Origin of the sequence: Bradyrhizobium sp. I71 (assembly GCF_022354745.1) — a bacterium.
Classification (GTDB): Bacteria; Pseudomonadota; Alphaproteobacteria; order Rhizobiales; family Xanthobacteraceae; genus Bradyrhizobium; species Bradyrhizobium liaoningense.
The window spans coordinates 7364474-7415370 of the sequence record NZ_CP059398.1 but is presented as its reverse complement, the minus strand read 5'-3'; the positions used below and the strand labels follow the sequence as shown (position 1 = coordinate 7415370).

The 50897-nt window shown below is 64.3% G+C and carries 72 protein-coding genes and 3 tRNA genes (2 of these 75 running past the window's edge); 39 read left to right on the top strand and 36 right to left on the bottom strand.

Annotated features, from left to right (window positions below):
* A protein-coding gene (locus FJV43_RS35330) for an alpha-2-macroglobulin (protein ID WP_239623513.1) crosses the window boundary here: on the bottom strand, positions 1–216 show its start. It extends 4989 nt beyond the left edge of the window; 216 of the gene's 5205 nt are visible here — the first part of the coding sequence; its start codon is at positions 214–216; the stop codon falls past the left edge of the window.
* Positions 213–458, bottom strand: coding sequence for a hypothetical protein (locus FJV43_RS35325; protein WP_239623512.1), 246 nt, complete (start codon positions 456–458; stop codon positions 213–215). Before FJV43_RS35325 ends, FJV43_RS35330 begins: the two co-directional genes overlap by 4 nt.
* 161 nt (positions 459–619) lie before the next feature.
* Between FJV43_RS35325 and FJV43_RS35320 the strand changes: the two genes are divergently transcribed.
* Together FJV43_RS35320 and FJV43_RS35315 are read left to right on the top strand one after the other, a co-directional pair.
* Positions 620–696 (top strand) — tRNA-Arg (locus FJV43_RS35320).
* A gap of 147 nt (positions 697–843) precedes the next feature.
* The gene (locus tag FJV43_RS35315) at positions 844–1062 is read left to right on the top strand and encodes a hypothetical protein (RefSeq protein WP_239623511.1); all 219 of its coding nucleotides are present in this window, start codon (positions 844–846) and stop codon (positions 1060–1062) included.
* 50 nt (positions 1063–1112) lie between these two features.
* Here FJV43_RS35315 and FJV43_RS35310 read toward each other — a convergent pair whose 3' ends face one another.
* The gene (locus tag FJV43_RS35310; protein WP_239623510.1) at positions 1113–2387 is read right to left on the bottom strand and encodes a hypothetical protein; all 1275 of its coding nucleotides are present in this window, start codon (positions 2385–2387) and stop codon (positions 1113–1115) included.
* Between the two features lie 113 nt (positions 2388–2500).
* On the opposite strand from FJV43_RS35310, the gene FJV43_RS35305 reads away from it, so the two are divergent.
* Positions 2501–2728 (top strand): DUF2171 domain-containing protein, encoded by a 228-nt coding sequence (locus FJV43_RS35305; protein ID WP_028176428.1) that lies wholly within the window; start codon positions 2501–2503, stop codon positions 2726–2728.
* 126 nt (positions 2729–2854) lie between these two features.
* Here FJV43_RS35305 and FJV43_RS35300 read toward each other — a convergent pair whose 3' ends face one another.
* A complete protein-coding gene (locus tag FJV43_RS35300) occupies positions 2855–3067 on the bottom strand; it encodes a hypothetical protein (protein ID WP_061881515.1) in 213 nt (70 codons plus the stop codon).
* A 252-nt stretch (positions 3068–3319) separates the two neighbouring features.
* Between FJV43_RS35300 and FJV43_RS35295 the strand changes: the two genes are divergently transcribed.
* Positions 3320–3514 (top strand): hypothetical protein, encoded by a 195-nt coding sequence (locus FJV43_RS35295; protein WP_239623509.1) that lies wholly within the window; start codon positions 3320–3322, stop codon positions 3512–3514.
* Between the two features lie 109 nt (positions 3515–3623).
* Positions 3624–3785: a hypothetical protein gene (locus FJV43_RS35290; protein ID WP_028176431.1), complete on the top strand. Its 162-nt coding sequence runs from the start codon at positions 3624–3626 to the stop codon at positions 3783–3785.
* Positions 3786–4059: 274 nt separating this feature from the next.
* Here FJV43_RS35290 and FJV43_RS35285 read toward each other — a convergent pair whose 3' ends face one another.
* From FJV43_RS35285 to FJV43_RS35275, 3 genes are all read right to left on the bottom strand, one after another.
* Complete coding sequence (locus tag FJV43_RS35285; RefSeq protein ID WP_239623508.1) at positions 4060–4821, bottom strand: hypothetical protein; 762 nt, start codon at positions 4819–4821, stop codon at positions 4060–4062.
* A gap of 184 nt (positions 4822–5005) precedes the next feature.
* Positions 5006–5236 (bottom strand): hypothetical protein, encoded by a 231-nt coding sequence (locus FJV43_RS35280; RefSeq protein WP_239623507.1) that lies wholly within the window; start codon positions 5234–5236, stop codon positions 5006–5008.
* Between the two features lie 78 nt (positions 5237–5314).
* On the bottom strand, positions 5315–5551 hold the full coding sequence (locus FJV43_RS35275) for a hypothetical protein (protein WP_239623506.1): 237 nt from the start codon (positions 5549–5551) through the stop codon (positions 5315–5317).
* 264 nt (positions 5552–5815) lie between these two features.
* On the opposite strand from FJV43_RS35275, the gene FJV43_RS35270 reads away from it, so the two are divergent.
* Entirely contained in the window at positions 5816–6163 is a 348-nt protein-coding gene (locus tag FJV43_RS35270) for a DUF6481 family protein (RefSeq protein WP_061881510.1), read from the top strand.
* Between the two features lie 143 nt (positions 6164–6306).
* On the opposite strand, the gene FJV43_RS35265 is transcribed toward FJV43_RS35270, so the two are convergent.
* Positions 6307–6552 carry a pentapeptide MXKDX repeat protein gene (locus FJV43_RS35265; protein ID WP_036027965.1) on the bottom strand — a complete coding sequence of 82 codons (246 nt, stop codon included), beginning with the start codon at positions 6550–6552 and terminating at the stop codon, positions 6307–6309.
* A 315-nt stretch (positions 6553–6867) separates the two neighbouring features.
* On the opposite strand from FJV43_RS35265, the gene dctP reads away from it, so the two are divergent.
* From dctP to FJV43_RS35250, 3 genes are read left to right on the top strand one after another with little or no spacing between them, the layout of a single operon-like run.
* Positions 6868–7890 (top strand): TRAP transporter substrate-binding protein DctP, encoded by a 1023-nt coding sequence (gene dctP / locus FJV43_RS35260; protein WP_197969357.1) that lies wholly within the window; start codon positions 6868–6870, stop codon positions 7888–7890.
* Complete coding sequence (locus tag FJV43_RS35255; protein WP_028176438.1) at positions 7887–8441, top strand: TRAP transporter small permease; 555 nt, start codon at positions 7887–7889, stop codon at positions 8439–8441. Before dctP ends, FJV43_RS35255 begins: the two co-directional genes overlap by 4 nt.
* On the top strand, positions 8438–9796 hold the full coding sequence (locus FJV43_RS35250; protein WP_061881506.1) for a TRAP transporter large permease: 1359 nt from the start codon (positions 8438–8440) through the stop codon (positions 9794–9796). Before FJV43_RS35255 ends, FJV43_RS35250 begins: the two co-directional genes overlap by 4 nt.
* 114 nt (positions 9797–9910) lie before the next feature.
* Here the strand turns inward: FJV43_RS35250 and FJV43_RS35245 are convergent, their stop codons facing one another.
* Positions 9911–10594 carry a GntR family transcriptional regulator gene (locus FJV43_RS35245; protein ID WP_239623505.1) on the bottom strand — a complete coding sequence of 228 codons (684 nt, stop codon included), beginning with the start codon at positions 10592–10594 and terminating at the stop codon, positions 9911–9913.
* A 233-nt stretch (positions 10595–10827) separates the two neighbouring features.
* Here FJV43_RS35245 and FJV43_RS35240 point away from each other — a divergent pair, with 233 nt between their 5' ends.
* The 4 genes from FJV43_RS35240 to FJV43_RS35225 all read left to right on the top strand — a co-directional run bounded on the left by FJV43_RS35240 (position 10828) and on the right by FJV43_RS35225 (position 14711).
* On the top strand, positions 10828–11436 hold the full coding sequence (locus FJV43_RS35240) for a TRAP transporter small permease (RefSeq protein WP_239629755.1): 609 nt from the start codon (positions 10828–10830) through the stop codon (positions 11434–11436).
* Positions 11436–12701 carry a TRAP transporter large permease gene (locus tag FJV43_RS35235; protein WP_239623504.1) on the top strand — a complete coding sequence of 422 codons (1266 nt, stop codon included), beginning with the start codon at positions 11436–11438 and terminating at the stop codon, positions 12699–12701. Before FJV43_RS35240 ends, FJV43_RS35235 begins: the two co-directional genes overlap by 1 nt.
* A 22-nt stretch (positions 12702–12723) precedes the next feature.
* Entirely contained in the window at positions 12724–13707 is a 984-nt protein-coding gene (locus FJV43_RS35230; RefSeq protein ID WP_239623503.1) for a TRAP transporter substrate-binding protein, read from the top strand.
* A 77-nt stretch (positions 13708–13784) separates the two neighbouring features.
* Positions 13785–14711, top strand: coding sequence for a dihydrodipicolinate synthase family protein (locus tag FJV43_RS35225; protein WP_239623502.1), 927 nt, complete (start codon positions 13785–13787; stop codon positions 14709–14711).
* Positions 14712–14817: 106 nt separating this feature from the next.
* Here FJV43_RS35225 and FJV43_RS35220 read toward each other — a convergent pair whose 3' ends face one another.
* The 4 genes from FJV43_RS35220 to FJV43_RS35205 form a co-directional block, all read right to left on the bottom strand.
* Positions 14818–15729 carry a hydroxymethylglutaryl-CoA lyase gene (locus FJV43_RS35220; RefSeq protein WP_239623501.1) on the bottom strand — a complete coding sequence of 304 codons (912 nt, stop codon included), beginning with the start codon at positions 15727–15729 and terminating at the stop codon, positions 14818–14820.
* A gap of 1 nt (position 15730) precedes the next feature.
* Positions 15731–17734 (bottom strand): acetyl/propionyl/methylcrotonyl-CoA carboxylase subunit alpha, encoded by a 2004-nt coding sequence (locus FJV43_RS35215; RefSeq protein WP_239623500.1) that lies wholly within the window; start codon positions 17732–17734, stop codon positions 15731–15733.
* A gap of 4 nt (positions 17735–17738) precedes the next feature.
* Complete coding sequence (locus FJV43_RS35210; RefSeq protein WP_239623499.1) at positions 17739–19343, bottom strand: carboxyl transferase domain-containing protein; 1605 nt, start codon at positions 19341–19343, stop codon at positions 17739–17741.
* Between the two features lie 84 nt (positions 19344–19427).
* On the bottom strand, positions 19428–20600 hold the full coding sequence (locus FJV43_RS35205; protein WP_239623498.1) for an isovaleryl-CoA dehydrogenase: 1173 nt from the start codon (positions 20598–20600) through the stop codon (positions 19428–19430).
* Between the two features lie 112 nt (positions 20601–20712).
* Here FJV43_RS35205 and FJV43_RS35200 point away from each other — a divergent pair, with 112 nt between their 5' ends.
* The gene (locus FJV43_RS35200) at positions 20713–21741 is read left to right on the top strand and encodes an AraC family transcriptional regulator (RefSeq protein ID WP_239623497.1); all 1029 of its coding nucleotides are present in this window, start codon (positions 20713–20715) and stop codon (positions 21739–21741) included.
* Positions 21742–21835: 94 nt separating this feature from the next.
* Here the strand turns inward: FJV43_RS35200 and FJV43_RS35195 are convergent, their stop codons facing one another.
* From FJV43_RS35195 to FJV43_RS35185, 3 genes are all read right to left on the bottom strand, one after another.
* Positions 21836–22132 carry a DUF3551 domain-containing protein gene (locus tag FJV43_RS35195; RefSeq protein ID WP_239623496.1) on the bottom strand — a complete coding sequence of 99 codons (297 nt, stop codon included), beginning with the start codon at positions 22130–22132 and terminating at the stop codon, positions 21836–21838.
* A gap of 220 nt (positions 22133–22352) precedes the next feature.
* Positions 22353–22847, bottom strand: a complete 495-nt coding sequence (locus FJV43_RS35190; protein WP_239623495.1) for an Lrp/AsnC family transcriptional regulator — start codon at positions 22845–22847, stop codon at positions 22353–22355.
* Between the two features lie 175 nt (positions 22848–23022).
* Positions 23023–23328, bottom strand: coding sequence for an ETC complex I subunit (locus tag FJV43_RS35185; protein ID WP_008567648.1), 306 nt, complete (start codon positions 23326–23328; stop codon positions 23023–23025).
* Positions 23329–23576: 248 nt separating this feature from the next.
* Between FJV43_RS35185 and FJV43_RS35180 the strand changes: the two genes are divergently transcribed.
* A complete protein-coding gene (locus tag FJV43_RS35180) occupies positions 23577–24752 on the top strand; it encodes an OpgC domain-containing protein (protein WP_239623494.1) in 1176 nt (391 codons plus the stop codon).
* Positions 24753–24914: 162 nt separating this feature from the next.
* A complete protein-coding gene (locus FJV43_RS35175) occupies positions 24915–25340 on the top strand; it encodes a translational machinery protein (RefSeq protein WP_239623493.1) in 426 nt (141 codons plus the stop codon).
* Between the two features lie 59 nt (positions 25341–25399).
* Here the strand turns inward: FJV43_RS35175 and FJV43_RS35170 are convergent, their stop codons facing one another.
* The gene (locus tag FJV43_RS35170) at positions 25400–25594 is read right to left on the bottom strand and encodes a hypothetical protein (RefSeq protein WP_061881492.1); all 195 of its coding nucleotides are present in this window, start codon (positions 25592–25594) and stop codon (positions 25400–25402) included.
* 261 nt (positions 25595–25855) lie between these two features.
* On the opposite strand from FJV43_RS35170, the gene FJV43_RS35165 reads away from it, so the two are divergent.
* Positions 25856–26089, top strand: a complete 234-nt coding sequence (locus tag FJV43_RS35165; RefSeq protein WP_239623492.1) for a hypothetical protein — start codon at positions 25856–25858, stop codon at positions 26087–26089.
* 300 nt (positions 26090–26389) lie between these two features.
* Here FJV43_RS35165 and FJV43_RS35160 read toward each other — a convergent pair whose 3' ends face one another.
* Complete coding sequence (locus FJV43_RS35160) at positions 26390–26581, bottom strand: hypothetical protein (protein ID WP_239623491.1); 192 nt, start codon at positions 26579–26581, stop codon at positions 26390–26392.
* On the opposite strand from FJV43_RS35160, the gene FJV43_RS35155 reads away from it, so the two are divergent.
* Together FJV43_RS35155 and FJV43_RS35150 are read left to right on the top strand one after the other, a co-directional pair.
* Positions 26574–26987, top strand: a complete 414-nt coding sequence (locus FJV43_RS35155; RefSeq protein ID WP_239623490.1) for a hypothetical protein — start codon at positions 26574–26576, stop codon at positions 26985–26987. The genes FJV43_RS35160 and FJV43_RS35155 overlap by 8 nt on opposite strands.
* Positions 26988–27064: 77 nt before the next feature.
* The gene (locus tag FJV43_RS35150; protein ID WP_239623489.1) at positions 27065–27286 is read left to right on the top strand and encodes an RNA-binding protein; all 222 of its coding nucleotides are present in this window, start codon (positions 27065–27067) and stop codon (positions 27284–27286) included.
* Between the two features lie 54 nt (positions 27287–27340).
* Here the strand turns inward: FJV43_RS35150 and FJV43_RS35145 are convergent.
* From FJV43_RS35145 to FJV43_RS35130, 4 genes are all read right to left on the bottom strand, one after another.
* Positions 27341–27417, bottom strand: a tRNA-Pro gene (locus FJV43_RS35145).
* A 113-nt stretch (positions 27418–27530) separates the two neighbouring features.
* Positions 27531–28016, bottom strand: coding sequence for a DUF192 domain-containing protein (locus FJV43_RS35140; RefSeq protein ID WP_239623488.1), 486 nt, complete (start codon positions 28014–28016; stop codon positions 27531–27533).
* Between the two features lie 116 nt (positions 28017–28132).
* Positions 28133–28795: a cold-shock protein gene (locus FJV43_RS35135; protein ID WP_239623487.1), complete on the bottom strand. Its 663-nt coding sequence runs from the start codon at positions 28793–28795 to the stop codon at positions 28133–28135.
* Positions 28796–28995: 200 nt separating this feature from the next.
* The gene (locus FJV43_RS35130; protein WP_239623486.1) at positions 28996–29757 is read right to left on the bottom strand and encodes an NAD-dependent protein deacetylase; all 762 of its coding nucleotides are present in this window, start codon (positions 29755–29757) and stop codon (positions 28996–28998) included.
* A 256-nt stretch (positions 29758–30013) separates the two neighbouring features.
* Here FJV43_RS35130 and FJV43_RS35125 point away from each other — a divergent pair, with 256 nt between their 5' ends.
* Positions 30014–30178, top strand: coding sequence for a hypothetical protein (locus FJV43_RS35125; RefSeq protein WP_162832225.1), 165 nt, complete (start codon positions 30014–30016; stop codon positions 30176–30178).
* A gap of 79 nt (positions 30179–30257) precedes the next feature.
* Here FJV43_RS35125 and FJV43_RS35120 read toward each other — a convergent pair whose 3' ends face one another.
* A complete protein-coding gene (locus FJV43_RS35120; RefSeq protein WP_239623485.1) occupies positions 30258–30545 on the bottom strand; it encodes a hypothetical protein in 288 nt (95 codons plus the stop codon).
* Positions 30546–30702: 157 nt separating this feature from the next.
* On the opposite strand from FJV43_RS35120, the gene FJV43_RS35115 reads away from it, so the two are divergent.
* Both FJV43_RS35115 and FJV43_RS37210 read left to right on the top strand, forming a co-directional pair.
* Positions 30703–31059 carry a hypothetical protein gene (locus FJV43_RS35115; RefSeq protein ID WP_239623484.1) on the top strand — a complete coding sequence of 119 codons (357 nt, stop codon included), beginning with the start codon at positions 30703–30705 and terminating at the stop codon, positions 31057–31059.
* 82 nt (positions 31060–31141) lie between these two features.
* Positions 31142–31270, top strand: a complete 129-nt coding sequence (locus FJV43_RS37210) for a hypothetical protein (protein ID WP_256456621.1) — start codon at positions 31142–31144, stop codon at positions 31268–31270.
* An 11-nt stretch (positions 31271–31281) separates the two neighbouring features.
* Here FJV43_RS37210 and FJV43_RS35110 read toward each other — a convergent pair whose 3' ends face one another.
* From FJV43_RS35110 to FJV43_RS35105, 3 genes are all read right to left on the bottom strand, one after another.
* The gene (locus FJV43_RS35110; protein WP_239623483.1) at positions 31282–31479 is read right to left on the bottom strand and encodes a hypothetical protein; all 198 of its coding nucleotides are present in this window, start codon (positions 31477–31479) and stop codon (positions 31282–31284) included.
* Positions 31480–32096: 617 nt separating this feature from the next.
* The gene (locus FJV43_RS37205) at positions 32097–32231 is read right to left on the bottom strand and encodes a hypothetical protein (RefSeq protein ID WP_256456618.1); all 135 of its coding nucleotides are present in this window, start codon (positions 32229–32231) and stop codon (positions 32097–32099) included.
* Positions 32232–32924: 693 nt separating this feature from the next.
* Positions 32925–33221 carry an HU family DNA-binding protein gene (locus FJV43_RS35105; RefSeq protein ID WP_008558895.1) on the bottom strand — a complete coding sequence of 99 codons (297 nt, stop codon included), beginning with the start codon at positions 33219–33221 and terminating at the stop codon, positions 32925–32927.
* Positions 33222–33629: 408 nt separating this feature from the next.
* Here FJV43_RS35105 and FJV43_RS35100 point away from each other — a divergent pair, with 408 nt between their 5' ends.
* Positions 33630–33932 carry a hypothetical protein gene (locus FJV43_RS35100; RefSeq protein WP_028182152.1) on the top strand — a complete coding sequence of 101 codons (303 nt, stop codon included), beginning with the start codon at positions 33630–33632 and terminating at the stop codon, positions 33930–33932.
* A gap of 1179 nt (positions 33933–35111) precedes the next feature.
* Here the strand turns inward: FJV43_RS35100 and FJV43_RS35095 are convergent.
* Both FJV43_RS35095 and FJV43_RS35090 read right to left on the bottom strand, forming a co-directional pair.
* A complete protein-coding gene (locus FJV43_RS35095) occupies positions 35112–35339 on the bottom strand; it encodes a hypothetical protein (protein WP_028182153.1) in 228 nt (75 codons plus the stop codon).
* A complete protein-coding gene (locus FJV43_RS35090; protein WP_239623482.1) occupies positions 35333–35566 on the bottom strand; it encodes a hypothetical protein in 234 nt (77 codons plus the stop codon). Before FJV43_RS35090 ends, FJV43_RS35095 begins: the two co-directional genes overlap by 7 nt.
* A gap of 89 nt (positions 35567–35655) precedes the next feature.
* Here FJV43_RS35090 and FJV43_RS35085 point away from each other — a divergent pair, with 89 nt between their 5' ends.
* Both FJV43_RS35085 and FJV43_RS35080 read left to right on the top strand, forming a co-directional pair.
* Positions 35656–35847, top strand: a complete 192-nt coding sequence (locus FJV43_RS35085) for a DUF3072 domain-containing protein (RefSeq protein WP_239623481.1) — start codon at positions 35656–35658, stop codon at positions 35845–35847.
* A gap of 58 nt (positions 35848–35905) precedes the next feature.
* Positions 35906–36058: a hypothetical protein gene (locus FJV43_RS35080; RefSeq protein ID WP_239623480.1), complete on the top strand. Its 153-nt coding sequence runs from the start codon at positions 35906–35908 to the stop codon at positions 36056–36058.
* Between the two features lie 52 nt (positions 36059–36110).
* On the opposite strand, the gene FJV43_RS35075 is transcribed toward FJV43_RS35080, so the two are convergent.
* Together FJV43_RS35075 and FJV43_RS35070 are read right to left on the bottom strand one after the other, a co-directional pair.
* Entirely contained in the window at positions 36111–36368 is a 258-nt protein-coding gene (locus FJV43_RS35075; protein WP_239623479.1) for a hypothetical protein, read from the bottom strand.
* Positions 36368–36568 carry a hypothetical protein gene (locus FJV43_RS35070; protein ID WP_239623478.1) on the bottom strand — a complete coding sequence of 67 codons (201 nt, stop codon included), beginning with the start codon at positions 36566–36568 and terminating at the stop codon, positions 36368–36370. Before FJV43_RS35070 ends, FJV43_RS35075 begins: the two co-directional genes overlap by 1 nt.
* A gap of 321 nt (positions 36569–36889) precedes the next feature.
* Between FJV43_RS35070 and FJV43_RS35065 the strand changes: the two genes are divergently transcribed.
* The 4 genes from FJV43_RS35065 (at position 36890) to FJV43_RS35050 (ending at position 39064) form a co-directional block, all read left to right on the top strand.
* Positions 36890–37549, top strand: coding sequence for an oxidoreductase (locus FJV43_RS35065; RefSeq protein WP_239623477.1), 660 nt, complete (start codon positions 36890–36892; stop codon positions 37547–37549).
* Positions 37550–37685: 136 nt separating this feature from the next.
* On the top strand, positions 37686–38138 hold the full coding sequence (locus tag FJV43_RS35060) for a VOC family protein (RefSeq protein ID WP_239623476.1): 453 nt from the start codon (positions 37686–37688) through the stop codon (positions 38136–38138).
* Entirely contained in the window at positions 38105–38287 is a 183-nt protein-coding gene (locus FJV43_RS35055) for a hypothetical protein (RefSeq protein WP_239623475.1), read from the top strand. Before FJV43_RS35060 ends, FJV43_RS35055 begins: the two co-directional genes overlap by 34 nt.
* A gap of 138 nt (positions 38288–38425) precedes the next feature.
* Positions 38426–39064 carry a glutathione S-transferase gene (locus tag FJV43_RS35050; protein ID WP_239623474.1) on the top strand — a complete coding sequence of 213 codons (639 nt, stop codon included), beginning with the start codon at positions 38426–38428 and terminating at the stop codon, positions 39062–39064.
* A 217-nt stretch (positions 39065–39281) separates the two neighbouring features.
* Here FJV43_RS35050 and FJV43_RS35045 read toward each other — a convergent pair whose 3' ends face one another.
* Genes FJV43_RS35045 through FJV43_RS35035 form a run of 3 tightly spaced genes read right to left on the bottom strand, consistent with a single transcriptional unit; the run spans position 39282 to position 40012 of the window.
* Positions 39282–39449: a hypothetical protein gene (locus tag FJV43_RS35045; protein ID WP_239623473.1), complete on the bottom strand. Its 168-nt coding sequence runs from the start codon at positions 39447–39449 to the stop codon at positions 39282–39284.
* Between the two features lie 5 nt (positions 39450–39454).
* A complete protein-coding gene (locus FJV43_RS35040; protein ID WP_239629753.1) occupies positions 39455–39700 on the bottom strand; it encodes a hypothetical protein in 246 nt (81 codons plus the stop codon).
* Positions 39701–39757: 57 nt separating this feature from the next.
* Complete coding sequence (locus FJV43_RS35035) at positions 39758–40012, bottom strand: PilZ domain-containing protein (protein WP_061880412.1); 255 nt, start codon at positions 40010–40012, stop codon at positions 39758–39760.
* Positions 40013–40232: 220 nt separating this feature from the next.
* Between FJV43_RS35035 and FJV43_RS35030 the strand changes: the two genes are divergently transcribed.
* From FJV43_RS35030 to FJV43_RS34995, 8 genes are all read left to right on the top strand, one after another.
* Positions 40233–40307, top strand: a tRNA-Glu gene (locus FJV43_RS35030).
* 135 nt (positions 40308–40442) lie between these two features.
* Positions 40443–41288 (top strand): hypothetical protein, encoded by an 846-nt coding sequence (locus FJV43_RS35025; protein ID WP_239623472.1) that lies wholly within the window; start codon positions 40443–40445, stop codon positions 41286–41288.
* A 347-nt stretch (positions 41289–41635) separates the two neighbouring features.
* Entirely contained in the window at positions 41636–42424 is a 789-nt protein-coding gene (locus FJV43_RS35020; RefSeq protein ID WP_345946116.1) for a hypothetical protein, read from the top strand.
* Positions 42425–42597: 173 nt separating this feature from the next.
* The gene (locus FJV43_RS35015) at positions 42598–43218 is read left to right on the top strand and encodes a PilZ domain-containing protein (RefSeq protein WP_239623471.1); all 621 of its coding nucleotides are present in this window, start codon (positions 42598–42600) and stop codon (positions 43216–43218) included.
* A 103-nt stretch (positions 43219–43321) separates the two neighbouring features.
* Complete coding sequence (locus FJV43_RS35010) at positions 43322–43594, top strand: hypothetical protein (RefSeq protein ID WP_239623470.1); 273 nt, start codon at positions 43322–43324, stop codon at positions 43592–43594.
* Positions 43595–43927: 333 nt separating this feature from the next.
* On the top strand, positions 43928–44968 hold the full coding sequence (locus FJV43_RS35005) for a PrsW family glutamic-type intramembrane protease (protein WP_028177540.1): 1041 nt from the start codon (positions 43928–43930) through the stop codon (positions 44966–44968).
* 68 nt (positions 44969–45036) lie between these two features.
* On the top strand, positions 45037–45615 hold the full coding sequence (locus FJV43_RS35000; RefSeq protein WP_239623469.1) for an HdeD family acid-resistance protein: 579 nt from the start codon (positions 45037–45039) through the stop codon (positions 45613–45615).
* Between the two features lie 236 nt (positions 45616–45851).
* Positions 45852–46937: a 3-deoxy-7-phosphoheptulonate synthase gene (locus tag FJV43_RS34995; protein WP_275973696.1), complete on the top strand. Its 1086-nt coding sequence runs from the start codon at positions 45852–45854 to the stop codon at positions 46935–46937.
* Between the two features lie 162 nt (positions 46938–47099).
* On the opposite strand, the gene FJV43_RS34990 is transcribed toward FJV43_RS34995, so the two are convergent.
* Genes FJV43_RS34990 through epmA form a run of 3 tightly spaced genes read right to left on the bottom strand, consistent with a single transcriptional unit; the run spans position 47100 to position 49541 of the window.
* Positions 47100–47354: a hypothetical protein gene (locus tag FJV43_RS34990; RefSeq protein WP_239623468.1), complete on the bottom strand. Its 255-nt coding sequence runs from the start codon at positions 47352–47354 to the stop codon at positions 47100–47102.
* 43 nt (positions 47355–47397) lie between these two features.
* The gene (locus FJV43_RS34985; RefSeq protein ID WP_239623467.1) at positions 47398–48492 is read right to left on the bottom strand and encodes a lysine-2,3-aminomutase-like protein; all 1095 of its coding nucleotides are present in this window, start codon (positions 48490–48492) and stop codon (positions 47398–47400) included.
* Positions 48489–49541 (bottom strand): EF-P lysine aminoacylase EpmA, encoded by a 1053-nt coding sequence (gene epmA / locus FJV43_RS34980; protein WP_239623466.1) that lies wholly within the window; start codon positions 49539–49541, stop codon positions 48489–48491. The genes FJV43_RS34985 and epmA overlap by 4 nt, the downstream gene beginning before the upstream one ends.
* Before the next feature lie 162 nt (positions 49542–49703).
* Here epmA and efp point away from each other — a divergent pair, with 162 nt between their 5' ends.
* Both efp and FJV43_RS34970 read left to right on the top strand, forming a co-directional pair.
* Complete coding sequence (efp, locus tag FJV43_RS34975) at positions 49704–50270, top strand: elongation factor P (protein ID WP_212373478.1); 567 nt, start codon at positions 49704–49706, stop codon at positions 50268–50270.
* A 44-nt stretch (positions 50271–50314) separates the two neighbouring features.
* Positions 50315–50897: the beginning of a M23 family peptidase gene (locus tag FJV43_RS34970; protein ID WP_239623465.1), read on the top strand. Its footprint extends 1019 nt past the window's final position; 583 of the gene's 1602 nt are visible here — the first part of the coding sequence; its start codon is at positions 50315–50317; the stop codon falls past the right edge of the window.

Genomic DNA, 50897 nt, shown 5'->3' with positions numbered 1-50897 from the left:
GCGGTAATCATTGCGCCGGAAGGCGGCGTCGGCATCCGTGCGCAGCGTCGCGCTGGACTTGGCGACCGGCCCCGCCTCGCTCTTGATCTGGGCCTCCAGCTTGATCGCGGAATCGGCGAGATCGTCGCGTTTGAAGGCCTTGTCGGCGGCCTGCGCAGCCGAAAGGCCGAGCGCCAGCGCGGCGCAGATTGTGACGGCGCGAACAAGACCGATCATGGATGGACTCCCGGAAATCGCGGACGAACGCCGCTTGTCGCATGAAATGCGCGGAAAGGTGACGGACTCAAGGCGATGGAACCAAAGCTGCAAATCGTCGCAATCGCCATGACAAGGCAAGCCCAGAGGAGACCGATCAAGATACCGCCGCGCACGCCGTCCTGATGGCGCAGCAATACCGGACCAGTCGACCAGCGGCGGTGTCCCGGAAGCTCCTCAGCGGTCCCGGCGATGCGATCCATCGTCCAGTCCGCTGCCGCTCAACCCGGCACCCTGACACGCCACCGTTCCACTTTGTCGCGGCATTGCGGAAAACGGTTCGGTTCAGGCTTGGCGAAACACCAGATTTTTCATATTGGCATGTTAGATGAACGGCCAGCCCCCAAACCGGGCGGCTCAAAACGGTCCCGTAGCTCAACTGGATAGAGTAGCGGATTTCTACTCCGCGGGTTGCAGGTTCGAGTCCTGCCGGGATCGCCAGCGTTTTTGCCAGTGCCGATCCATCGTCCTTCACGAATGCGTGGGTCACTCCGCTCCGGGCTTTCAACCGAGCACATCGGCCCTATCTATCCGCGGGGCGAAGTGTGCCCGAGAAGGATCCCGATGCCTCAATCCGAATGGACGAGAATGGCTGTCGCATCTGCGGTGGCGATTGTCGCGATGTCGTACTTGGCGATCGACGCAGGCCTCGTGAACACCAATGTGGTCACAAAGCCCATCAAGGTGGCGCAGGCATCGATCGTCGGCGCCGCGATGGGCCAGCACCACCTTGCCTTCGCCGTTCAGGAGTGGGCGCGTCGCGGCCACGAGAGGCCCGCCCTGGAGCACTGCCTTGCGATCGATTGATGCGAGGCGCACGCCTCGCGCGGCTATCGACGAGACCTCGTATTCACCCTTCACCTCTGATGCGCCATCCACCACCGCGCAATCGCGGCGGCCAGATAATTCCAAAGCTCCGTCGGAAGATCCGGGACCGCCACCCGGACGCTATACTGGTCCGTGGTCGCATCGTGAAACCATTCGGTCGCCGCGAAATCGAAGCCGAAGCTGCCGGCGTGGCGGATGGGAAAGCCCTCCCCGCGCAATTCGCTGCTCATGTCTTCGGCAGCCTGCCGCGCTGCCGCCTCGTTGAGCGCCCGCTTTCCTCGGAGGGTCACGTACAGACCGTGGGTGAAATGAAGCTCGGCCGAGAGCGACGGAAGCTTCGCAGCAAAACATCGAGCCGTGCTTCGGCCGTTGCGCAAGATCGCCGCGACACGCCTCTGCGTGAGGGCCCAGTACGCCGCGCTGCCTGCGAAGGGCGGGAAGTGCGCCGGCAACGCCGCGCCGCCGAGCAGCCGCACCGCGTTTCGGGTTTCGGACGCGAGACGTGCCCATTCAAGGCCCCCTGCCCGCTGCTGCTGATGCTCGTTCCCTTGCACGAAAACGGCTGAGCCGAGCCGGCCATATTCCGCTCCGAGCGAATCGAGCTTGTTGTGGCTTCGCACCAACACCAGCGGGATTCCGTATCGCCGGGCCCATCTCAGGACACGCCTGATGCGGCCTGACCTGCCGGCGAAGCATGTCGTATCGAAAACCAGGAGATCGAGGCCCGAGCCGTCACAGCGCAGCGCCGCCTCGAAAGCGCCGGCGAAGGAGCAGGAATCCAACAGAAGTATTCGCGGCGCGTTCGCCGGAGCAAACGCATCGCCCAGCGGCAGCTTCAAGGCCTCGAGCCGCAAATGCGGGACGAAGCCCCGGATCAGTTCCAGCGTCTCTCCATAGGAGCCTGGAAGCACCAGGACATCAGCCTTCTCGACGATTTGCGCGGAGGCGAGCAGCACGGCGGAGATCGCGGCCATGCCCGAGGCGGTGTAGATCGCGGTGCTCGTGCAGCCGCAGTCGAACTCATAGAACGAAGGCCCGCGCACCGTGAGATCGGCCCGCTGGTAGTCGTAACTGAACGCGAACGGCCCGCTGGCGGGATCGGCCGTATGCGACCAGGCTGTCTCCGTCGCCTTCCACTCCTGCAACTCGTGCTCCGCCCTCAGCGCGGCAGTGATCTGGAATTTGGACCTGACGACCTCGTCGACCGAACGCGGACACGCCAGATCGAACCGGCTTCTCAGGCAGTCATTCAACAGCCTGAGTTCCTCGTGCTTTCGCTCCAGATAGGCTCGAATGGTCTCCATGCGCTTCTTGACGGTTCCGATGGGACGTCAACGTCCGGAAAACGCCGTGGGTCCAACGCGCCCGCTGCAACGAACACGCGTCCTCGCAGTTGAATCCACGCAAGGAGGACAGCATGGCTGACATCAGAGAGCACATGAAGATCATCGGCAAGGACGGCGCACATGTCGGCACCGTCGATCGCGTCGAGGGCAATCGCATCAAGCTGACGCGCAAGGACAGCCCGGAAGGTCACAAGGACCATCATCACTACATCGATACGAAATATGTCGGTGCCGTCGAAGGCGATATCGTCAAGCTGTCGGTAAATGCCGACGCCGTACCGAAGACGGAAGCCGCCTGAAACACTGAGCCCCTTCGGGGGCTTTTTGTTTGTTCACGATCCGACTCCGCTTCGTTCGCAAAGCACGAATCGCGACCGCAAATTGCGAGGCCGAGGATTCGTTAATGACCGGTTCAGCCAGGTCGGTCATGCACTCACGAGCACAGGCCGCAGCCGGTAGGCATCGATCGCGGCATTCGACAGCAACAGCCTGCGTCGCTCTCCACGCAACATCATGCGGTCGATCCGGTTCAAGATGAAGCGAGCGGAATCCTTGTGCTCGCCCGTGAGCAGGCCGGACTGGTCGAGATATCGCCAGGCGATCTCGAAAGACTGTGCGCGTAGCTCGGGATCCGTCATAGCCGCACAACGCTGCCGCGGAACGAATGTTCCTGCGCGCCAAGCGCGCGAGCCGTGCAGGAGTTCATCGCCGCGGATCGATGCGGAACGAACGCGCAATCAGGGCGTTGGACATCCGACTCGAGTGGTGCCGACCTGCCAACCCCGGTCGGCTTTGAAGGACCCCGTGCTTGTCCCCCGAGCACGGGGTTTTTCTCATTCGGCCCCCTATTCGATCCGAGCCATGTGGCCGGCTGACGATGAGGAGTCGGCATGCTCATCGTGTGGATCGCGGGCGAGCTGATGCCACGCCAGGGCCAGCTGGATCAGCCGTTGCCGGTCGGCACCTTCGGCCTCCGCGGCCCGCTTCATTGCGGCCTCGGCTTCGTGCTGGGGATCGTACTCGGTGCACATGAGGTGACCCTAGCCGGTCATCTGGACAAGCCCATGGCAATTTCGTCCGTATGATTGCGGGGTACTTTCAGGCCTCACAGGCAGATCTGTGAACTACGTCACAGCCTGTCCCCGGCAATCTCCGCTAAACAGCGCTTCGACGCTTCTTGGATGAGGCCCGGTCATGACACGCAAAGCAGCCACGGAAGTCATCGTCCCGAAGCAACGACATAGCTCGAACCTGCTTGGCATCGCGTATCTTGGCACCATCGGCGTGGTGATGGTGGCCTGGATCGGCAGCCTGGTCTGGGCCACGATGGCATTCTTCAGCTGGCTCGTGTCCTGACGCGCGAGGCGAGCGATCGTCCTCGTCCGATTGCGCTTTAGAACAGGCAAGACAGCGCCTGAGAGAGTTTGATCCCGCCGCAAACGATCATGGCCCAAAGCGCCACGCTGATCTGGATGGCATCCAGCATGTCCCACATCCCCCGCGAATCATCCGGATATTTTTCTTTGAGACTTGCGTGAGGCGGCCGCCAGCGCCAGCGCTCATTTGAAGCCGGTGCACAAAAAAAGAGGCGGGCCTGGGCCCGCCTCCGCGCTCAATCCGCTTGGAAAACTCAGTAGCACGCCCGGGGATCGGCCTGCACATATTGGCCGTTCGGATAGCGGTAGTAGCAGGTGCCCTGCGCCCAGTAGTATCCGGGCTGGGATGCAGCGGTGGCGCCGGCGATCGCGCCCGTCGCGCCGCCGAGAACGGCGCCCGCGGCGGCTCCTGTTGCGTTGCCCGAGATCAGGCCGCCCAGCACGCCACCGACGATCGCGCCGCCGAGCGCGCTGGCGCCGGGGTCAGCCGGTGGCGGAGGCGGAGGTGGTGGCGCGTAGGCGACGGGCGGCGGGGCATAGGCCACCGGCACGTCGTCGATATAGTCCTCCGAGATGTAGGCAGGCGGACCAGCCATTCGCTGCGGATAATAATACCAGACGCCGCCAACGTCCCACCACCAGCCGGAGCGTCCGTTGCGGACCTCATGACGCCAGCGGCCGCCTTCCCAGGCGCGATTGCCGCGATAGGTATGTCCGCCCCAGTCGCGCGCCGGAGCGGGGCCCCGGGCGACGTGACGTCCCGGCGGCGGACCGCCGGCACTGTGCCGGGCGGGACCCGCATGGGGCTGCTGGTCGACGGGCCGGCCCGCCTGCTGTGGCGGGGGACCTTTGCGCATGTTCTGATTGGTCGGGGCTGGCGCGCCTACGCCTTGGCGGGCCGGCGGCGGACCGGCATCCCTCGTCGGCCTGGCGTCCTGAGCCTGCGCCGAAAGCGCGAGCAACGACACGGCCGAAACCAATGGAATGATGATCTTCATGCGTTTAGACGCACTCATGCGTGCTCGCCCCCTGCTCTCTCGATCGCCGTCATTCCCAGCGCGACAGACGATTCGCCGCGCGCCGGGCTGATGCCGGCCGACATAACTGATCTGCTTGATCGGCTAAGTCCCGTTACAAATGATTAAGATCACGGCAATTTTTGGCCTCAACGGGCTCCCGGCGGGCCGCACTGAAGCGCCTCTAGCGAGCCGGCTCAATCACGTTGCAATTGCTTCGCCCGGACATCAGGCAATCCTGCATCTTGCTGGCTGCGGTGAGATCCCGGGCAAGCCACCAGCCCACGCCAAGAATCACGATCGCGATGATCAATCCGGCGATCGCGCCGCGGCGGTCGTCACCGGGCTGGCGCTTGGGTCGACTGTTCGGGCGAGGATTCGGCTTCTCGCCGGGTTCGGATTTGGGCTCGGACATGGCCGCCTGATCGCGCTGGCGAGCCGGCTTTATCACCTCTGCGGCGTCGCGTCACATCCGGATCAGCCTGCCCCGAGTTCAGCCCCGGGGCGGCGGGGTCGCGTCCTTGCGTGAGGTTTCGATGGCCGGGATCGCCCGCTGGACCCGCGGTGCGCAGGTCGTGAGCACGAATGCGGTCTGGCTGCATTCCCAATCCGCCCCCAGCACGGCACTATCGACCGCCTGCGGGCGCGCGAACAGCACTGCGGCGCCGGTCGCGCCTGCCAGGACGAAGGCGATTGCGAGCGCCTTCAGGCTCGGTCGGAAGGTCATCATGCCCGTGCTCCGTCTCGTTCCGGGCGGACGCTAGGCGTCGCGCTCGTGCTCCCTTATGAGGGACATCACAATTCAGCAGTTTTTCCGGGCTACGAGAGATCGTCGGGGGGCGATTTTTCGTTGACCTGATCGGCTGCGATTATGGGTGGCTTCGCGACGCGCGCCGATGTACACGCTACAGCGTCGCGTGGCGCCTGCTATGCCCAGCCGACGTACCAACAGGCACGAATGTAGGATCGAAAGCGAGGAAGACAAGGCTCGTAGATGAGTGGATTCAGGGAACCCGGCTTCACGGACCGGCAAAAGGCGGCGCAGGAAGCCCGCAAAAATCTTTTGAACAAATTCAAATCGCAACCGGGCCCCGACGATCCGGCGGTGCTCGCGCGCCGTGCTGAACGCGAGGCACTCGCGGCCAAGCGCGCCGAGGCGAAGGCTGCGCGCGAGGCGGAGAAGGCCGAGCAGAAGCGCATCGAGGAGGAAGCCAAGGCGGCCGAAGCCGAACGGATCGCCCGCGAGGCCCAGGAAGCCGCCGAGAGACTGGCTGCGCTCGAAGCCGAGCAAAAGGCCAAACGCGACGCGCGCTACGCCGCCCGCAAGGCGAAGCGCAAGTAACACGTAACAAGTAAGGTGCGCTCGTAGCGCCCCATTGAACTTGAACCAAAGCACCGTTCCGGAGGCGGCCTCAAAGGCCGCCGCCGGAATTGGAGGGGTTGCGCGGCCTGCCCGAGGCAGGCGCGCTACGACCACGACGACGATCAATTCTTCTTCATCATCCCGTCGTCTTTCTTCATGCCGTCCTTCGACATGTGGTCCTTCTTCATGCCGTCGTCCTTGGACATGGTATCCTTCTTCATCATGCCGTCCTTGGACATCGTGTCTTTCTTCATCATGCCGTCATCCTTGCCCATCTTGTCCTGAGCAAAGGCGGCCGGGGCAAACGCTAGGCCGAGCGAGAGAGCGGCAGCCGAGACGCCGAGCACGATGCGGGTGCGAATGGTCATGGTTCAACTTCCCTTCGAGATGGAGTTTGTCAGCGACAGACGCCGCTATTCAATCCCGACGGATCGTTAGCCGGCGTTGTTACGCCGCCGCCGACAAATTTCGGTGAGCCTTCCCCTATTTCTCGTTCGGCGTACTTCCGGGCTCGTAACCAGGAAGTGTGCAGCGCAGCACGGCCAGCACTTGCCCGGACATTCGGTCTCGAACTATCAGATGAGAGAATATCGGGTGGAAGACCGGCTAGGATGGGCCTCCCTGCCGGTCTGAAGGACTAGACCGAAATCACACCAACAAGAATCGTCCAAGGAAATCACGCCATGCTCACGCGCCGCCATCTGCTCGCGACCGCCGTCGCTGCGCCCGCCATCCTCCGCTTCGGCACCGGTACGGCGCACGCCGCGACCACGCTGAAGATCTCGCACCAGTTCCCGGGCGGCACCATCGACAAGGGCGATTTCCGCGACCGGCTCTGCCGCATGTTCGCCGCCGAGGTCAGCAAGCGCAGCAATGGCGACATCGCCGCCGAGATCTATCCGAACTCCTCGCTGATCAAGACCAACGCGCAGTTCTCCGCGATGCGCAAGGGCGCGCTCGACATCAGCCTCTATCCGATGCCCTATGCCGGCGGCGAGGTGCCGGAGACCAATATCGGCCTGATGCCGGGCCTCGTGACCACCTACGACCAGGGCCTGCGCTGGAAGAAGGAGCCGGTCGGCAAGGCGCTGACCGATTTCCTCGCCGACAAGGGCATCATCCTGCTCACCTGGGTCTGGCAGGCCGGCGGCGTCGCCAGCCGCTCCAAGCCGATCGTCGCGCCCGAAGATGCCAAGGGCATGAAGGTGCGCGGCGGCTCGCGCGAGATGGACATGGTGCTTCAGACCGCCGGGGCCTCGGTGCTGTCGGTCCCCTCCAACGAAATCTACGCGGCGATGCAGACCGGCGCCTGCGATGCCGGCATCACCTCCTCGACCAGCCTGATCTCGTTCCGCCTCGAAGAGGTCGCGAAGTCGCTGACCTCGGGCGCGGGCGCCTCCTACTGGTTCATGCTCGAGCCCCTGATGATGTCGAAGGCGATCTTCGACAAGCTGCCGAAGAACCATCAAGACATTTTGCTCGCGGTCGGTACCGAGCTCGAAGCGTTCGGCCGCAAGGGCGCACAGGATGACGACGTCGAGGTCGCCAAGGTCTATGAGAAGGCCGGCGCCAAGGTCTCGGCGCTCGACGCCGCGACCGTCGGCAAGTGGCGGGACATCGCCCGCGACACCGCCTGGAAGGACTACAGCGCCAAGACCGCGACGGCCGCAAACCTGCTCAAGCTCGCCATCGACGTCGCGGCATGAGTCACGGTCCGCTTCCGGACCGCGACGACAAGACGATCGCTGCCGCAGGGACCGGCCTTGCGCCAGCGATCGATCGCGGTCTCGCCGTCCTCAACAGCATCATCGTGGTGTTCGCGTCGATCGCGCTGGTCGCGGCCTGCACCATCCTGAGCTACAGCGTGCTCAGCCGCGCTCTGTTCAAGGCCGCCAATTACTGGCAGGACGAGGCCGCCGTGTTCCTGCTGGTCGGCGCGACCTTCATGACGGCGGCCTACGTGCAACAGAACCGCGGCCATATCGGCATCGAGGCCTTCGTCGGGCTGCTCTCGCCGCTGGCGAACCGGATCCGGCTCTGGCTGGTCGACGCCGCCACGTTCCTGTTCTGCGCCTTCTTCACCTGGAAATCCTGGACATTGGCCCATGAAGCCTATGTCGACGGCCAGGTCTCGAACTCGATGTGGTCGCCGCCGCTCGCCATTCCCTATTCGCTGATGGCGCTCGGGATGAGCCTGCTCTGCATCCAGATCCTCGTGCAGCTTGCGCTGCCATTCGTCGGAGCCAAGCGGCCATGAGCGTTTTCGGTATCGGCGTCGCTTACGGCATCGTGACGCTGCTGGTGATGTTCTCGGGCATGCCGATTGCGTTCGCGCTCGGCGCGGTCGCGGTCGTGTTCATGGGCATCTACATGCCCTCGGCCTCGCTCGATACGGTCACGCAGAACGTCTACGAGGAAATGGCCTCGATCACGCTGCTGTCGATCCCGCTCTTCATCCTGAAGGGCGCCGCGATCGGCAAATCGCGCGCCGGCCAGGATCTCTATTCGGCGCTGCACGCCTGGCTGCACCGGGTCCCCGGCGGCCTCGGCGTCGCCAACGTCTTCGCCTGCGCGCTGTTCGCGGCGATGGCGGGCTCCTCGCCCGCGACCTGCTCGGCGATCGGCTCGGCCGGCATCCCCGAGATGCGCAAGCGCGGCTATTCCGGCGGCTTTGCCGCAGGGATTATCGCCGCCGGCGGCACGCTCGGCATCCTGCTTCCGCCCTCGATCACCATGATCCTGTTTGCGGTCGCGGCCGAAAAGTCGCTGGGGCGGCTGTTCCTGGCCGGCATCGGGCCTGGCCTCCTGCTGGTCACGCTGTTCGGCGCCTACGCCGTGATCCGCTTCCGGCAGGAATATGCAGCGGCCGAAGCGGCCTACAAGAACGGCGGACCGGAGGCTCCGATCCTGCAGCGTGACGAGTACACGCTCGCCGAGCGCTTCAGCGTACTGCCGCGCGTGATCCCGTTCGTGCTGCTGCTCACCGGTGTCATGATCGCGCTCTATGGCGGCTACGCCACGCCGTCGGAGACCGCGGGGCTCGGCGGCCTGCTCGCGCTGGCGCTGATCGCCGCGATCTACAGCGTGTGGCGGCCGAGCGATCTTGCCCCCATCATGAAGTCGACGATCCGGGAATCGACCATGCTGATGATGATCATCGGCATGTCGCTGCTCTATTCCTACGTGATGAGCTATCTGCACATCTCGCAATCGGTTGCCGAATCCATCGTCGCGATGCACCTGCCGCGCTGGGAGCTGCTGTTCGCGATCCTGGTCATGGTGGTCGTGCTCGGCTTCTTCCTGCCGCCGGTGTCGATCATTCTCATGACCGCGCCGATCATCCTGCCGCCGCTCCGCGCCGCCAATTTCGACATCATCTGGTTCGGCGTGGTCATGACCATCGTGATGGAGATGGGGCTGATCCATCCGCCCGTCGGCCTCAACATCTTCGTCATTCGCAACGTCGCGCCGGATATTCCCCTGCGCGAAGTGATCTGGGGCACCCTGCCCTTCGTGCTCTTGATGATGCTCGCAGTGCTGCTGCTGTGCTTCGTGCCGGGGATCTCGACCTGGCTGCCGGATCTCGTGATGGGGCCGGACGGGAGCAGGTAGCCGCAACCACACCTGCTGTAGAGTGGGCAAAGGCGAAGCGTGCCCACCACTTGTTGGCTATCACGGTGAGATGGCGGACACAGCGCTAACGCGCCCACCCCACAAGTTCCGTGGTTATGGCTCGCTCTTCCGCCGCCCCTTCGGCGCGTTCGCCACGACCTGCAACAGGTCCTTGCGCACGGCCTCGATGTGCCGCTCCAGGAAGCGGCCGGCCTCCTCCACCTTCCGCGCGCGGCAGAGCGCGATCAGATGGGCATGCTCCTTCTCGGCAATGCCCATCGCCTTGGTGTTGGAGAGCTGCAGACGCGTGTAGCGGTCGCTGGTCTGGAGCAGTGACAGCACGATCGCGCGCGTGCGGGGCTGCGGCGCGTGCACGTAGAGCGCCATGTGGAAGTCGGCGTTGAGCTGGCCCCATTCGCTGACATTGCGCGCCTTGATCGCCTTCTCGAACTGCTTGTGGATGCTATCGAGCCCGTCGAAATCCTCCGCGGTGAAGCGCGGTGCCGACTGCGCCAGCAGCCGCGGCTCCAGGATGCGGCGCAGGTCGAAGACGTCGTTGATCTCGTCCAGTGACAGCTCGGAGACGATGGCGCCCTTCTGCGGCACGATCCGCACCAGGCCTTCCGCCTCGAGCTGGAACAGCGCCTCTCGCACCGGGATGCGGCTGACGCCGTAAGCATCCCCGAGCGCGTCCTGGCGCAGCTGCGATCCGGCCGGATAGGTGCCGTCGAGGATCGCCTGCCGGAGCTGATCGACGATCGCAGCCGACAGGGTGCGATGCTTCAGAGGCTGTTTCATCTGACCTTCTGTTGTCCTTCCCGACTCGTTCGGCCGACGCGGTCCCTGTCTTGCATGTCGAGGTGCCCGGCAAAAGCCAGGCGCTCCACAAAAGCAAAGTGCCCAGCAAAAGCGCGCCCTGCCGCAGAAATGACCGCAAACTCCGTTTGACTCCCAAAATGTATAAATTATACATTTGGCAATCGCACGACAATTCTTCGGGAGTTGGGGCCTCTTTCATGATCGAGCAGACCATGCCGGCCACGCGCGCGCTCAGCCTCCGACGTACGATCGTACGGATGTCGGGCGGCCTGCTCGCGCTCGAGCGCCTCGCGCTCATGGGCCTGATGTACCTGCTCACCGGACTGATCCTGGTGAACGTCGTCACCCGCTACTCGCATTTCCCGATCTACTGGATCGATGAATCCGCGGTCTATTGCGTGGTCTGGCTGACCTTCATCGGCGCCTCCGCGATGACGCGGCTGCGGCTCGACTTCGCGGTCACGATGCTGACGGAGCGGCTGTCGCCGCGGCACCAGAAGACCGCCAAGGTGATCTCGACCGGCCTCGTCGTCGTGTTCGGTGTCGCCCTGATCGCCACATGTGTGCTCTGGATGGACCCGGTTGGTCTCGCCCGCGCCGGCTTCGACGGGCGCAAGCTCGCCGCCGAAACCTTCAACTTCCTCTACACCGAGCGCACCCAGACGCTGAACTGGCCGACCTGGGTGCTCTATCTGACGCTGCCGATCTTCGCGGTGTCGATGACCATTCACGGTCTCGCCAATCTGCTGGAAGATCTCGAGCTGGTCCCGCGCACCGCGCCGAAAGGCTTTCAGCTCTCCGAGCTGGACGGGGTCAACTGATGATCACGTCAGCGGCCTTCGTGGCGTTCATGCTGGTCGGCGTGCCGATCGGCCTGTGCCTGTGCCTTGCCGGCCTCGTTTACATCGCGGCATCCGGCAACCCCGTGCTGTTCCAGTCCTATCCGCTGCAGCTGTTCGGCGGCGTCGACAGCTACGGCCTGATCGCCATCCCGCTCTTCATCCTGATCGGCGAGATCATGAACGGCGGCGGCATCACACGGCGCATCGTCGACATGGCGATGGCCTTCGTCGGCTCGCTCAAGGGTGGGCTCGCCTACGTCAACATCCTCGCCAACATGTTCATCTCCTCCATCCTGGGTTCCGCCACCGCACAGGTGGCGATCATGGCCCAGATCATGGTGCCGGAGATGGAGAAGAAGGGCTACGACAAGACCTTTGCCGCCGGCCTCACCGCTTATGGCGGCATGCTCGGCCCGATCATCCCGCCGTCGGTGATGTTCGTGGTCTACAGCGTGCTCGCGCAGGTGTCGGTCAGCGACATGCTGATCGCCGGCATCGTGCCGGGCGTCATTCTCACCGTGATGTTCTGTCTCGTCATCGCGCTGATGGGATACATCTACAACTATCCCCGCGCGGACTACCAGACACCGCGCCAGCGCGTCATGACGATCCTGCGGACCTCGCCGACGCTGCTGATCCCGATCGTCATCGTCGGCACCATCCTCGGCGGCCTCGCCAACGCCACGGAATCCGCGGCCGTCGGCGCGGTCGCCGCCGCGCTGGTCGGAAAGTTCTGGACCAGGGAATTCGAGTTCTCCCAGCTGCCGCAGATGATGCTGCGCAGCGCCATCTATTCGGCGATCGTGCTGTTCCTGGTTGCAGCCGCCGCCGTGTTCTCCTGGGTCCTGATCTTCGGCAAGGTGCCGCAGGAGACCGCCGCCTGGATCCAGACTGCCGCCAAGGACCCGGTCAGCTTCATGCTGATCTGCAACGTGATCCTGCTGGTGATCGGCACGGTGATCGACGGCATTCCCGGCCTGATCATGACCGTGCCGATCCTGCTACCGGTCGCGACCGAGGTCTATCACATCGACCCCCGGCATTTCGGCGTGGTGGTGGTGATCAACCTGGTGCTCGGCCTGCTGTCGCCGCCGGTCGGGCTCTGCTTCTTCGTCGCGGCAGCCGTCACCGGCGCCAAGCCCGGCAAGATGTTCATGGTGACGCTGCCCTTCTTCGTCATCTCCTGCGTCCTCCTGGTGCTGCTCTCGCTCTACCCGTCGCTCTCGCTGATCCTCGTCAAATAGGCCGTCCAATAGGAGCCCGACCATGTCGCTTTCACGCCGCCGTTTTCTCGCCGCCGGTGCCGCCGCCTCGGTGTTTGCCCCATCGCTGGCGCTCGCCCAGGCCAAGGAATTCCGCCTCGGCCTGATCACGCCCAACGGCCATTCCTGGAACAAGGCCGCGCTCAAATTCGGCGAGGATCTCAAGTCCGCGACCAACGGCCGCCTGACATTGACCGTGTTCCACTCCGGCCAGCTCGGCAACGAGACCGCGATGATGCAGCAATTGCAGTCCGGCGCGCTCGACATGGGCTTCATCCAGGCCGCCGAGCTCGGCTCGCGCGTGCCGCACATCGCCGCGATCAACGCGCCCTACATCGTTCGCTCGACGCCTTCGGTCGCAAAGCTCGTGCGACATCCGGCGGCGGTGAAGCTGTTCGACGTGCTGCCGCAGGAAACCGGGACGATCGGGCTCGGCTGGGGCATCACCGGCATGCGCGCCGTGTTCTCGTCCAAGGATCTGCACTCGCTCGCCGACATCAAGGGCATGAAGCTGCGCATCAATCCGACGCCGGTCTATCGCGATTTCTATTCTTCGCTGGGCGCTGCGCCGACCCCGATCCCGACTCCGCAGGTGTTCGACGCCATGGCCAACGGCCAGGTCGACGGCCTCGAGGCCGATCTCGAATTCTCCTGGAATCAGCGCTTCGACAAGGTGTCGAAGGTCATCCTGCAGATGAACGCCGTCTTCATGCCGATGGCGGCGGTCGTCTCCGGGCGGGTCTGGCAGTCGCTTCCTGCGACCGATCGCGAGTTGATCACCAAGACGATCAAGACGACGCTGGACGCGCAAATCGACGAGCTCGCCGGCAACGAGCCCGCGCTGATCCAGAACTTCAAGAACGCGCCGATCCCGATCCGCCAGGTCGACGCCAAGGACACCGAGGCCGTCATCGCGGAATTCGACAAGATCTGGTTGCCGAAAGCCCCCGTCCTCGCCGAGCTGCGCAAGGTCGGCGCGACGCTCTGATCTCCATCCATCCCCCTCACGTCAATGCCCGGCGGATCGAACGATCCGCCGGTACCAATTCCAATCGGAGCCAAGCAATGAGCCCACGCATCTCCTGGGAAGGCGTCTTCCCGGCCGTCACCACGCAGTTCAACGACGATCTGTCGCTCAATATCGACGCGACCGCCAAGGTCATGGACGGGCTGATCCGCGACGGCGTATCCGGCCTCATCGTCTGCGGCTCGGTCGGCGAGAATACCTCGCTCGAGCGCAAGGAAAAGATCGCGATCATGGAAGCCGCCAAGTCGGTCGCGGCCGGCCGGGTGCCCGTGCTGTGCGGCATCGCCGAATTCACTACGGCCTTCGCCGTCGAGACCGCCAAGGAAGCCGCGCGCATCGGCATCGACGGCGTGATGGTGATGCCGGCGCTGGTCTATTCCTCCAAGCCGCACGAGACCGCCGCGCATTTCCGCGCCGTCGCCAGCGCCACCGACCTGCCGGTGATGCTCTACAACAATCCGCCGATCTACAAGAACGACGTCACCCCCGACATCCTGGCCTCGCTCGCCGACGTCGAGACCGTCGTCTGCTTCAAGGATTCCTCGGGCGACACGCGGCGCTTCATCGACACCCGCAACATGGTCGGTGACCGCTTCGTGCTGTTCGCGGGCCTCGACGACGTCATCGTCGAGAGCGTCGCCATGGGCGCCGTCGGCTGGGTCTCCGGCATGTCGAACGCCTTCCCACGCGAGGGCGAGACGCTGTTCCGCCTCGCCAAGGCGGGGCGTTTCGCCGAGGCGATGCCGCTCTACGAATGGTTCATGCCGCTCTTGCACCTCGATGCACGCCCGGACCTCGTCCAGTGCATCAAGCTGTGCGAGCACATCATGGGCCGCGGCACCGCACTGACGCGCCCGCCCCGCCTGGCGCTGCTGCCGCAGGAAAAGGCCGAGGTCGAGGCGATGATGGCCAAGGCGCTCAAGAACCGGCCGCGCCTGCCGGATGTCGGGCTGAAGGCCGCCTGAGGAAGGCTCTCCGTCGTCATTGCGAGGAGCTCTTGCGACGAAGCAATCCAGAGTGTTTCCGCGGAGGGATCCTGGATTGCTTCGCTGCGCTCGCAATGACGGAGAACTAGGAGACAGCTCGCTTCCTCTTCGCGTTCAGCGCGGACGCCACGCGGCTCACGGGCGGCTTGCCGAGCACGCCGCTCATCGCGTTGGTGGCCGCCAGCAGCTTGTCCATGTCGACGCCGGTCCTGATCCCCATGCCTTCGAGCATGTAGACGACGTCCTCGGTCGCGACGTTGCCGGTCGCGCCCGGTGCATAGGGACAGCCGCCGAGGCCGCCCGCAGCGCTGTCGATGACGCGCACGCCCTCTTCCATCCCTGCATAGAGATTGGCGAGCGCCTGGCCGTAGGTGTCGTGGAAATGCATCGCGAGCCTCGCGGGAGGGATGCTGGCACTGACCGCGCGCAGCATCTCCTTCGCTTTGGATGGCGTGCCGACCCCGATGGTGTCGCCGAGCGAGATCTCGTAGCAGCCGAGCTCGAACAGCGTGCTGGCGAGATCGGCGACCGCCTTCGGCTTGATCTCGCCGTCGAAGGGGCAGCCGAGCACGCAGGAGATATAGCCGCGCACCTTCACGCCATCGGCCTTGGCGCGCGCCAGCACCGGCTTGAAGCGCTCGATGGACTCCGCAACCGTGCAGTTGATGTTGGCGCGCGAAAACCCTTCCGAGGCCGCCGCAAACACCGAGACCACTTCGGCGCCCGCGACACGCGCGGCGTCATAGCCCTTCTCGTTCGGCACCAGCACGTGGAATTCGGCGCCCTTGATGTGGCTGACGCCGCGCAGAACCGCGTCCGAGCTAGCCATCTGCGGGATCGCCTTGGGCGAGACGAAGGCGCCGACTTCGACCGTATGGAGGCCGGCCGCGACCAGCGCCTCGACGAAGGCAATGCGGGCCTCGACGCCGACGGGCGTCTTCTCGTTCTGGAGACCGTCGCGCGGCCCCATTTCGATGATGCGGACGGGATCGCTCATGTCACTCTCCGGAAGGCTCGACCACGGCGAGCTCGACGCCCTCCTGGACGATGTCGCCGACCTTGCACCTGATCGACTTCAGCACGCCGGCAAAGGGCGCGCGCAGCGTCTGCTCCATCTTCATGACCTCGAGCGTCAGGATCGGCGCGCCCTTCTCGAGCTTCGCCCCCTCCTCGGCGAGCACGGCGACGACCGTGCCCGGCAGCGGCGCCGCGATCTTGTCCTCGCCGGCCTGCTCCTCGCTCTCGCCGCCGAACGGATCGACCCAGTGCAGGTCGAACCGGCCGTTGCGCGTGCGCAAGTAAAGCTCATGGCCGTCGATCACGGCCGCGACCGACGATTTGACACCGTCCAGCGTCAAGTCGAAGCCGCCTTCCTTCGCCGTGGTCGTGAACGCCAGCTCGCGCTCGCCGATCACCAGCGTCGAGGGGCCACTCCCGTAATTCAGCGTGATCTTCTGCTCCGGCCCGTGCCCGACGCGGAAGGCAAAGCAGCGCTGACGGCGGCCGACCGGCTGCCAGCCGAAGGTCTGCCAGGGCGAATTCGCCTGCGCACGTGCGGCCTGTCGCTCGTCATTGAGGATCGCAGCCACCGCGGCGCAAAGCTCGAGCTCTCCGGGCGCCGGTGCGGCCTGTGTCAGGACCGCCAGCTCGCGCTCGATGAAGCCGGTGTCGATCGCATTCGTGCGCACCTTGGGATGCGTCATCAGCGCCGACAGGAACGGGATGTTCGTCACGATGCCGCGGACGTCGGACTCTTCCAGTCCCCGATTGAGCCGCTCGATCGCGACGTCCCGCGTCGGCGCCCAGGCGATCATCTTGGCCAGCATGGCGTCGTAGTACGGCGAGACCGCATCACCTTCGCGATAGCCGGCGTCGATGCGCAAGCCTCCGGCTTCCGCCGGCAACCGCCAGGTCGAGATCCTGCCGACCGACGGCATGAAGTTCTTGGTGGGATTCTCCGCATAGACGCGCGCCTCGACGGCATGGCCGTTGAGCCGGATCTCGTCCTGCTTCAGCGGCAGCGCCTCGCCGAAGGCGACGCGCAGCTGCCACTCGACGAGGTCGATGCCGGTGATCAGCTCGGTCACGGGATGCTCGACCTGCAGACGCGTGTTCATCTCGATGAAGAACACGTCCTTGCCGTCGGAGACGAACTCGATCGTGCCGGCGCCGACATAATTCACCGCTCCGGCCGCCTTTCGCGCGGCGGCGCAGACCGCCTCGCGCTGCGCGGCATTGAGGGTCGGCGATGGCGCCTCCTCGATCACCTTCTGGTGCCGGCGCTGCAGCGTGCATTCGCGCTCGAACAGCGAGAGCAGATTGCCGTGGCTGTCGCCAATCACCTGCACCTCGATATGCCTGGGATTGTCGACATACTTCTCGATCAGCATGCGGTCATCGCCGAACGCCGCCAGAGCCTCGCGCTTGGCGCTGACGATCGCGGGCCCAAGCTCGGCCGCCGAACGCACGATCCGCATGCCGCGTCCGCCGCCACCGGCGGAGGCTTTCACCAGGATGGGGAAACCGATCCTGTCCGCCGCCTTCGACAGCGTTGCCTCGTCCTGGGCCTCGCCGTGATAGCCAGGCACCAGCGGCACGCCGGCCTTCTCCATCAGCGCCTTCGAGCCGGACTTCGAGCCCATCGCAGTCATCATTTCGGCGGTGGGCCCGACGAAAACGAGCCCCGCGTCAAAGCAGGCCTGCGCGAATTCGGCGTTCTCGGACAGGAAGCCGTAGCCGGGGTGCACGGCCTCGGCGCCGGTCTTGCGCGCGGCTTCGATCAGCCGCTCGACATTGAGATAACTGTCGCGGGCGCGCGCCGGCCCGAGCAGCACGGCTTCATCCGCGAGCGCGACATGCATCGCGTCGCGGTCGGCCTCGGAATAGACCGCGACCGTGCGCAGGCCCATGGCGCGGGCGGTGCGGATGACGCGGCAGGCGATCTCGCCCCGGTTGGCGATCAGGAGCGTGCGAAAACGCCGGTAGAGCTTGGAACGGTCCATCGCATCACATCCTGAACAGGCCGAATTTCGTCGGTTCGATCGGCGCATTCGATGCCGCCGAGAGGCCAAGGCCGAGCACGAGGCGGGTGTCGGCCGGGTCGATCACGCCGTCGTCCCACAGGCGCGCGGTCGCGTAATAGGGGTGCCCCTGGCTCTCATATTGCGCGCGGATGGGCTCGCGGAACTTGTCTTCCGCTTCCTTCGACCAGCTGTCGCCCTTGGCCTCGATATTGTCGCGGCGGACCTGGCTCAGCACCATCGAGGCCTGCTCGCCGCCCATCACCGAAATGCGCGCGTTCGGCCACATCCAGAGGAAACGCGGCGAGTAGGCGCGGCCGCACATGCCGTAATTGCCGGCGCCGTAGGAGCCGCCGATCACGACGGTGAACTTCGGCACGGAGGCGGTCGCGACCGCCGTCACCAGCTTGGCGCCGTCGCGCGCGATGCCGCCGGCCTCGTATTTCTTGCCGACCATGAAGCCCGTGATGTTCTGCAGGAACACCAGGGGAATGCCGCGCTGGCAGCACAGCTCGATGAAATGCGCGCCCTTCAGCGAGCTCTCGCTGAACAGGATGCCGTTGTTGGCGATGATGCCGACCGGATAGCCCCAGATATGGGCGAAGCCGCACACCAGCGTCGTGCCGTAGAGTTTCTTGAATTCGTCGAACTCGGAGCCATCCACCACGCGCGCGATGATGTCGCGCACGTCGAACGGTTTTCTGCCGTCGACAGGCACCACGCCGTAGATCTCCTCCGCCGCAAACAGCGGCTCGCGTGGCGGATGCATGTTCAGGTTCGGCCGCGCCGACGGCTTCAGCGTGCCGACGATGCGCCGCGCGATGCCTATCGCATGGGCATCGTTCTGGGCATAGTGATCGGTCACGCCGGACTGGCGCGAGTGCACGTCGGCGCCGCCGAGCTCCTCCGCGCTCACCACCTCGCCGGTCGCAGCCTTCACCAGCGGCGGGCCGCCGAGGAAGATGGTGCCTTGATTGCGCACGATGATGCTCTCGTCGGACATCGCCGGCACATAGGCGCCGCCGGCGGTGCAGGAGCCCATCACGATCGCAATCTGCGGGATTCCCTGCGAGGACATCTGCGCCTGGTTGTAGAAGATGCGGCCGAAGTGCCGCTCGTCCGGGAAGATCTCGTCCTGCAACGGCAAGAAGGCGCCGCCGGAATCGACCATGTAGACGCAGGGAAGATTGTTCTGCCGCGCGATGTCCTGCGCACGCAGATGCTTCTTCACCGTCATCGGGTAATAGGTGCCGCCCTTGATGGTGGCGTCGTTGGCGACGATCACACATTCGCGGCCCGAGATGCGCCCGACCCCCGTGACGACGCTCGCCGAATGCACGTCGCCGCCATAGAGGCCATAGGCCGCGAGCGGCGACAGCTCCAGGAACGAGGTACCGGGATCGACCAGCAGATCGACGCGCTGACGCGCCAGCATCTTGCCACGCGCGGTGTGGCGGTTGCGCGAGACCTCGCCGCCGCCGCCGGCGACCTGGCTGAGTTTTTCGCGCAAGTCAGCGACGAGCGCGCGCATGGCTTCGGAGTTGCGCGCAAAGTCGGATGAAGACGGATCGATGCTGGAATGGAGCGGCATGAAAGTCCCGCGTATCTGGTGATCTGACGAGAGGCCGCGAGCAGGTTGGACCAGCCTCGCGGCAATTCCAATTGCGTGCAGGATCTAGGCCGTCTCGGCCATCAGCTCGCGACCGATCAGCATGCGGCGAACCTCCGAGGTGCCGGCGCCGATCTCGTACAGCTTGGCGTCGCGCCACAGGCGTCCGACCGGGAATTCGCTGGTATAGCCGACCCCGCCGAGCGCCTGGATCGCCTCACCCGCCATCCACGTCGCCTTCTCCGCGGAATAGAGGATCGCAGCCGCGGCATCCTTGCGCAAGCTGCGCGCGTGGTCGGCGCGGTCGCAGGCGCGGCCCACGGCGTAGACATAGGCACGCGTGGCCTGCCAGGTCGAATACATGTCGGCGAGCTTGCCCTGCATCAGCTGGAAATCGCCGATCGGCTGGCCGAACTGCTTGCGCTCGTGCATGTAGGGCACGACCGCGTCCATGCAGGCCGCCATGATCCCGAGCGGGCCGCCGGAGAGCACCGCGCGCTCATAGTCCAGGCCGGACATCAGCACCTTGACGCCCTCGCCCACCTTGCCGAGCACGTTCTCCTCGGGGACCTCGCATTCGTCGAAGAACAGCGGATAGGTGTTGGAGCCGCGCATGCCGAGCTTGTCGAGATGCTGGCCGTGGGTGAAACCCTGGAAACCCTTCTCGACCAGGAAGGCGGTCATGCCGCGCGGGCCGGCGTCCGGATCGGTCTTGGCGTAGACGACCAGCACGTCGGCATCGCCGCCATTGGTGATCCACATCTTGGAGCCGTTGAGCACGTAGCGGTCGCCGCGCCTGTCGGCGCGCAGCTTCATCGAGACGACGTCGGACCCCGCGCCGGGCTCGGACATCGCGAGCGCACCGACATAGTCGCCGGAGATCAGCTTGGGCAGATAGCGCTGGCGCTGGGCGTCGTTGCCGTTGCGGCGGATCTGGTTGACGCAGAGGTTGGAATGGGCGCCGTAGGACAGCCCGACCGCAGCCGAGCCGCGCGAAATCTCCTCCATGGCGACGATGTGGGCGAGATAGCCCATGTTGGAGCCGCCATACTGCTCCGGCGCGGTCATGCCGAGCAGGCCGAGATCGCCAAAGCGCTTCCACAGGTCTGCCGGGAACAGATTGGCTTTCTCGATATCGGCCGCGCGCGGGGTGATTTCCGCCTCCACGAAGGCGCGGAGCGTGTCGCGCAGCATGCCGATGTCTTCGCCCAGATCGAAATCGATGCTCGGGATGTTCAAGGCGATTCCTCCGTATTTTGGGGTCCGAACCTAGCCCGGTCCCGGCCCTCTTGCAGTCGAAAAGGTTGCATTTTCCGCCAAACTTGGCGAGGATTTTCAGGAGGGATTTCCGATGCCTTTTCAAGCCGCCACCGCGATCCCGCGCCGCGCCGTCACCCCCGCCGCCTTCGTCCGCGGCGTGGTCGCCGCCTATGAGCGATACGGCCGCGATCCCGCGGAGGCATTGAACCGGGGCCAGGTCGCGCCGGACCTGGTCAATTCTCCGGACGGACGGGTCACCGCCGCCCAATTCGAGGCGCTGGCGGGCCATGCCATGCGCGAGCTCGACGACGAGGCGCTCGGCTGGTTCTCGCGGCGACTGCCTTGGGGCACCTATGGCATGCTGTGCCGCGCCTCGATCACCGCGCCGACGCTGGAGGTCGCACTCAAGCGCTGGTGCCGGCATCACCGACTGGTCACCGAGGATGTGCTGCTCGATCTCGAGCTCGGCGAAGAGACCGCGGTCGTGTCGATCCGTGAGCGACGCGATCTCGGGCCTTGCCGCGAGTTCTGCCTGGTCACCCTGTTCCGCTACGTGCTCGGCTTCTCGTGCTGGGCCGTCGATTCCCGGATCGCGCTCCGCGCGGCTGAATTCCCCTACCCGCAGCCCGGACACGTCTCGGTCTATCCGACCATCTTTTGCCGGGCCGTCCGCTTCGATGCGGACCGCGCCAGCATCATCTTCGACAAGCACTATCTGTCGCTGCCGCTCACGCGCAGCGCGGCCGATCTCGACAACATGCTCAAGGGCGCGTTGCGGCTGACCGTGCTGCCCTACCGGCGCGACCGGCTGCTGGTCGAGCGCGTGCGCCGCGTGCTCCGCAATGCGCGCGGGCGCATTCTCGGCGCCGAGGACGTCGCGCGCGAGCTGGCGCTGTCCACCCGCACCATGCACCGGCGCCTGCGCGAGGAGGCAACCTCGCTGCGCGATCTCAAGGAAGAGGCGAAGTTCGAGCTCGCCAAGCAGGAGCTGATGCGCGGCCGCACGCCGATCAAGCGCATCGCGGAGATCGCCGGATTCCGCAACGAAAAGAGCTTTTCGCGCGCCTTCCGCAGCTGGACCGGGACCTCCCCGCGCGAGTTTCGCGGCCGGTACCGGTAAGCGAGCGCGTGCGCTGCGTGGTCGTCATGAATTGCGGCCCCCGAGATGGATCTCGGAGGCCGCAACATCTCTGAACCGGTCTCGACTGGCGACGTTAGTTCGAGTTGGTCTGGCCGCCCGACCGGAGCTTGCGCGAGCGGGTCTGCTTCGGCTGCTGGGCGAACGCGTCGTTCGAGGCCTTCGCACCGCCGCTCTGCGAACAGGTGCCGCCGATACCGCCCGCCGCGGCGCGGCACGCTTCCATCGTCGGATAGCCGCAGCCGTGAGCGGCCTGAGCGCCGTTGGTGATGCAGTAGTCTTCCGCCTGCGCTGCCGGTGCGGTCATCATGAGAAACGCGGATGCAAACAGCGTCGCAGCGGATGCGACGAACGTCTTCGAAATCGATGTCATGGTGTCTTTTCCTGCTTCAGGGTCCCACAAAAGAGGCCTCGGCATGCCAACACGCTGAGGGTTCGCACCTCGCATTTAGGCGGCGCAGGGGAACCGGCAATCACGGCTCAGCGCATTGCAGGGCTTCCCAAATCACATGTCACAGTTAGGTGAGTGACTCATGCATTTCGGTTCGGATTGCATGAAATCCTGGTTTGGCCGCACGAGAGCATTTCCGATCCTATCCTGCCGGCGCAGCCGCGGCGGCCTCCTGCAACGGCAACGGCACATCCTTGGCGACGCCGAGCACCGGGAAGCTGCGGACGTTCTTCACATCGGGCATCGCCGCGAAATGCAGGAGCTGCTGGCGCATGCTCTCGACGCTCGGCGCCACGCATTTGAGCAGATAGTCGGTGTCGCCGGAAATCCGCCAGCATTGCTGGATGCGCGGGATCGCGGATATCGAGGTCTCGAACGCCTCCAGCACCGGCTGAGCCTGGCTGCCGAGCTGGATCGAGACGAACGACACCACCTCATAACCGAGCCGCCGCTCGTCGATGACGGCGCGCACCGCCCGGATCACGCCGCGGCTGAACAACGATTTCAACCGCCGCAGGCAGTTCGGCGCGGACACGCCGACGCGCAGCGCCAGCTCGTTGTTGCGCACCCGCCCGTCCTGCTGCAGCTCGGATAAGATCTTCAGATCGACGCCGTCGAGCTGGTCACGCCCCGCCATACCCCGCCTCGCCATGAGCTCGTCACGCGAGGCAGCGAAGCACGTGGCGGAATTGATGCCAAGGGCAGAACCCGGGGGCCCGGCGCCGGGTGCGACGTTAAACGTACAGGGGGGATGCCTCCCGACCATCCACGTTCCTTCACGCCGGCCCGCAACGGCAGACGCCGCCTGCCCCTCAATGCGTCCAGGGCTCTCCGCGGCGGAACGAGAAATTGTCCGCATAGGCGACCGGCCGGCGAATCGATTCCTGGGGCTCGATGACCTGGTAGGCGATACCCTTGCGCTCGCAATAGGCGACCGCCTCTTCCTTGCTGTGGAAGCGCAGCGTGATCTGCTGCTTCATGTCGCCGGACGAAGTCCAGCCCATCAGCGGCTCGACCGAGCGCGGCTGCTCCGGCTCGTAATCGAGCTGCCATTCCTTCGTCTTGGACCGGCCGGATTGCATCGCGTTCTTGGCAGGCTTGAAAATGCGTGCGGTCATGACTGGTCCGGGCCTCTTCGTCTTTTCGTTCGATTTCGATGCGTCACGGTGGCAGTTGGTGGAAACCTCAGGGATAGTATAGAGAAACCGATCGGGACTTGATCGGTGATTCCGGCCCCCCGGCCCCTCGCCAACGGTATAGTCATTATGCTGCACCGTGACAATTCCGTACCTGCCTTCGGCGCCGGGATCCCGCCCGGCGGCACTGCCTCATCAGCCTATCCGATCTCTTCGAGAGCTCCCGTCGCATGGCCTTCCTGAACATCAGTGCAACGCTTCCCGACAAGGGCCGCGATCTCCGGCTCGACCTGTTTCGCGGCGTCGCGAACTGGGCGATCTTTCTCGACCATATCCCCGACAACGTCGTGAACTGGATCACGACCCGCAACTACGGCTTTTCCGACGCGGCCGACCTGTTCGTCTTCATCTCCGGCTATACCGCCTCCTTCGTCTATGCGCGGATGATGCTGGAGCGCGGCTTCATCGTCGGTGCCACGCGGCTGACCAAGCGGGTCTGGCAGCTCTATGTCGCCCACATCATCCTGTTCGTGATCTACATCGCCTCGATCAGCTATCTGGCGTTGCGCTTCGGCGATTCCGAGATGATCAACGAGTTCAACGTCGCCGGCCTCGTCGACAATGCCACCGAGACGTTGCGCCAGGGCCTGTTCCTGCGCTTCAAGCCGCTCAATCTCGACGTGCTGCCGCTGTACATCGTGCTGATGGGCCTGTTTCCGCCCGTGCTGTGGTTCATGCTGCGCAAGCCCGACCTGACGATGGTCCTGTCGATCGTGCTGTGGCTGGCCGCGCGCCATTATGGCCTGAACCTGACCGCCTATCCGGCCGGTCAGTGGTACTTCAACCCCTATTGCTGGCAGGTGCTGTTCGTGTTCGGCGCCTGGTGCGCGATGGGCGGGGCACGCCGTTCGATGACGCTGATCAATTCGCCGATCACACTGTGGGTCTGCCTCTTCTATCTCCTGTTCGCGCTGGTCATGACCATGGCCGGCCGCTTCCCCACCCTCGGCGGCATGTTCCCGGAATGGCTGTTCTCGGCCTTCAACCCGAATGACAAGACCAACCTTGCGCCGTATCGCTTCCTCCATTTCGTGGTGATCGTGATCCTGGTGATCCGCTTCGTGCCGAAGGAGTGGCCGGGGCTGGAGTGGAGGGTGTTCGATCCCTTGATCGTCTGCGGCCAGCAGTCGCTCGCCGTGTTCTGCGTCGGCGTGTTCCTGTCGTTCGTCGGCCATTTCGAGCTGTCGATGAGCTCGGGTTCGCTGCTCGCGCAGATCTTCGTCAGCGTCGCCGGCATCGCGATCATGACGACGGTGGCCTATTACATCTCGTGGTCGAAGAAGCAGGACAAGCCGCTGAAGCCGCCACCGCCGAAGCCGGGGGCAGCCGCGACGAAGGCGGCCTGAGCGGGCGCCGCCTTCGGAGCGCGAGGCCTCCGTTGCCCCGCTTGTCGGGCCGGGATCGAATTGACTTGGGTCAACAGAGGCGACGCCGTCCCGCATATTGTCGCCGCGACATGCGCCGCCGCGCCGACCGCGGCGGACTCCTCTCGCACAAGGCCCGAACCCATGCCCTCTCATTTCCACGCCGTGATATGGATCGACCACTCGCAGGCCAGGATCTTCCATTTCGGCCTCGGCGGCTCGGACGAAATCACGCTGCATCCGCATCTGGCGACACGCCATCTTCATCACAAGGCCAATGCGATCGGCAGCGGCCATGCAGCTCCCGACAAGGCATTCTACACCGAGGTGACCAAAGCCCTCGCCGACGCCGGCGAGATCCTCATCATCGGTCCGGCGAGCGCGAAGACAGAGCTTGCCAGCCACATTCGCGCGAGCGCAGCCGATCTGGCCAAGCGGATCGTCGCGGTGGAAGCGGCCGATCATCCCTCGGACGCCGAGATCGTCGCCTATGCGAAGCGTCACTTCAAAATGCCGCTGCCGCGCGTGCAGACACCGGGCTCGGCAACAGGCGAGCGGCACTCGGGTTAGGACTGCACGGCCTCAACAGCCCGGGGCGCGATGATGTCTCGTCCCGGTCTCAGCGCGATTCAGGCCGCCTCTTCGCCGTCGAACTCGGTGAATTTCTTGTAGATCCAGTCGCGGCCGTCGCGGCGGCGCCAGACCTTGCCGACCACGAACTGCCCATTGATGGAGCGGCGCGGCACGATCACTGTCCAGAGGTGCCAGATATCGGTCCAGCTGGACTGCGGACCAATGGTCTTGAGGTTGCGATCAAGAGACATGTGGCGGAACTCGCTGGCGCAGAACTCAACCGACGGGCGCCGCGACGAACCGTGACCTGTGGTCGCACGGATCGAAGGCCGCCCATCGCGAGCCGGGACAGACCTTGATAACAGCCCCCCGGACGGCCGCAACAAACGCTCGCCTTTAACCTAACCGATCAACCTTACTTCTTGGGATGGAGCGGCGAGATCGGTTGTAAGCTGGCGCCGGGTTTTCTAGACTGCATGTGATTTGAGAACGAACGCTGTTTCAGACGCACGTTGATTTTCCAGCTGACGTCGAACTTTGAAAACGACCGGACGTTTGGAAATCATCGACGTGCCGGGATGACAATAATGAAACTGCAATGCGCATCTCTGCGCCTCGCGCTGCGAATGATGCCGCCAGCGTCAGTGGTGAAGACGCCGCCGCAAGAGCGGTTGAACGCCGCCAACGACAACGAGGCGATCTGGCCGTTGCTGCCGTTTCCACCCGGCTGGCACGCGTCGAGCTGACCGGCCCGGCCGGAAAAGCGCAACGCCGCGCAAGCGCAATATCATCGCTTGGCGGCGTCCGTTAGGCATTGGGCGCTGAAATCCCCAACACACATGTGTCGGTGGCGACGCCCAAAGGTTCGATGAATCTTTGGCAATTCTGCGCCGCGCGGCCCCTCACCAGCGCCTTGAAAAATCGCGCAGAAGTCGTGTGGCGCAAGCTATGAACGCCAAGGCTTCGAAGGTCTTGGCTTCGAAGGGCTCGGAAGACCTCTCGCAAACGGCGCACGACGCAATGCGCCGCCTGCCCCGCCTCGGCGATCAAGCCGACTGGGACGTGGCGCTGGACGCGCTGCCGGACGCGTTCTGGGCATTGGTCCCGAGCGCGCCTTGCGCGTTGTAGGTCTGCCCGGACGAACTGCCCTGACTGCCTTGCGTGCTCGCGGAGGTCTCGACCTCTGTGGTGCCGTCGGAATAGGTGATGGTGGTGGTGGTGACGCCGTCGATGGTCATGGAGACCTCGCTGACGATGGTCTTGGCTGAGCCGCCGCCGCCCGATCCCGAGCTTCCACCCGCCGATTGCGAGGACGATTCCGACGAGGTCGATGAGGCGGCCCCCGTCGACGAAGCCGCCGACGTTGAGGATGCCGCAGACGACGACGCCGTCGCGGCCGGTACGGACGTCGTCACGGCCGCGGTGGTGGATGCAATCGCGCTGATCGACATGGAGACCTCGCTCGAAGGAGACATTGGGCAAAGCGCCCCCGATCCTCCCTTCAACGCACACGGCCCGCAAAGCAGGCGCGGCCCTACGAAAAATTCGGCCCGGCAGGCCTTTTATTTTAGGGGCTCGGCCGGAGCAACCAAACGCAGCATCGTGCGTTGCAGGTTTTTCCCACCGATCGCGAGGCGTCCGTGAATGTCAACGATCAGCGCGCGCCCGCCATGGACGGACAGTGGTCTCGTCTCACGTCCGTGTGAGCAGGAGTGCAGCCGGTGAATTTCTGCGAGCGAGCCGAGACCAATGATGAGCAGGCCGCATGGCAAGGGGGAGCAGTGAGCCAGATCGATACGACCGAGAAACTATCCGACGTCCCGGAGACCGGAAGCTCGCTGTTGCCGCTCTGCGGACTTGGCGTGGCCGGGATTGCAATGCTGGGCTGGATCTGCGCCCTCGCCTGGGTCGCCTGGCGGCTTGTTGACTGGCTGCTGTTCTGAGCGGAGTTGCGGTCGCAGGTTTGCGATCCCATGCCCTGCGAGCCTCCTCGGGACTGGTCGGGGCAGCTGGATTCGAACCAACGACCTGCAGTACCCAAAACTGCCGCGCTACCAGGCTGCGCTATACCCCGAATGTCCGGCGAGCCCCGTCGATACACGCTTCCCAAGGCGCCAGCAAGCTTCCAGAAGGCGCCAGCAAGCTTCCAAAAGGCGCCAGCAAGGCCGGCAATCGCCTCGCCCGCACCTATTTGCTGCCGAACAGGGGGTGGCCGACGCGGTCACCGGGACGGATGCCGTACTTCTGCGCCGTTCCCGCCACCACCTCCAGCACGGCCCGGGCCGGCCCCCGGGACGAGATGATCTTCGTCGACAGCGGCTCGGTGTTCTCGGCGATGCGCAGGATGCGGCCGTCGGCGCGGATGAAGATCATGTCGAGCGAGACGTAAGTGTTCTTCATCCACATCGAGATCTCCTGCTCGGGATTGAAGTCGAACAGCATGCCTTTGCCGTCTGCCAGCTCCTTGCGATACATCAGGCCGGTCTCCTTCTCTTCCGCGGTCGTTGCCATTTCCACGGAGAACACCTGCACGCCGTTCTTGGTGACGATCTCGAGCGGCTGGAAGCTGGCGGCGCCGACGGGCGCACTGGTGACGACACAGCCGATGATGACGAGGATGGCGGCAAGCCAGCCCTGCGCAGCGGACCAGGCGGCCTTTCGATCAGAATTCATGGGGCTCTCGAGGCGTGGGGGACTGGGCAAGTCCTTACGCGGCGGCCATCGGAAAAGAAAGAGGCGCGCCGGCCAGCCGGCACGCCTCTGCTCACGATCGCGAGAACTGGTTGTGTTCAGTGCGACTGCAATCCCGGCGATCCGGTCTCGGGATGGATCTCGGCCGCCATCATGCCCTTGGAGCCGGGCCCGAAGCGGACCAGGACGTACTGGCCCGGCCTGAGTTCGGTCATGCCGAAGCGGCGCAGGGTCTCCATGTGCACGAAAATGTCGGGCGTGCCCTCGCCGCAGGTCAGGAAGCCGAAGCCGCGCAGCCGGTTGAACCATTTGACCTGGGCCCGTTCCAGCCCGCTGGTCGGAGTGACCGTGACGTGGGTGCGCGGCGGCAGCATCTGCGCCGGATGGATCGCGGTCGACTCGTCCATCGAGACCACGCGGAAGGCCTGGTAGCCCTTGGTGCGCTGAATGCACTCGACGACGATGCGGGCGCCTTCATAAGCGGTCTGGAAGCCGTCGCGCCTGAGCACGGTCACGTGCAGGAGCACGTCGGGCCAGCCATTGTCAGGAACGATGAAGCCATAGCCTTTGGAGGCATCGAACCATTTGATGACGCCACGGACCTCGACGAGATTGGCGCTGGTCTCACCGAGCCCGCTGAAGGGGCTGAGCCCGCTGTCGCGGCCGGCACCGCCGTGCTCGCCCGGCGTCATCCGCCCGGGCGATACTCCCTGCCCGGGAACTCCGAGCTTCTTGGACTCAAATCCGTCCGACGACCCCATAACCCCGGATCCCACACTGCCATGCCACCCGCCCCATTGGCGGCGCTCGAATCACGCGTCTTTTGAAAATGTTCTCAACTCGACGCGACGCGAATCTTCCGACTCAAAAGATAACACTCCCGGTTGAGAGGCATAGACAAAAAAGAGATTCGCCGGAACCTATGAACAGCTTGCATCGCCGCGAATCAAATTGATTCGTCTCAATTGCCGACGAAGGGACCGAGCGCCTCGCCGATGTCGTGATGGATGACGAGGTCGGCGATGTCGTCCTGCTCGGTCGGCTCGCGGTTGATGATCACCAGACGTGCACCGGCGCGCTTGGCCATGAGCGGAAAGCCCGCGGCCGGCCAGACCACGAGCGAGGAACCGATCGCGATGAAGAGGTCGCAGGATTGCGACAGCGCGGTCGCGCGCTGCATTTCGTCGTCCGGCATCATCTGGCCGAAGGAGATCGTGGCGGTCTTCACCGGCTCGTCGCATGCCGTGCAATTGGGCGCCGCGCCATCGTCGTCGAAACGGCGCCTCACCCAGTCGAGCGGATAGGCCTGCCCACATCCGATGCATCTCGCAAAAGTGGTATTTCCGTGAAGTTCAACCACGTGCTCGCTGGCGAAACCCGAGGCCTGGTGCAGATTGTCGATGTTCTGGGTGATGACGGCGGGAACCTTGCCGGCGCGGTAGAGCGAGGCCAGCGCGCGATGGCCGCGGCCGGGCTTCGCTGCTGCGAACACCTCCTCCATCGCGAAGCGGCGGCGCCAGGATTCGTTGCGCGCCTCCCGGCTCGCGACGAATTCGTCGAACGGGATCGGACGGTTGCGCGTCCAAATTCCGCCCGGCGAGCGGAAGTCGGGAATGCCGCATTCGGTCGAGATGCCGGCGCCGGTGAACGGCACGATGGTCCTGGCCTCGGCGATCATGTCGCCGAGCCGCTCGACGCCGCTCTGAAGATCCGATGCGATCAATCGCGCCTCCCGACTCGTTTGGCCTGACAGCAATATGCACAAGCGACAAGATCGCTGACGTACTTATCAAGCGCGAACGCAACGCGCTCGGCAACTTTTTCTTCCGGCCTTCGCTTATCACAATCCTGCAATGCCTCCTCCCCATTGACGCCCCATTCAGAAGCGCCAATGGATGTGTTGACGCGACTCAACGTGATTGCGGCGGCAGCGCTTGAGTTCACATGTGCACATACTCAGGTGTGGAGGGGATTTTCACATGACCGAAGACGAAGAACGCAAAGCGCGCGAGCGCGATGAGATCGCCGCCCGGGTCGCCGCCTTCCGTGCTACGCAGGAGAAGTTCAAGCGCGAGCGCGAAGAATACTTCGTGTCGACGCTGGAGAACGCCCGCAAGGTGGAACGGCCATCGCTCTGGCCATAGCATCGCCGCGCAGGCAAGCGCGAGGACATGCGAATGAAAAAAGCCCGGAGCAACGCTCCGGGCTTTTCGCTATTGGCGGCTACCAATGGCGCCAGTGGTGATGGCGGTAGTACGGCCCGCCGCCGTAATAGGCGTACGGACCCGGCCCGTAATAATAGCTCGGGCCGCCATAATAGCCGTAACCAGGACCGTAATAGCCATACGGTCGGGAGGCTGCGACCGCGCCCGCGGTGATGGCGCCGGCGGCTAGCCCGAACGCGAGGCCCGGGCCGATGCCGCGACCGCGCGCCTCGGCCGGCGCAGGCGCCGCGACGGCGGTCACGCCGACGGCCGTGATCGTGGCCAGAACTGCCAATGTCTTCTTCATGCTCCTCTCCTTCGCGTCTTGCGGAGATAACCGCGAGCGCGCGCGATGGTTGCGCAACCCGCGGAAACCCGGCGCGGTCAAAAACCGTTGATGCGAGGGGAACGAAATCGCCGGACGCGGATTGATTTGCCAAGTGCGGGAGCCTCCGCCATCCGGGTTGAGGCAACAGCACGAAGACCCCGTCAGTATCTCCGCGATGCTGGCGGGGTTTTTCAGTTTCACGGGAGCCAATGGCAGCAGACCGCAATTGCTGCCAGCGGGGCGGACGATCGAGGAGGAATTTTTGCCATTATCCGCTTTGCTGGCCCGTATTCGCAGGTTGGTTCCCAGATCCGACGATCAGCATTACGACGAGATCGTCCGCAGCTTCGGTGTCGGCACCCTGCGCCCGCCGCCGACGCCGATGAGCGACGGCGAACTGGCACGGGCAATCGCCGAGTTCCTGAAGGAGCAGCCGTCGAGCGAATCCGTCGCGGCCCTCGGCCGCCGGCTCGACCCCTCCTCGCCGGTTTGAGTTCCTTTCGGGAGCAAGGAACCAGGATTGCGCGCGGACGTTGAGTCCTTCCTCACGCTGAGTGGAAGGAAAGAGGCCCGACATGCCCGCGTGGCTCGAAGTCTTGCTCAACCTGTCCGGCTATGCCGGCTTCGTGGCGCTCGCCTCGCGCGGCGGCGTCGCTTGCCCGCGGTCGCCGGCCGACGATCGCATCTATAGCGACGAACGCTAACGCATCGCGCTTTAGTTGGCGTGCGCCGCCTGGCCCGCCGTGCGCACCAGCCTGTCGGCCTTGACCGCCACGCGCGTGTCTTCGGCCTGCGGCCGCAGCGAGAAGCTGATCACCACGAAAGCGAGACAGAACAGCGTGCCGACGACGGCGACGCGCCGGTAGGTGTACCGGTCGCCTTGGTAGAAGGACGGCGTCGAAAAAGGCGTCATGACAAATTGCTTCTTGGCAAAGTCGCTTCTTGCTCGTCTTTGCCAGACACCTACCCCAGCCCGCAGCAAGCGCAACGCGATTGGGCTTTTAACCTAACCGAATAGGGTTATCGGCGTCCGCGCAAGCACTCGTTAGGCACATCAGAGGCGGCACCTCTGCCGTCGGGACAGGCGACAGACCGACCGACTTTGTTCCGGCTTCGACTCCATTTCGTTCTCGAAGAACGAATCGGAATCGCAGAAATGGGCACGGAGCAGTTCTTAACAAACACTTTGCGACCTCGATCAGAATAGCCGGCATTGATGCCGCTTCCACGCCTCGCGCATTCGGAGAAGACACGCGCGGGGCCAGGCATCACTCCGTCTCGTTTCTGACGCGCGCGGCCGCAACGCCGCAGCGAAGCGCCCCTGTTCTGCATCCGACTCCATTTCGTTCTCGAAGAACGAATCGGAGTCGCGAAAACCGGTGCGGAGCGAATCCTAACGATCGATGAAAGCGCGAACTCTCGCACCTTCGTCGGCACAGCCCTTTGCGGGCAAACTCTTCAGCGGCAAATCGAGCGCGAGCCGACAGAACGCGATCGCGCTCGCGGGCTGCCGCGTGTCGTCGACACTGATCAAGCCGCCCGCTTCGCCTTCTCCTTGGAGAAGCATTCGAGGATCTGGATGCGGAGCTCTTCTGCGGCAGGCCCCTCGAGCTTCCTGAGCTCGTTCCAGAGCCTGATCACTTCGCGCTGTTTTTCGACAGTCATGAGTCACCTCCCAAAAGTCTCCCAAGGCGACCCACACTAGAACAAAAAGAGAACAAAAAGTCCAGCCCCTCCGGCTAAATTTCGCTGGCCTCGCGTTGAACCTTTTCGGAGCGGCATGGACTTACGGAAGCTGGGGATTTCAGCGCCCAGTCACACGGCAGCGCCGCCTGACGAACATACTCCGTCACCGCGGCGCTGTTGCCTTTTAGATTTTCAACCTTAAGTTTGGAATCCGGTTGGCGGCCAGGCGCTGAAATCCCAACGCCGTCAGCCAAGAGAGCCCCGCGCGAAAGCGCGGGGCTTTTCTCTTGAAGTCGGTGATCTCTTGAAGTCGGTGACTTGGCGACGGGCGCGGATTGCATGCTAGCGAAACGAAGCCTCGCCCTTGCGCATCGACCGGCCGGAATCCAGCGGGCCGGCAACGGTGCGGCGCAGCCGCTCCCCATGGAAGCCGGCATCGCGAGCTTCGTCATGGAGAGCCGATGATCTGCGAGGTCTGTGAGAACGAAACCTCGGTCGGTCGGCGCTGCTTGCAGCCGCAGAGCCTGCCCGGCCAGAGCGACCGGCGCTCCCTATGGTTTGTCCTGATCGTCCGGTGATGTTCGGCGTCGCCTTCGCCGAGCACCACCTCTTCAGCCATTGCTCGTCGCGCGGCCTTACGGCAGTGCCCGCCGCAACGATGTCGCCTGCGCCTCAGACGGCGTCCTTGGCGACCTTCAGCGGCGAGGCCTTGACCGATTTGCTGGCGGGCTTCGCCGCAAACTGCATCGGCTCCTTGGTGAAGGGATTGATGCCCATGCGGGCTTCGGTCGCCGGCTTGTTCACGACCGACATCTTCACGAAGCCGGGAATGACGAACTCACCGGATTCATTGAGCTCCTTGTAGCCGACCGTCGCCATGTACTCGATCACCGACTTCACGTCGTTCTTCGAAAGCTGCGTGCCCTCGGCAATTGCATCGATCAATTGGGTCTTCGTCATCTTCGCCATGTCTGAATTCCTTTGAATGGGGGCGCGCGCAATTCCTGCTGAGGACGCGGCCGGACCGCGGGGGCGCGCTGCTGATTCATGCCAGAGGTCATGAAGTGTCCGGGCTTAGAACCCATCGAGGCCGAAAACGCAAGCACGGGTTCTCAGGGGCTCCCTTCCTCCTGTGAACGATGCCCGCTCTCTTTTTGAACCATTCGGCGGCTGGCGCGTCTTAGGATTGAAGTCCCCAAGCCTCCCCGCCAGAGAGCCCCGCTTCCCCCAGGCGGGGTTTTCGCTGTCGAGACTCTTCTTGATCCGCCTGCTGTGTCACCTGCACGTGAAACCTGTGGCTCGGCCGGCGTCGTTGACACTTCAGTAACCTAACGAGGCCAAGCTCCAATCAGGTTCGTTGCGTTGGAGTATCCCACAGTGCTGGATTTTGACGAGCTGCGTGAACTCGCGGCTGATGTTCGTATTTTTGTCGAGGTCGCCGAAGACAAGGCCGAAGCGCTCAGGGCCGTCATCGCGGCCTACGACGTGGTGCTGGCGATCTTTCCTACTGAAGAAGGCATGGGTCTCCACGTCATCAAGGGCCGCGAGATCCTGGACGGGATTGCGAAGTCGCGGACGCATGCGATGTACAGCCACACCGCCATTGCGGTTCCCGACCTCGCGCATGCAGAAGCGCTCAAGTTCCTGACGACACCTGTCGACCACCGGCTTGCGGCCTAAAGCATGATCCGGAGAAGTGCGCAGCGGTTCTCCCTCGCGACAAACGCGGAACGCGTTTGCGCGGAGGTCATGCTTGAACAACAACCTGAAGCGCGATGACGATTCATCCTGGTCGCATCGCGCTTTAGTCGCTGGTGCGAATGTGCCGCTCTCGCCGCAAGGCACGACCGACGGGGCGCGCGCTCAGCTCGCGAATGAAGCCTTATGCGCTTGCCCGGCAAGTCCGGCTGTGGATTTTCTTTTGAACTTTCCGCCGGCTCGCGCGTCTTACAGTTGAAGCGTCCCCAAGCTTCACCCCCGACAGAGAACCCCGCTTCCCCCAGGCGGGGTTTTCGCTTTTTGGCGCGCTCGCGCTGCATCGGCTCGTCCGGAATTTCAAGCCTCTCTTTGCCGTTGACCCGGCTCCCCTCCCGAAGCACCTTTTCGGCGGGCAGGCTTTTGAGGAGGAGTTATGCCGAAAACCCTTGTGGAATTCAGAGCGCAGAACCTTCGTTTGCTGGAACGGCTTTGTCCCGATGACCCCAGATACATCCAGGCCTGGTTGAAGCAATTCGACGAGCAGAACGGGATTGCACCCGAAGCGCGTCCGAAGCCCGGCAAAACGCGAAGGACTTCTCCGCCGAGGAAGGCCGCTTCGCTCCGCCGGACCAGGTCAGCGTCCTCCTCCTCGGTCTCGCCACGCTGATCGGCGCAACGACGAGCACGTGTTTCGTTGCTGCGTGCTCCCCGTCGTAACCAGGGCCATCGCATATGAGTTCCTGGCGGCGCCTGAGCGAGCGCCTCGTCCTTCGAGACGACCGCCTTGCGGTCTCCTCAGGATGAGGCTGAGCGGCATCTTTGCTTCCGGAAACTGCTGTCACGCACTCGGTCTTCATCCTGAGGGCCCGCCAAAGGCGGGCGTCTCGAAGGATGGCCGCAGGGAAAGTTTCTCAATTGCGATAGCCCTGCCGTCGTAACGGGGAGCGCAGAAGACAGTGCGATGACGGCCACGCCTGCGCGCCACCGGCCATGGCCACTCTTCCAGCTTGCGGCCGCTCATGGCGAACAGCTGCAACTGGGAGCACCATCATCGCAATTCGAGCCGTGCAGCTTGACGGCGCGTCGCATCTCGAACGGCGCGTCGACGCCGGCGACGTGCCCCGATGCGATGCACGAGCAACGATACGAGGGCACAGCCGATCACGGAATATCCGCGGCCTTCCGGCTGTCGCCGATTGAAACCGGCTTGTTCAAAAAATACTCGCGGTTGCCTGTCGCGGCCTCCGCGTACTGGTCGATGGCCACGATGATGGCCTGGACGTGGGCGTAGCACCACCCTTCCCGCGTCGCCTTTCTACGAACGTCCTCGAGCGCGGTCAGGAAGGGCGACAGCTCCCTCTCGTCGTCGAACCAGCGCCTGCTCACCATGTCCTCCCGCCAAGCACCCTGCCCTTGTTGTGATGCGGCTCCGCGCTCCTCAGCGCGTCACGCTGGGCGCACAGATTTTCAACCTTCGCCTCCATCCGCGACAGCAGCGCTTCGGCCGAGGCCGTCCCGACGCCCGCCCGCTGCAGCTCCAGGATCTCCTTTCTCTGCCTGCCAATCTGGATGCGCATCCGTTCGATCTCCCGCCTGACAAAGTCCAGGTCCGGCATGTTCAGCCCTCGCGATTTGAATATGGCCAAAGAGAACAAAAACGGAACGAAGAGTCGAGTCCGACGTTTGACGGAAAAGGAGATTTTCGATGGCGGACAACACCCGGAAGGAACCGAAGGATTGGGTTTCCGGGGACGACCCGATGACGGGAGCCCAGGAATCCTACCTCAAGACCCTCGCCGAGCAGGCGCATCAGGACCTGCCCGAGGAGGAGCTGACCAAGGCCGAGGCCTCGGAGCTGATCGACGAGATGCGGCAAAAGGCCGGGCTGGAGCGGTGACCCGTATTCTTGCGGGAATCCGGAGCCATGTGTATGCAAACGAAATTGGGAATCGAAAATGCCTTATTTCGTTTGCGCCCGCGACGGAGCGGGCCAGATCATTTTGAAGCGCGACACCAGGGAAGCGGCCGAGAAGAAGGCCGCCGAGCTCCGCGACATGGGCTATTTCGAAGTCGAGATCATCGCGAAGGCTAACGAGAAGGCGGCGTAAAGCTCGTCTGATCCGCCTTCGCGCTGCTCACATCGGAGCCAGCGCTTCATGCTTACCTCAGCGCCTTGAAGGCGCTGAGAATGACGAAAGCACCCAGGCCGTAGGTCAGTGCATTCACGCCCCAGCAAATGGCTACGCCGAGGAAGGTGGATCCTCCGACCGCTCCCCAGAAAAAATACGCTGCGGTGATGCCCGGCCACTCCAGCGAGAGGAACGCGAAGTCGGTTAACGGCTCCGCGACGAGGAGCGCTGAGGAGATGAACGCCCCGATTGCGAATGCGATGATGAGGCTCATCTTCACGGAGTACATCACAATCCCAGCAAGCCGGCGATAACGGGAATGAGGAAATAGGCGGCGATCCCGAGAAGGCCGCCCACGACAAAGCGTGCAGCACGGCCGTGGATCTTCGTATCGAGCCACGCACAGATGGCCACCGCAGCCTGTCTCAGCCAGCCACCAACGAGGCATCTGACGAGGTCAAACAGGAGCTCTGCAACGAGGGCGGCCATGGCGTTTGGTCGGCGCGACCTTTGGTGGGGTTCAAGTGCAGAGGATATGACCATTTCCGTCGGCAACAGCGCGAGAGCGAGAATTTGGGAGCCAGTAGCCGGGATTACTCAGCCAGTGCACAAATTTCCGTATCTCTCCAGTCGGCTTCGGGCGGCGCTCGGCGGGAATGCCTGATTGAGTGCACTGTCGGCACGACATAACGTGACCTTTGCTTTAGCGGAAACCCCAATCCGGATATTGCGCATTCTGCACGACCTTTCGGCGCCACTCCCCTGACTTACAATGAGCGATCAGGCAATCAACGCAAAACAGGGGCTTGAATGAAAACCGCACTTGTCTTCGGCGCAACCGGCTTCATCGGCTCGCATTTGCTGCGCGACCTGTTGGACAGTTCCGACTATTCGCAGGTTCTGGTGGTGGTCCGCAAGCCGTTGGCGGTGAGCCGTCCGAAGCTCACGGTGTTGATCGGCGATCTCGCTTCCCTGCCCGCACTCAAGCCGCAGCTGATAGCGGACGAGATCTTCATCGCGCTGGGGACGACGCGCAAGCACACGCCTGACGAGGCCGAGTACTACAAGATCGATCATGATTATCCGCTGTTGGCGGCCGAGATCGCCAGGGCGAACGGCGCGCGGTCGGTGTTCCTGGTCACGGCCGTCGGCGCCAACGCCGCTTCCAGCGTGTTCTATCTCAGGACCAAGGGCCAGGTGGAGCGGGACATTCTCTCGCTCGATTTCGAGCACACGCATATTTTCCGCCCGTCGATGATCCTCGGCGAGCGCGACGAGGACCGCCCGCGTGAACGTCTCATCATCGCGATATGGGGCGTGCTCAATCCGCTGCTCGTTGGCCCGGCCGACCGGTATCGCGGGCTCGCCGGTAACGACATCGCGCACGCCATCGCCAAAGCCGCGCGGCATCAAACGGAGAAGGTGCGAATCTATCATTGGAAAGAGATGGCGGCACTGCTTCGAACGTGATGCAGTCCGAGCGTCCCGGCACCCTTCACGCACATTTGCCTCGGCCCCCTGCCCCTCCTCTCCTTTTCCTGCTATCTCCTACCCCGCTGTCCCGTCCCAATACAAAACCCTCCATTCGTTCCAGGGAGCAACAACCATGCGATACCTCCACACCATGCTGCGCGTGCGCAATCTCGATGTCGCGCTGAAATTCTATGTTGATGCTTTCGGTTTGAAGGAGGTGCGGCGGATCGAGAACGACAAGGGGCGCTTCACGCTGGTGTTCCTGTGCTCGGCGGACGATCTCGAGGCGCTGAAGAAGCAGCCGCCGACGCGTGGGGCGCCGCTGGTCGAACTCACCTACAATTGGGACGAGGAGACCTACGGCGAGGATCGCTTCTTCGGCCATCTCGCCTATGAGGTCGACGACATCTACGCCACTTGCGAGAAGCTGATGAAGGCCGGCGTCACCATCAACCGGCCGCCGCGCGACGGCAACATGGCCTTCGTGCGCTCGCCGGACCTGCACTCGATCGAGCTGTTGCAGAAGGGCGAGCCGAAGCCGCCGCAGGAGCCGTGGCTGTCGATGCCGAACACCGGTCATTGGTAGATTTGCGCGCGGAACAAGCGCGCACGGCCCGCGTTCACCCTCCAGTGATGCAATTGGAGGAGGATGCGATGGCGAGAGGGCTGTTGCTGTGGATGATTGGCGTGCCGATCCCGGTGATCATTCTGTTGTGGCTGTTCTTCGGCCGCTGACCGTCAGGTCGAACTTTGCAATGAAAGCTCCGCCGCGTGCGGAGCTTTTTGCATGAGGGACGCGCCGCAATCGCGCATCGCTCAAGGCAGCGAATTCCGCTATCACCCGCAGCAAGCGACAATGCGGGGAGACGCTTCGTGCCTGATACCAAGCTGACGATCTGGGGCCGCGCCAATTCGGTCAACGTGCAGAAGGTGCTGTGGTGCCTGACCGAGCTCAATCTGCCCTATGAGCGCATCGACGCCGGCATGAGTTATGGCAGGACGCGCGAGGCCGAGTATCTCGCGATGAACCCCAATGCGCGGATCCCGACGCTGGTCGAGGGCGACTTCGTGCTGTGGGAGTCCAACTCGATCATGCGCTATCTCTGCCTCGCGCATGGAAGCGGCACGACGATCTACCCGGAGGCGCCGAAGCAGCGCGCCTCGGTCGACCGCTGGCTCGACTGGACGCTGTCGACCGTGCAGCCGGTCGACCGCCCGGTGTTCTGGGGCATCGTGCGCACGGCGCCCGCCGAGCGCGACATGATCCAGGTGCAGCGCGATGCCGATGCCGCCGCCGAGGTCTGGGCCATCGCCGACCGCCTGCTCGCCACGCGCCGCTTCATCGAGGGCGATGCGTTCACGCTGGCCGACATCGCGATCGGGTCCTATGCGCGGCGCTGGCTCGGGGTCGAAGGCATCAGCCGGCCCGCGCAGCCGCACCTCACCCGCTGGCTCGCCGAACTCGGCAAACGGCCCGGATTTGCACAATTCGTCGCACCGCCGATGTCGTGAGCGCCGGCAGGGTGCAAGCTGCGGCGATCGCGCGAACGGAGGTGATGACCGAGCAAGCCGCGCGATCTATCGGCCGCACCTTTCAACGATGACATCATACCCCTGTTTTGCCCGACGCGTCAAAGCCGTATTCGCCAAATCCTAAGAACGGAATGACCAGCGTTTGCCGTGACTTGGCTACTGTGCATGGGGTTGTTTTCGCAGTTTTGTCGGGGCTTCAGCGCCAGCCGCGCTCGACCAGCAGGACGGCGATGATGAGCACCAGCGTCACCACGGCGGTCGCCAGCCGGGCCGCCCAGCTCAGGCCGCGGCCGACCCACCACAACAGCGCGCAATACATCATGATGGGAACGATGAGGTCGAGCCGCAGCAGATCCGCCGGCATGGCCCTTAGCGCCTGACGCTGGTGTCGATGCTGATCGAGCCACCGACCTTCACGCAGGTCCCGGTGCCCTCGACCATGACGAAGCGCGGGCCATAGGAGGCGCAGGAGCCCGCTCTTGCCTTTCCGGCGGCGCTCTTCAACGGCAGGGCGTTGCCCGCTTGCTGCCGTTCGGCAGGCGGGAGACGCAGGCTCTCGGCCGCGGTCGCGGACGTGGCCAGCAACGAGATCAGGATGAGGAGCGGCGTACGCATCGCCGCCTTGTAGCCCGGACCGGTGGGGCGCGCCATCGGGGGTGTTCGCGCCCGCGATCAGATGAACCTGACGCCGGCCGACTTGCCGCGACGCCAGACCACCTGGCAGCTCCGCCCGGTGCGCGCGTCGCGCGCAAAGGCCATCCGGATCACGCCCGGAAGCTGGCTCGCGTCCTCGTCCAGCGTGATTTTCGCGCCCGTGTCGGAGATGTCCTGGACCAGGCAATGCCGCGCGGCGAAGCCGCCATCGAGCGTGATCCAGGCGTGCTGCGACAGCAGCTTGCGGGCGGCGCGCTTTTTCGGCGGTGGCATTGGAAAATCTCCCGCTCCAGCGCTACGCAGGGAACCCTAACAAACCGTTGAAATCGCCTCCGACGCCTCCGGCCCGCATTATCCACGGGCGCCAAAAGTCCGTTCCCGAACGGCTTGCCCGGGAGCGCAAACGCCACTATACGTTCGCCCGCTGCAAGCCGCCGGGCGCTGTTCGGCCGGCCAGCGGCCGTGCCGCGGCAAGCGGCGGGGCCCTGCGTTTGCTCCCTTCGTCTATCGGTTAGGACGCCACCCTTTCACGGTGGAGAGAGCGGTTCGATTCCGCTAGGGAGCGCCAAAAAGCACCTAAAGTCATAGTGATGTCGGCAGGTTGGCTGGTCCATGACCTGCGCAGGGATATCGAGCCGCGGACACATTGTTTCTGCGCAGAAACTCGGCTACTGGTGCGGTTTCCATCTATGGATCCGCAGCGATGACGGCCCGGGGTCTCACGTTCATCTACGTTGAGTATGGTGACATGGAGCGGCTCCAATTGGAGCTGAGGTACAGCCTTTCGACCTTGCTATATTGGGGCCGCCGATTCCCTTTGGACGTTGTCGTTTACACTGACAAACCATATCGCCACGCGGATTTGCCGGTTCGGCTGGTCGACATCTCCAGCAAGATTTCGGAGTTTTCCCGCGACGGTCTCTACCATCACCGCATCAAGCCATGCGTCCTCCTGAAGGAAATGGAGACCAGCACGAACTATTGCGTCATGGCTGACACCGACACCTTCTTCCGCGAGGGATTCTTCGAACGTCTGTTGGCCTCGCTGAGATCCGGTGCTGTAGCCGTCGATCGCCGTCACGGCCGCAATCCCATGCCCCAGCTCGCGGGGTTCGCAACCAGTCTGCCGAATGCAGGTCCCTATCGCTACGATCCAAAGCTCGCCGTTGAATACAACAGCGGGCTCACGGCCGTTGATCCGGAGCGGCATCTTCCGGTGGTGCAGGATGCCATAGCATGGATCGACGCCGTGCTCGACGATGGCGCACGGCAGCTCACCATCGAGCAGATCGCTTTGTCCGAGTGCCTGCGTGCCCACGCGATCCCCGTAGCCACGATGCACCCCGCTTTCGGGCACTACTATCGGGTCGCTCACAAGCGATACATGCAATGGCAGCTGCGACGTTGGAAGGAAAAGGACGGCCGGCTGTTCTCACCGCAGCCGGGAACGATCCCGTACACGCGACTTCGGGTGAGGTGGTTCAGGATCTTCGCCAGGATCAGTACGGTGCTCGGGCGCAATGTCGAGACGCAGACCCGGTGGAGATGAGCCGTCGAGTTCACGGTCGGCGCCAAAAGACGAGTGAGACGATTGTGACCAGTGGGACCAGCACAGCGGTGACCCTGCCAACCCATCTGGCCATTCGCTCGATCCGAAATTGAAGCGCCGCGTCTGGGGCTGGTGAGGCAGCAGGGTCGGTTGGCTTTCTACGCATGGCGGCTTTCCTTTAGCCGATCCCCTTCAGCTTGGCACGCTCGGGCTCGGGCGAACGCCGGGGCGTCCTTCAGCCTCGGCCTTCGGCGCCCCTTTAGCAGGTTAGCCAGCGATCCAGGACCGGAGAGCAACATGCTGGCGAATCACCGGGGTTAACCATCTGAGATTGCTCATGATGGCCCTTGCGCCAGGGAGCGCCAGCTGCGCGGTGGCTCGCCAACGCCGACAATCCTCCGCCGCGGCATGAACTCCCCGCCCCCGCCCTCCGACCAATCTCCGATCGGAACCGGTACAGGCCCATGGAGCCGCGCGAGACCATGCCCAACAGCCATTCCGGCGCTGCCCCGCAGCCGCCGGCCTGGATGCATCGCGCGTCCCCCCATGCGCCGGACCGGCGCGCCAGGATGCTCGAGCACATGGCGCACGCCCGATCGCTTGCGCAGCGCCTGGCGGCGGCTGCGCAGCCCAAGACGCAGCCCAAGACATCGTCGCCGCTCGCGGCCGGCACGACGATTTTCGGTGATGCCTGCGGCTACGCAATCCTGTTCGGCCTCATTGCGCTCCTGTTCCAGTCCAGCGTTCCTCTCTACCTCGGCGCGTTTCTCTTCCTGGGCGACGGCGCGCGCATCGAGAACGCGCTCGGCGCGATCGGGATCAGGTTCGAGCCCGATACGATCGGCCCCGAGATCGTCAAGGGCTCCATGTTCTGGTTTGCCTGGATCGCGCTGCTCGTATCCATGAGAAGCTCCGTCCCCGCCTTTCTCGCCGCGTGGATGCCACCGGCCATCTCATGGTCGTCGGTCGCGGGCATCGCTCTCGCGCTCGCCATTTTCGATGCGCTCGCCGCGCTGACGATCCGGCGCGGAGGTCCGTGGTTCAACTTGTCGATCAGGCCGGACGGCCTGGCCTGGACGACAATAAAGACCGTCGTTCTCGTTGGCGTGCTGGCGCTGCTGGTGCTGTTGGTCTGAACGCCACCGCTGATTCCGCAGTGACGATATTGCGACCTTACGCCGCGAGCCATCGCACGACTCTGGTCCGCGTATTTACCGGAAATTTACCCCTGCTCATGTGCGCCGGTATCAATTGCTTAGAGTTTGGCCGCTAGCCGTGGAACTACGGAATCCCAAACAGATCGGCGCTCATGTCCGTCGAAGAGTTCCTCAGGCAACGGGCAGTGGACGTTGCGGTGAGCGGCAGCTACTCGCTGCCCCGCTGGTACGATTGCGAGGGCAAGCTGCGCAGCTTTGCCTGCCGGACCAAGCGCGTCTCGCCCTTCCGCATGATCGTGGACGTGCCTGTCGTCGGCAAGGTCGGCGAGCGCGTGACCTCCTACTTCCAGGATTTCGGCGAATTCCAGTGCACCATCAGCGCGACGCTGAAGGCGGGCTTCCTGATGGAGCTCGACATGACGCGGACGCGGCGCGCCTGGATGTCGGAAAAGCTGACCTGGCTCGAGAAGAAGCAGAAGGATGCCAGCGTTCGCGAGCTGCGGCGTGACGCGCGCTTCGTTCCGCAGGTCTCGCACACGGTCCTGACCCTCGCGGACGGCAGCACTCATTCCTGCTTCATCATCGACGTCTCGACGGCCGGCGTCGCGGTGTCCTCCGAGTACGATCCGCCGGTCGGAACCCCGCTTGCGGTCGGTGCCTGCGTCGGGCGGGTGATCCGCAAATTCGCGCACGGCTTTGCGGTCAAATTCGCCGAGAAGCAGTCCCGGGACGACCTCGTCCGCCTGATCGTGCGCTCATCGCAGCCGGCCTGATCCACCGCATCGCTGCCCTATCGCGGCCAAAATGCGGTATCAGCTTATGTTGGTCTGTGCCTCGGGCCGGACGTCATGTGCAGACTTGCGCTCGGGGGACCGAATGGCAGTCGACAAGATCACAGTTGATAAAGTCACAGTAGATAAGATCACTTGGGACAGGGTCGGCCGGGTCACCGAGCCCGGCCGCTACATGTACACGTTCGGCTGGCTCACCATCACCGCCGGCGATATCGAGATCTGGAAGCGATACCCACAGGCCGCGTTCACCCTGCTGGCGCAACCGGCCGATCCGGACGAATCGATCGGCGAAGAATTCCATCTCGGCGCCTTCGACGTCGCCCCCGGCGCGCCGCCGCCGTTCACCACGCATTGAAGAACGGCTTCGGGGCCGCCGCGCGCTGCCTTGAGAGGTCATCCTGCCCGCTGATCCGCCGCCGGAAACAAGTGCGCAGCGAATCGAAGAAGCCTGCGCATTTCCTTGATCTGGCTTGCCAATCCCGATCCGGCATCCGACGCACGGTCGTTACGATGGACGACGAGCATTTTTTGTCATGCAATTGATTGCGCTTGTATTCTACTTCTTCGCAGGCGACGGGAATGAACGGCAGCCGTCGCCCGCATTCAGCGATCCGACAGCAGGCGCATGACACATGGTCGCATCGGCCGACGTAGATAAGCGGATCAAGGGAACCTATTTTCGGCGCCAATGTACCTGATCGAAGCGCTCCCCACCGTCATTGGAACTGCAGCCATCGCCCCGGCGCTGCTGATGCTGTGGCTTGTCATCGCTGCCGAAGAGCGCCCCGGCCCGCCGGCCCAGGTCTGGACTGCCTTCCTGCTCGGCGCGGCCAGCATTTCGCTCCTGGGGCTCGCCCGCGCTCCCTTCGCCAAGATGGTCGCGGCCCCCGACGACCCCTGGGCGGCGCTGGCCATGCATTCGATCTTCGGCGTCGCGCTGCCTGAAGAGGCCGTCAAGGTGATCGCCATCGTGCTGATTTCGTCGACCAAGCGGCGGACCTTCTCCAATCCAATGGACACCGTGGTCTATGGCGCCGCGGTCGGCCTCGGCTTCGCCGCCTACGAGAACCTCGCCTACCTGGTCCAGCACGCGGAGATGTGGCGCTCGCTGGCCGCCCTGCGCAGCGTGCTGACCGTGCCCTTCCACGGCGCGCTCGGGATCATTGCGGGCGCCTACCTGACGATCGCGCGCGCAGGCACGGCACTGGGCGCGAACCGCCGCCATCGCGACTGGGCGCGCCTCTCCAGCCGGCTACTGATCTTCGCCGCCCCGCTCGCGCTGCATTCGGCTTTCGACTTCCCGCTGCTGGCGCTCCAGCGCATGCCCGATCTCGATCCGACGCTCCGGATGTGGCTGGGCGCTGCGAGCCTCCTGGTCGGCTTCGGCTCGATTGCCTTCGCCATCCGCCTGGTCCGGCGCGTCGCGCGCCACCATGCGCCGCGGACCGATGTCGCGCGCGAGCGGCTCAGCCAGCTCCGCCGGATGTGGGCGCTGCTGCTGGCCGGCGGCGGCATCGGCTTTCTGGGGCTCGCCTTCGTGCTGACCTCGATCCATCACTGGCTGATCAACCCCGAGCGCAACCTGACGCTGGCGCTGATCCCGATTGGTTTCGTCTCGATCCTGCTCGGCCTCGCGCTTCTGATTGTCACGACGGCGATCTACATTCTCGGCCGCAACCGCATCCGCACCAGCGCGGAAGGCTTTTCGTCGGCGCCCGGCGGCGGCTGAGCGATGGCAGGCGCGGTGGACACATACTAGATTGAGCGGCATGGGCTGCTGACGAGATCGAGGACTTCATGACATCGCCTGAGGAATTTTCACGGCTGCAATCCGCAATGAACCAGGCGGTCAAGACGCATTGGAAGGCCTTCCTGTTCGAGGGCATCCTGCTCGTGGTTCTCGGCATAGCCGCATTGGTCTTGCCGCCGCTCGCGAGTCTTGCGACCGCGATCTTCCTCGGCTGGATGTTCCTGATCGGCGGCATCGGCGGACTGATCGCGACCTATTGGGCACGCAGCACGCCGGGCTTCTGGTGGTCGCTGATCTCGGCCGCTCTTGCCGTGCTCACCGGCATGCTGCTGCTGGCCCGGCCGACGCAGGCCGTACTGACCCTGACCATCGTGCTCGGCGCCTATTTCCTCGCGGAGGGCGTCACCACCATCATGTACGCGCTGGAGCACCGCCGCGAACTCAGCGGCCGCTGGTCGTGGCTCCTGGTTTCCGGCCTCGTCGACATCGCGATCTCGTTCATGGTGATCACGGGACTGCCAAGCTCGGCGGACTGGGCGATCGGCGTGCTCGTCGGTATCAACCTGCTGTTCGGCGGCGCCTCCTTGATCGGCATGGCAATGGCGGCACGCAACAGCAAGACCTGAGGCGCCTCGCCGCCCTACGCAACGATTGGGGGGGTGACAAGCCGCCAGCGGCAGGCTATATGGCCTGCCATGATCACCGTCGCCACCAGCTATTTTTGGTACTTTAGCTACGACAGCTCGCTGGCGGCGGGAGGATCGCGCTCAATCTGACACATTGCAGCAAACGTCCGAACAAGCCGCCAGACCTGGCGGCTTTTTTATTGGCCGGCAGGTTCTAAAACAGACAGGAGCCCGCCGTGCTGAGCACGACCGACGATCTTCGTATCCGCGAACTGAAAGAACTGAGCACGCCGGAAGAGGTGATGCGGGAGGTCCCGCGCACGCTCACCGCGACGCGCGTGGTGATGGCCGCCCGCAACGCGATCCACGCCATCCTGAGCGGCCAGGACGACCGCCTGCTGGTCGTAGTCGGCCCCTGCTCGGTGCATGATCCCGAGGCCGCGCTCGACTACGCCGAGCGCCTTGCGCGCCTGCGCGAGGACCTTGCCGACCAGCTCGAGATCGTGATGCGGGTCTATTTCGAGAAGCCGCGGACCACCGTCGGCTGGAAGGGCCTGATCAACGACCCCAATCTCGACGGCAGCTTCGACATCAACAAGGGCCTCCGGCTGGCGCGCAACGTGCTGTCGGCCGTGAACAATCTCGGTCTGCCCGCCGGCACCGAATTCCTGGACATGACGACGCCGCAATACATCGCCGATCTCGTCTCCTGGGCCGCGATCGGCGCGCGCACGACCGAGAGCCAGATCCATCGCGAGCTGGCCTCGGGGCTGTCCTGCCCGGTCGGTTTCAAGAACGGCACCGACGGCAACGTGCGGATCGCGGCGGACGCGGTGAAGTCGGCCTCGCATCCGCATCATTTCATGGCGGTGACGAAGCTCGGCCGTTCGGCGATCGCCTCGACCGCGGGCAACGAGGACTGCCACATCATCCTGCGCGGCGGCAGCAGGCCCAACTACGACGCAGCCAGCGTTGCGGCCGCCTGCAACGAACTGACCAAATCCGGCGTCGCGCCGCTCGTGATGGTCGATGCAAGCCACGCCAATTCGAGCAAGAAGCCGGAGAACCAGCCGCTGGTGATGGCCGACATCGCCAGTCAGATCTCGGGCGGTGAGAGCCGCATCATGGGCGCGATGATCGAGAGCAACATCGTCGCCGGTCGCCAGGACGTGGTGCCGGGCAAGCCGCTCACCTACGGCCAGAGCATCACCGACGGCTGCATCGACTGGCCGACCACGGCAGGCGCGCTCGAGCAGCTCGCCGACGCCGTCGAGATCCGTCGCAACACCCGGCACGCCGGGCGGCACGAACGATCGGCCTGAGAAATCACGAGGCTAAAGCATGATCCGGAAAAGTTTGCAGCGGTTTTCCGAAAAGATCATGCTTAGACAACAACCTGAAGCGCGATGACGATTCATCCTAATCGCATCGCGCTTTAGGTTGGCTCGCTCCTACCTCTCCCCGACGGGGAGAGGTCAAAGCAATCAGCAGCCGCGGCAGATGCTCTTGATCTTGCGATCGAGCTCCGCATCTTCCTTGTTCGCAGGGGTGTTCGGATCGCTCAGATTCTTCTCACTCGGCACGTCAGTCGCACGCGGCTGGCGGTGACCAACTGGCGCCGGCCACACCGTTCCACGGCTTGCACCGCTGGAGGTCGATCCCTTCGAGCCGTTGGTCTGCGCAACCGCCGGGCCACAAAGCAAGACCACGAGCGATGCTGCCACCATGATCTTCTTCATTCTCAGTGCTCCATTCTCCAAACCGGCGCGCTCTCCACCCCGCTCAGGTCTCGGGCGGGTAAAGATGAACGTCGCCGCAATAATCGACGATACGATAGCGCGTTTCGGCTCCCGCATCATCCGCATCGGGTGCGGTATTTTGCGGCGCCAGTACGTAACCTGGCCCCACGGGCGATTTGCCGGCGCCGCCGGGAATGTCGATGACATAGTCCGGCTGACATAGTCCCGACACCCGCCCGCGCAGCTGCCGCATCAGGTCCTGTCCCTCCGCCAGCGTCGTTCGCAGATGCGCAGTGCCCGGCGCGAGATCGCCGTGATGCAGGTAGTAGGGCTTGATCCGGCATTCGACGAAAGCTCGCATCAAATCCGACAGAGCGGCGATGTTGTCATTGACGCCGCGCAACAGCACGGACTGGCTCACCAAGGGAACTCCAGCGTCGACGAGCCGTGCGCAGGCAGCACGCGCGGGCCCCGCCAGCTCGCGCGCGTGGTTGGCGTGCACTGCCAGCCAGGTGGTCGCGCCCGCGACCTTCAATGCCGCAACCATCTCCTCGCTGACGCGCGCGGGTTCGGCCACTGGTACGCGGGTGTGAAGACGGATGATCTTGACGTGATCGATCGCAGCCAGCTCGGCCATGATCTCGCTCATCCGCCGCGGCGACAGCATCAGGGGATCGCCACCGGTCAGAATCACTTCCCATATCTCGTCGTGTGCCCGGATGTAGTCGATCGCCGCGCGATAAGCGCTGTCCGACAGCGCATTCTCCTTGCCGGGCCCCACCATCTCGCGGCGGAAGCAGAATCGACAATAGACCGCGCAGACGTGAACGAGCTTGAACAACACGCGGTCGGGATAGCGATGCACGATTCCGGGAACTGGCGAATGCGGATGGTCGCCGATGGGATCGGCACTCTCGCCCGGCCTCAGGTCCAGCTCGGCCGCGGTGGGAACGAATTGTCGCGCGATGGGATCGTCGGGATCGCTGGTGTCGATCAGCTCGATCAGCGCCGGCGTGATCGCCACGGCATAGCGCGCGGCAACGCGTTCGAGCGCCGGCAGCGCCGCTGCGGGGGCCAGCCCCTCGGCGACGAGTTCGGCAGGCTCGCGCAAAGTGCGTGCAAGGTTCGTCTTCGTCATCTCTCATCCGCAGGCGGTGTCCACACCACCTGATCAATTCGTGTTGCGCCGCTCGCCAGCATGACCAGCCGGTCGAAGCCGAGTGCGACACCACTCGCCTCCGGCATTGCGGCGACCGCGGCCAGAAAGTCCTCGTCGAGCGGATAGGCTTCGCCATAGCGGCGCTGCTTCTCCGTCATCGATTCCGTGAAGCGTTTTCGCTGCTCCTCGGCATCGGTCAGCTCGCCAAAGCCGTTGGCGAGCTCGACGCCGCACGCATAGATCTCGAATCGCTCGGCGACCCTCGGGTCGTCCGCCTTCACCCGCGCCAGCGCCGCCTCTGGAGATGGGTATTCAAACAGGATGGTCAAACGCCCCTGCCCGAGATGCGGCTCGACATGCTCGACCAGGACCTTGCTGAAGATGTCGGACCATGTGTCGTCCTCGGCCACACGGACCTTGCCGCGGACCGCCGCGGCGAGCGCGTCACGGTTACCCTCGCCACCCGAAATTGTCGACAGCAGATCGATGCCGGCGAAGCGCTCGAAGGCACCCGCGACCGTCAGGAGCTCCGGCTCGGCGAAGGGATCGGCCGTCCTGCCGCGGAAGGAAAAGGTCCCGATACCGGTCGCCTGCGCCGCACGGGCGATCACGACGACGCAATCGGCCATGATGGCATCATAGGGGGCACCTGCCCGGTACCATTCCAGCATGGTGAATTCGGGCAGATGCAGGTCGCCGCGCTCGCGGTCCCGGAACACCCGGGCGAATTCGAAAATCCGCGTCTCGCCCGCCGCCAGCAGCTTCTTGCAGGCGAATTCGGGCGAGGTCCGCAGGTATCGGCAGGCCCGGCTGCCGTCGGGCCGGATGATCTCGGTCCGGGGGGCGTGCAGATGGGTCTCATTGCCCGGGGAGACCTGAAGGACCGAGGTTTCGACCTCCATGAAGCCTTGTTCGGCGAAAAAGGCCCGTAAAGCTCCGGTCACCGCGCCCCTGGCCTGGAGGAACGGCCGCCGATCGGGGTGCCTGCCGGGCGACCAGAACGGCGACATCGGCTTGTCCCCAGCCATTAACCGACCGCTCCAACTAGCAGCAAAGTGCTGGCATCCAACGGCAAAATCAGTATGTTGCGGCCCGAAACGGGCGCCGAGGTCCGATTTGAGGCCCCAAGTCCCCCATCAATTTGACCACGTCCTGGCCCCCGCCGGGCCAAGCAAGCAGGAAATACAGCTTTGAGAGTCATCGCCAGTTCTATTCGCAAGGGCAACGTGATCGAGCAAGACGGCAAGCTTTATGTCGTCGTGAGCGCCGAGAACATCCATCCCGGCAAGGGCACCCCGGTCAGCCAGATCGAAATGCGCCGAATCTCGGACGGGGTAAAGATCTCCGAACGCTACAAGACCACCGACCAGGTCGAAAAGGCCACGATCGAAGAGCGCAATTACACCTACCTCTATGAGGATGGCGACGGCTACCACTTCATGAACCCTGAGACCTACGACCAGGTCCAGGTCTCGAAGGACGTCGTCGGCGATGCCGCCGCGTATCTCCAGGAGAGCATGACGGTCAAGCTGTCCATGCACGACACCAACCCGGTCTCGATCGCGCTGCCGCAGCGCGTGACGCTGGAAGTGGTCGAGACCGAGCCGGTGACCAAGGGCCAGACCGCATCGTCATCCTACAAGCCCGCGGTGCTCTCCAATGGCGTGCGCACCACCGTGCCGCCGCACATCTCGGTCGGCACCCGCATCGTGGTGATGACCGAAGACGGCTCCTATTCCGAGCGCGCCAAGGACTAAGCGGGCAATCGAGGATCGAAACAGGTACCGCCGGGGGCGAGGCAGTGGGCAGGAAGAGTTTCCGGTTCGTCCCGCTTCTCCTGGCGTCGCTGTCGCTCCTCCCTGCAGCGCCGGTCGCGGCGGATGAATTCCGCGGCCCCTCGCTCACGGCCCTGCGCGTCGACTGGCGCGCAGCGCTCGACCAGCTCCGTGTCGAGATCAACAGTCGCCCGCAGATTGCGGGCGACTTCATCTTCGCACCCCGCCGTTCGGTGCCGCGCTACGATCCGCGCGCGATGCCCGCGCTGGTGCAGCTCAACGCGATCTCCTCGCGCTTCTTCACCGGCATCACCCGAAGCCCCGTACCCGTGCTGCTGCCGTTCGACGCTGCCGCGTACCTCGAGGCGCAGCGCAGCGGCGCGCCGGCGTCGCTCACGCTGTCGCGCTACCAGGCAGACTTCAATCCCGTCGACATGTTCGATGCCGGACCGGCGGGCTACAGCGCGACCTTCTCGTTCGAGCCCGGCGCCGGCGAGGGTATGCCGAGCCGGGTATTCGCAAGGCCGGTCGAGGTGCAGATCACGGGCTCGGCGCTCGTCTATGACATCGCCGATCCAGCCGGCGGCAAGGGCGAGCCAGTCAAGCCAC

What these genes read in the sequence shown, in the direction of transcription:
- FJV43_RS35075 (WP_239623479.1), bottom strand. Translation starts at nt 36,368, where the DNA reads ATGTACTCCGTGAAGATGAGCCTCATCATCGCATTCGCAATCGGGGCG.
- FJV43_RS35250 (WP_061881506.1), top strand. Translation starts at nt 8,438, where the DNA reads ATGAGCGTTTTCGGTATCGGCGTCGCTTACGGCATCGTGACGCTGCTG.
- FJV43_RS35125 (WP_162832225.1), top strand. Translation starts at nt 30,014, where the DNA reads ATGACCGAAGACGAAGAACGCAAAGCGCGCGAGCGCGATGAGATCGCC.
- FJV43_RS35110 (WP_239623483.1), bottom strand. Translation starts at nt 31,479, where the DNA reads ATGACGCCTTTTTCGACGCCGTCCTTCTACCAAGGCGACCGGTACACC.
- FJV43_RS35215 (WP_239623500.1), bottom strand. Translation starts at nt 17,734, where the DNA reads ATGGACCGTTCCAAGCTCTACCGGCGTTTTCGCACGCTCCTGATCGCC.
- FJV43_RS37205 (WP_256456618.1), bottom strand. Translation starts at nt 32,231, where the DNA reads ATGACTGTCGAAAAACAGCGCGAAGTGATCAGGCTCTGGAACGAGCTC.
- FJV43_RS35155 (WP_239623490.1), top strand. Translation starts at nt 26,574, where the DNA reads ATGGTCATGGAGACCTCGCTGACGATGGTCTTGGCTGAGCCGCCGCCG.
- FJV43_RS35160 (WP_239623491.1), bottom strand. Translation starts at nt 26,581, where the DNA reads ATGACCATCGACGGCGTCACCACCACCACCATCACCTATTCCGACGGC.
- FJV43_RS35195 (WP_239623496.1), bottom strand. Translation starts at nt 22,132, where the DNA reads ATGACATCGATTTCGAAGACGTTCGTCGCATCCGCTGCGACGCTGTTT.
- FJV43_RS35035 (WP_061880412.1), bottom strand. Translation starts at nt 40,012, where the DNA reads ATGCCACCGCCGAAAAAGCGCGCCGCCCGCAAGCTGCTGTCGCAGCAC.
- FJV43_RS35010 (WP_239623470.1), top strand. Translation starts at nt 43,322, where the DNA reads ATGGCAGTCGACAAGATCACAGTTGATAAAGTCACAGTAGATAAGATC.
- FJV43_RS35065 (WP_239623477.1), top strand. Translation starts at nt 36,890, where the DNA reads ATGAAAACCGCACTTGTCTTCGGCGCAACCGGCTTCATCGGCTCGCAT.
- FJV43_RS35105 (WP_008558895.1), bottom strand. Translation starts at nt 33,221, where the DNA reads ATGGCGAAGATGACGAAGACCCAATTGATCGATGCAATTGCCGAGGGC.
- FJV43_RS35060 (WP_239623476.1), top strand. Translation starts at nt 37,686, where the DNA reads ATGCGATACCTCCACACCATGCTGCGCGTGCGCAATCTCGATGTCGCG.
- FJV43_RS35220 (WP_239623501.1), bottom strand. Translation starts at nt 15,729, where the DNA reads ATGAGCGATCCCGTCCGCATCATCGAAATGGGGCCGCGCGACGGTCTC.
- FJV43_RS34985 (WP_239623467.1), bottom strand. Translation starts at nt 48,492, where the DNA reads ATGACGAAGACGAACCTTGCACGCACTTTGCGCGAGCCTGCCGAACTC.
- FJV43_RS37210 (WP_256456621.1), top strand. Translation starts at nt 31,142, where the DNA reads ATGCCCGCGTGGCTCGAAGTCTTGCTCAACCTGTCCGGCTATGCCGGC.
- FJV43_RS35225 (WP_239623502.1), top strand. Translation starts at nt 13,785, where the DNA reads ATGAGCCCACGCATCTCCTGGGAAGGCGTCTTCCCGGCCGTCACCACG.
- FJV43_RS35275 (WP_239623506.1), bottom strand. Translation starts at nt 5,551, where the DNA reads ATGATGACCTTCCGACCGAGCCTGAAGGCGCTCGCAATCGCCTTCGTC.
- FJV43_RS35235 (WP_239623504.1), top strand. Translation starts at nt 11,436, where the DNA reads ATGATCACGTCAGCGGCCTTCGTGGCGTTCATGCTGGTCGGCGTGCCG.
- FJV43_RS35315 (WP_239623511.1), top strand. Translation starts at nt 844, where the DNA reads ATGGCTGTCGCATCTGCGGTGGCGATTGTCGCGATGTCGTACTTGGCG.
- FJV43_RS35005 (WP_028177540.1), top strand. Translation starts at nt 43,928, where the DNA reads ATGTACCTGATCGAAGCGCTCCCCACCGTCATTGGAACTGCAGCCATC.
- FJV43_RS35085 (WP_239623481.1), top strand. Translation starts at nt 35,656, where the DNA reads ATGGCGGACAACACCCGGAAGGAACCGAAGGATTGGGTTTCCGGGGAC.
- FJV43_RS35190 (WP_239623495.1), bottom strand. Translation starts at nt 22,847, where the DNA reads ATGGCGGGGCGTGACCAGCTCGACGGCGTCGATCTGAAGATCTTATCC.
- FJV43_RS35290 (WP_028176431.1), top strand. Translation starts at nt 3,624, where the DNA reads ATGACACGCAAAGCAGCCACGGAAGTCATCGTCCCGAAGCAACGACAT.
- FJV43_RS35325 (WP_239623512.1), bottom strand. Translation starts at nt 458, where the DNA reads ATGGATCGCATCGCCGGGACCGCTGAGGAGCTTCCGGGACACCGCCGC.
- FJV43_RS35245 (WP_239623505.1), bottom strand. Translation starts at nt 10,594, where the DNA reads ATGAAACAGCCTCTGAAGCATCGCACCCTGTCGGCTGCGATCGTCGAT.
- FJV43_RS34990 (WP_239623468.1), bottom strand. Translation starts at nt 47,354, where the DNA reads ATGAAGAAGATCATGGTGGCAGCATCGCTCGTGGTCTTGCTTTGTGGC.
- FJV43_RS35120 (WP_239623485.1), bottom strand. Translation starts at nt 30,545, where the DNA reads ATGAAGAAGACATTGGCAGTTCTGGCCACGATCACGGCCGTCGGCGTG.
- FJV43_RS35285 (WP_239623508.1), bottom strand. Translation starts at nt 4,821, where the DNA reads ATGAGTGCGTCTAAACGCATGAAGATCATCATTCCATTGGTTTCGGCC.
- FJV43_RS35140 (WP_239623488.1), bottom strand. Translation starts at nt 28,016, where the DNA reads ATGAATTCTGATCGAAAGGCCGCCTGGTCCGCTGCGCAGGGCTGGCTT.
- FJV43_RS35015 (WP_239623471.1), top strand. Translation starts at nt 42,598, where the DNA reads ATGTCCGTCGAAGAGTTCCTCAGGCAACGGGCAGTGGACGTTGCGGTG.
- FJV43_RS35310 (WP_239623510.1), bottom strand. Translation starts at nt 2,387, where the DNA reads ATGGAGACCATTCGAGCCTATCTGGAGCGAAAGCACGAGGAACTCAGG.
- FJV43_RS35305 (WP_028176428.1), top strand. Translation starts at nt 2,501, where the DNA reads ATGGCTGACATCAGAGAGCACATGAAGATCATCGGCAAGGACGGCGCA.
- FJV43_RS35180 (WP_239623494.1), top strand. Translation starts at nt 23,577, where the DNA reads ATGGCCTTCCTGAACATCAGTGCAACGCTTCCCGACAAGGGCCGCGAT.
- FJV43_RS35070 (WP_239623478.1), bottom strand. Translation starts at nt 36,568, where the DNA reads ATGGCCGCCCTCGTTGCAGAGCTCCTGTTTGACCTCGTCAGATGCCTC.
- FJV43_RS35270 (WP_061881510.1), top strand. Translation starts at nt 5,816, where the DNA reads ATGAGTGGATTCAGGGAACCCGGCTTCACGGACCGGCAAAAGGCGGCG.
- FJV43_RS35265 (WP_036027965.1), bottom strand. Translation starts at nt 6,552, where the DNA reads ATGACCATTCGCACCCGCATCGTGCTCGGCGTCTCGGCTGCCGCTCTC.
- FJV43_RS35230 (WP_239623503.1), top strand. Translation starts at nt 12,724, where the DNA reads ATGTCGCTTTCACGCCGCCGTTTTCTCGCCGCCGGTGCCGCCGCCTCG.
- FJV43_RS35300 (WP_061881515.1), bottom strand. Translation starts at nt 3,067, where the DNA reads ATGACGGATCCCGAGCTACGCGCACAGTCTTTCGAGATCGCCTGGCGA.
- dctP (WP_197969357.1), top strand. Translation starts at nt 6,868, where the DNA reads ATGCTCACGCGCCGCCATCTGCTCGCGACCGCCGTCGCTGCGCCCGCC.
- FJV43_RS35185 (WP_008567648.1), bottom strand. Translation starts at nt 23,328, where the DNA reads ATGACCGCACGCATTTTCAAGCCTGCCAAGAACGCGATGCAATCCGGC.
- FJV43_RS35210 (WP_239623499.1), bottom strand. Translation starts at nt 19,343, where the DNA reads ATGCCGCTCCATTCCAGCATCGATCCGTCTTCATCCGACTTTGCGCGC.
- FJV43_RS35090 (WP_239623482.1), bottom strand. Translation starts at nt 35,566, where the DNA reads ATGCCGGACCTGGACTTTGTCAGGCGGGAGATCGAACGGATGCGCATC.
- FJV43_RS35040 (WP_239629753.1), bottom strand. Translation starts at nt 39,700, where the DNA reads ATGCGTACGCCGCTCCTCATCCTGATCTCGTTGCTGGCCACGTCCGCG.
- FJV43_RS35095 (WP_028182153.1), bottom strand. Translation starts at nt 35,339, where the DNA reads ATGGTGAGCAGGCGCTGGTTCGACGACGAGAGGGAGCTGTCGCCCTTC.
- FJV43_RS35255 (WP_028176438.1), top strand. Translation starts at nt 7,887, where the DNA reads ATGAGTCACGGTCCGCTTCCGGACCGCGACGACAAGACGATCGCTGCC.
- FJV43_RS35240 (WP_239629755.1), top strand. Translation starts at nt 10,828, where the DNA reads ATGCCGGCCACGCGCGCGCTCAGCCTCCGACGTACGATCGTACGGATG.
- FJV43_RS35000 (WP_239623469.1), top strand. Translation starts at nt 45,037, where the DNA reads ATGACATCGCCTGAGGAATTTTCACGGCTGCAATCCGCAATGAACCAG.
- epmA (WP_239623466.1), bottom strand. Translation starts at nt 49,541, where the DNA reads ATGGCTGGGGACAAGCCGATGTCGCCGTTCTGGTCGCCCGGCAGGCAC.
- FJV43_RS35200 (WP_239623497.1), top strand. Translation starts at nt 20,713, where the DNA reads ATGCCTTTTCAAGCCGCCACCGCGATCCCGCGCCGCGCCGTCACCCCC.
- FJV43_RS35135 (WP_239623487.1), bottom strand. Translation starts at nt 28,795, where the DNA reads ATGGGGTCGTCGGACGGATTTGAGTCCAAGAAGCTCGGAGTTCCCGGG.
- FJV43_RS35170 (WP_061881492.1), bottom strand. Translation starts at nt 25,594, where the DNA reads ATGTCTCTTGATCGCAACCTCAAGACCATTGGTCCGCAGTCCAGCTGG.
- FJV43_RS35080 (WP_239623480.1), top strand. Translation starts at nt 35,906, where the DNA reads ATGCCTTATTTCGTTTGCGCCCGCGACGGAGCGGGCCAGATCATTTTG.
- FJV43_RS35045 (WP_239623473.1), bottom strand. Translation starts at nt 39,449, where the DNA reads ATGCCGGCGGATCTGCTGCGGCTCGACCTCATCGTTCCCATCATGATG.
- FJV43_RS35280 (WP_239623507.1), bottom strand. Translation starts at nt 5,236, where the DNA reads ATGTCCGAGCCCAAATCCGAACCCGGCGAGAAGCCGAATCCTCGCCCG.
- FJV43_RS35175 (WP_239623493.1), top strand. Translation starts at nt 24,915, where the DNA reads ATGCCCTCTCATTTCCACGCCGTGATATGGATCGACCACTCGCAGGCC.
- FJV43_RS35295 (WP_239623509.1), top strand. Translation starts at nt 3,320, where the DNA reads ATGCTCATCGTGTGGATCGCGGGCGAGCTGATGCCACGCCAGGGCCAG.
- FJV43_RS35025 (WP_239623472.1), top strand. Translation starts at nt 40,443, where the DNA reads ATGACGGCCCGGGGTCTCACGTTCATCTACGTTGAGTATGGTGACATG.